At 34.3% G+C, this 57671-nt stretch carries 56 protein-coding genes, 2 pseudogenes and 1 other annotated feature (1 of these 59 running past the window's edge); of the genes and pseudogenes, 44 read left to right on the top strand and 14 right to left on the bottom strand.

Annotated features, from left to right (window positions below; genetic code table 11):
- Positions 1 to 62 (top strand) — a binding site (T-box leader); it begins 179 nt to the left of the window's first position.
- 151 nt (positions 63 to 213) lie between these two features.
- The 6 genes from ilvE to ilvA are packed head-to-tail and all read left to right on the top strand — an operon-like array spanning position 214 to position 7114.
- The gene (ilvE, locus tag BAQ44_RS12215; RefSeq protein ID WP_000528140.1) at positions 214 to 1113 is read left to right on the top strand and encodes a branched-chain-amino-acid transaminase; all 900 of its coding nucleotides are present in this window, start codon (positions 214 to 216) and stop codon (positions 1111 to 1113) included.
- Positions 1114 to 1135: 22 nt separating this feature from the next.
- Complete coding sequence (gene ilvB, locus BAQ44_RS12210) at positions 1136 to 2851, top strand: acetolactate synthase large subunit (protein WP_071721816.1); 1716 nt, start codon at positions 1136 to 1138, stop codon at positions 2849 to 2851.
- Entirely contained in the window at positions 2848 to 3078 is a 231-nt protein-coding gene (locus BAQ44_RS12205; protein WP_061676651.1) for an ACT domain-containing protein, read from the top strand. The genes ilvB and BAQ44_RS12205 overlap by 4 nt, the downstream gene beginning before the upstream one ends.
- A gap of 14 nt (positions 3079 to 3092) precedes the next feature.
- On the top strand, positions 3093 to 4100 hold the full coding sequence (gene ilvC / locus BAQ44_RS12200) for a ketol-acid reductoisomerase (RefSeq protein ID WP_071721815.1): 1008 nt from the start codon (positions 3093 to 3095) through the stop codon (positions 4098 to 4100).
- A 46-nt stretch (positions 4101 to 4146) separates the two neighbouring features.
- Positions 4147 to 5820, top strand: coding sequence for a dihydroxy-acid dehydratase (gene ilvD / locus BAQ44_RS12195; RefSeq protein WP_063263766.1), 1674 nt, complete (start codon positions 4147 to 4149; stop codon positions 5818 to 5820).
- A 31-nt stretch (positions 5821 to 5851) separates the two neighbouring features.
- Positions 5852 to 7114, top strand: a complete 1263-nt coding sequence (gene ilvA, locus BAQ44_RS12190; RefSeq protein ID WP_071721814.1) for a threonine ammonia-lyase IlvA — start codon at positions 5852 to 5854, stop codon at positions 7112 to 7114.
- Between the two features lie 90 nt (positions 7115 to 7204).
- On the opposite strand, the gene BAQ44_RS12185 is transcribed toward ilvA, so the two are convergent.
- Both BAQ44_RS12185 and BAQ44_RS12180 read right to left on the bottom strand, forming a co-directional pair.
- On the bottom strand, positions 7205 to 7432 hold the full coding sequence (locus tag BAQ44_RS12185) for a hypothetical protein (protein WP_063263768.1): 228 nt from the start codon (positions 7430 to 7432) through the stop codon (positions 7205 to 7207).
- Between the two features lie 52 nt (positions 7433 to 7484).
- Positions 7485 to 8588, bottom strand: coding sequence for a CapA family protein (locus BAQ44_RS12180; protein ID WP_061676656.1), 1104 nt, complete (start codon positions 8586 to 8588; stop codon positions 7485 to 7487).
- A gap of 216 nt (positions 8589 to 8804) precedes the next feature.
- Here BAQ44_RS12180 and BAQ44_RS12175 point away from each other — a divergent pair, with 216 nt between their 5' ends.
- The 3 genes from BAQ44_RS12175 to BAQ44_RS12165 all read left to right on the top strand — a co-directional run bounded on the left by BAQ44_RS12175 (position 8805) and on the right by BAQ44_RS12165 (position 11775).
- Positions 8805 to 9521, top strand: a complete 717-nt coding sequence (locus tag BAQ44_RS12175) for a DUF554 domain-containing protein (RefSeq protein WP_071721813.1) — start codon at positions 8805 to 8807, stop codon at positions 9519 to 9521.
- Positions 9522 to 9541: 20 nt separating this feature from the next.
- Entirely contained in the window at positions 9542 to 10393 is an 852-nt protein-coding gene (locus BAQ44_RS12170) for a GNAT family N-acetyltransferase (RefSeq protein ID WP_071721812.1), read from the top strand.
- A 167-nt stretch (positions 10394 to 10560) separates the two neighbouring features.
- Positions 10561 to 11775, top strand: coding sequence for a multidrug efflux MFS transporter (locus tag BAQ44_RS12165; RefSeq protein ID WP_063263772.1), 1215 nt, complete (start codon positions 10561 to 10563; stop codon positions 11773 to 11775).
- Positions 11776 to 11828: 53 nt separating this feature from the next.
- Here the strand turns inward: BAQ44_RS12165 and BAQ44_RS12160 are convergent, their stop codons facing one another.
- Positions 11829 to 12590 (bottom strand): DODA-type extradiol aromatic ring-opening family dioxygenase, encoded by a 762-nt coding sequence (locus BAQ44_RS12160; protein WP_063263773.1) that lies wholly within the window; start codon positions 12588 to 12590, stop codon positions 11829 to 11831.
- A 204-nt stretch (positions 12591 to 12794) separates the two neighbouring features.
- On the opposite strand from BAQ44_RS12160, the gene BAQ44_RS12155 reads away from it, so the two are divergent.
- Both BAQ44_RS12155 and BAQ44_RS12150 read left to right on the top strand, forming a co-directional pair.
- Positions 12795 to 13718, top strand: coding sequence for an alpha/beta hydrolase (locus BAQ44_RS12155; RefSeq protein ID WP_071721811.1), 924 nt, complete (start codon positions 12795 to 12797; stop codon positions 13716 to 13718).
- Positions 13719 to 13773: 55 nt separating this feature from the next.
- Positions 13774 to 14379: a pentapeptide repeat-containing protein gene (locus tag BAQ44_RS12150; protein ID WP_071721810.1), complete on the top strand. Its 606-nt coding sequence runs from the start codon at positions 13774 to 13776 to the stop codon at positions 14377 to 14379.
- Positions 14380 to 14432: 53 nt separating this feature from the next.
- Here BAQ44_RS12150 and BAQ44_RS12145 read toward each other — a convergent pair whose 3' ends face one another.
- A complete protein-coding gene (locus BAQ44_RS12145; RefSeq protein WP_071721809.1) occupies positions 14433 to 15392 on the bottom strand; it encodes a serine hydrolase domain-containing protein in 960 nt (319 codons plus the stop codon).
- Positions 15393 to 15736: 344 nt separating this feature from the next.
- Here BAQ44_RS12145 and BAQ44_RS12140 point away from each other — a divergent pair, with 344 nt between their 5' ends.
- The 5 genes from BAQ44_RS12140 to BAQ44_RS12120 all read left to right on the top strand — a co-directional run bounded on the left by BAQ44_RS12140 (position 15737) and on the right by BAQ44_RS12120 (position 20441).
- Complete coding sequence (locus BAQ44_RS12140) at positions 15737 to 16381, top strand: LytTR family DNA-binding domain-containing protein (RefSeq protein ID WP_061676664.1); 645 nt, start codon at positions 15737 to 15739, stop codon at positions 16379 to 16381.
- A 127-nt stretch (positions 16382 to 16508) separates the two neighbouring features.
- Positions 16509 to 18023 (top strand): succinyl-CoA:acetate CoA-transferase ScpC, encoded by a 1515-nt coding sequence (scpC, locus tag BAQ44_RS12135; protein WP_071721808.1) that lies wholly within the window; start codon positions 16509 to 16511, stop codon positions 18021 to 18023.
- Between the two features lie 214 nt (positions 18024 to 18237).
- On the top strand, positions 18238 to 18675 hold the full coding sequence (locus BAQ44_RS12130; protein WP_071721807.1) for a GNAT family N-acetyltransferase: 438 nt from the start codon (positions 18238 to 18240) through the stop codon (positions 18673 to 18675).
- 27 nt (positions 18676 to 18702) lie between these two features.
- A complete protein-coding gene (locus tag BAQ44_RS12125) occupies positions 18703 to 19062 on the top strand; it encodes a YunG family protein (RefSeq protein ID WP_071721806.1) in 360 nt (119 codons plus the stop codon).
- A 53-nt stretch (positions 19063 to 19115) separates the two neighbouring features.
- Positions 19116 to 20441, top strand: a complete 1326-nt coding sequence (locus BAQ44_RS12120; RefSeq protein WP_116758360.1) for a bifunctional S-methyl-5'-thioadenosine deaminase/S-adenosylhomocysteine deaminase — start codon at positions 19116 to 19118, stop codon at positions 20439 to 20441.
- Positions 20442 to 20861: 420 nt separating this feature from the next.
- Here the strand turns inward: BAQ44_RS12120 and BAQ44_RS12115 are convergent, their stop codons facing one another.
- A complete protein-coding gene (locus BAQ44_RS12115; RefSeq protein ID WP_071721805.1) occupies positions 20862 to 21410 on the bottom strand; it encodes a peroxiredoxin family protein in 549 nt (182 codons plus the stop codon).
- A 67-nt stretch (positions 21411 to 21477) separates the two neighbouring features.
- Positions 21478 to 21660, bottom strand: coding sequence for a hypothetical protein (locus BAQ44_RS12110; protein WP_071721804.1), 183 nt, complete (start codon positions 21658 to 21660; stop codon positions 21478 to 21480).
- 102 nt (positions 21661 to 21762) lie between these two features.
- On the opposite strand from BAQ44_RS12110, the gene BAQ44_RS12105 reads away from it, so the two are divergent.
- From BAQ44_RS12105 to BAQ44_RS12065, 9 genes and pseudogenes are all read left to right on the top strand, one after another.
- Positions 21763 to 23589 (top strand): ABC transporter ATP-binding protein, encoded by a 1827-nt coding sequence (locus BAQ44_RS12105; protein ID WP_204335721.1) that lies wholly within the window; start codon positions 21763 to 21765, stop codon positions 23587 to 23589.
- Complete coding sequence (locus BAQ44_RS31800; RefSeq protein WP_071721803.1) at positions 23573 to 24118, top strand: MauE/DoxX family redox-associated membrane protein; 546 nt, start codon at positions 23573 to 23575, stop codon at positions 24116 to 24118. Before BAQ44_RS12105 ends, BAQ44_RS31800 begins: the two co-directional genes overlap by 17 nt.
- A gap of 3 nt (positions 24119 to 24121) precedes the next feature.
- Positions 24122 to 24253, top strand: a complete 132-nt coding sequence (locus tag BAQ44_RS31590) for a hypothetical protein (protein ID WP_002052178.1) — start codon at positions 24122 to 24124, stop codon at positions 24251 to 24253.
- Between the two features lie 11 nt (positions 24254 to 24264).
- Entirely contained in the window at positions 24265 to 24798 is a 534-nt protein-coding gene (locus BAQ44_RS12095) for a TlpA family protein disulfide reductase (RefSeq protein WP_001065770.1), read from the top strand.
- Between the two features lie 18 nt (positions 24799 to 24816).
- Positions 24817 to 25749 carry an AAA family ATPase gene (locus BAQ44_RS12090; protein WP_071721802.1) on the top strand — a complete coding sequence of 311 codons (933 nt, stop codon included), beginning with the start codon at positions 24817 to 24819 and terminating at the stop codon, positions 25747 to 25749.
- A complete protein-coding gene (locus BAQ44_RS12085; protein WP_071721801.1) occupies positions 25746 to 26855 on the top strand; it encodes a DUF58 domain-containing protein in 1110 nt (369 codons plus the stop codon). The genes BAQ44_RS12090 and BAQ44_RS12085 overlap by 4 nt, the downstream gene beginning before the upstream one ends.
- Before the next feature lie 123 nt (positions 26856 to 26978).
- Positions 26979 to 27596, top strand: a complete 618-nt coding sequence (locus BAQ44_RS12080; RefSeq protein ID WP_239584542.1) for a hypothetical protein — start codon at positions 26979 to 26981, stop codon at positions 27594 to 27596.
- Between the two features lie 542 nt (positions 27597 to 28138).
- Positions 28139 to 29243: pseudogene (locus BAQ44_RS12070) on the top strand (IS3 family transposase).
- A gap of 159 nt (positions 29244 to 29402) precedes the next feature.
- A complete protein-coding gene (locus BAQ44_RS12065) occupies positions 29403 to 31031 on the top strand; it encodes a peptide ABC transporter substrate-binding protein (protein ID WP_071721799.1) in 1629 nt (542 codons plus the stop codon).
- 52 nt (positions 31032 to 31083) lie between these two features.
- Here the strand turns inward: BAQ44_RS12065 and BAQ44_RS12060 are convergent, their stop codons facing one another.
- Entirely contained in the window at positions 31084 to 31614 is a 531-nt protein-coding gene (locus BAQ44_RS12060) for a GNAT family N-acetyltransferase (RefSeq protein ID WP_071721798.1), read from the bottom strand.
- A 142-nt stretch (positions 31615 to 31756) separates the two neighbouring features.
- Between BAQ44_RS12060 and BAQ44_RS12055 the strand changes: the two genes are divergently transcribed.
- The 3 genes from BAQ44_RS12055 to BAQ44_RS12045 all read left to right on the top strand — a co-directional run bounded on the left by BAQ44_RS12055 (position 31757) and on the right by BAQ44_RS12045 (position 34503).
- Positions 31757 to 32455 (top strand): response regulator transcription factor, encoded by a 699-nt coding sequence (locus BAQ44_RS12055; RefSeq protein ID WP_071721797.1) that lies wholly within the window; start codon positions 31757 to 31759, stop codon positions 32453 to 32455.
- Positions 32445 to 33512, top strand: coding sequence for a sensor histidine kinase (locus BAQ44_RS12050; protein WP_071721796.1), 1068 nt, complete (start codon positions 32445 to 32447; stop codon positions 33510 to 33512). The genes BAQ44_RS12055 and BAQ44_RS12050 overlap by 11 nt, the downstream gene beginning before the upstream one ends.
- Before the next feature lie 82 nt (positions 33513 to 33594).
- Positions 33595 to 34503 (top strand): M23 family metallopeptidase, encoded by a 909-nt coding sequence (locus BAQ44_RS12045; protein ID WP_071721795.1) that lies wholly within the window; start codon positions 33595 to 33597, stop codon positions 34501 to 34503.
- Here BAQ44_RS12045 and BAQ44_RS12040 read toward each other — a convergent pair.
- Positions 34493 to 35788, bottom strand: coding sequence for an Nramp family divalent metal transporter (locus BAQ44_RS12040; RefSeq protein WP_071721794.1), 1296 nt, complete (start codon positions 35786 to 35788; stop codon positions 34493 to 34495). The genes BAQ44_RS12045 and BAQ44_RS12040 overlap by 11 nt on opposite strands.
- A 475-nt stretch (positions 35789 to 36263) precedes the next feature.
- On the opposite strand from BAQ44_RS12040, the gene trhO reads away from it, so the two are divergent.
- Positions 36264 to 37223, top strand: a complete 960-nt coding sequence (gene trhO, locus BAQ44_RS12035; protein ID WP_061676675.1) for an oxygen-dependent tRNA uridine(34) hydroxylase TrhO — start codon at positions 36264 to 36266, stop codon at positions 37221 to 37223.
- Between the two features lie 206 nt (positions 37224 to 37429).
- Here the strand turns inward: trhO and BAQ44_RS12030 are convergent, their stop codons facing one another.
- Positions 37430 to 38905 carry a hypothetical protein gene (locus tag BAQ44_RS12030; protein ID WP_071721793.1) on the bottom strand — a complete coding sequence of 492 codons (1476 nt, stop codon included), beginning with the start codon at positions 38903 to 38905 and terminating at the stop codon, positions 37430 to 37432.
- A gap of 174 nt (positions 38906 to 39079) precedes the next feature.
- On the opposite strand from BAQ44_RS12030, the gene panE reads away from it, so the two are divergent.
- On the top strand, positions 39080 to 40024 hold the full coding sequence (gene panE / locus BAQ44_RS12025; protein WP_071721792.1) for a 2-dehydropantoate 2-reductase: 945 nt from the start codon (positions 39080 to 39082) through the stop codon (positions 40022 to 40024).
- 208 nt (positions 40025 to 40232) lie between these two features.
- On the opposite strand, the gene BAQ44_RS12020 is transcribed toward panE, so the two are convergent.
- Positions 40233 to 41351, bottom strand: coding sequence for an LPXTG cell wall anchor domain-containing protein (locus BAQ44_RS12020; RefSeq protein ID WP_071721791.1), 1119 nt, complete (start codon positions 41349 to 41351; stop codon positions 40233 to 40235).
- Between the two features lie 145 nt (positions 41352 to 41496).
- Positions 41497 to 42090 (bottom strand): ATP-binding protein, encoded by a 594-nt coding sequence (locus BAQ44_RS12015; RefSeq protein WP_116758365.1) that lies wholly within the window; start codon positions 42088 to 42090, stop codon positions 41497 to 41499.
- A gap of 209 nt (positions 42091 to 42299) precedes the next feature.
- Here BAQ44_RS12015 and BAQ44_RS12010 point away from each other — a divergent pair, with 209 nt between their 5' ends.
- The 8 genes from BAQ44_RS12010 to cuyA all read left to right on the top strand — a co-directional run bounded on the left by BAQ44_RS12010 (position 42300) and on the right by cuyA (position 50212).
- Positions 42300 to 43214 carry a class I SAM-dependent methyltransferase gene (locus BAQ44_RS12010; protein ID WP_071721789.1) on the top strand — a complete coding sequence of 305 codons (915 nt, stop codon included), beginning with the start codon at positions 42300 to 42302 and terminating at the stop codon, positions 43212 to 43214.
- 179 nt (positions 43215 to 43393) lie between these two features.
- The gene (locus BAQ44_RS12005) at positions 43394 to 43819 is read left to right on the top strand and encodes an ester cyclase (RefSeq protein ID WP_071721788.1); all 426 of its coding nucleotides are present in this window, start codon (positions 43394 to 43396) and stop codon (positions 43817 to 43819) included.
- A 335-nt stretch (positions 43820 to 44154) separates the two neighbouring features.
- Positions 44155 to 44949: a MerR family transcriptional regulator gene (locus BAQ44_RS12000; RefSeq protein ID WP_071721787.1), complete on the top strand. Its 795-nt coding sequence runs from the start codon at positions 44155 to 44157 to the stop codon at positions 44947 to 44949.
- A gap of 109 nt (positions 44950 to 45058) precedes the next feature.
- On the top strand, positions 45059 to 45883 hold the full coding sequence (locus BAQ44_RS11995; RefSeq protein ID WP_071721786.1) for a CPBP family intramembrane glutamic endopeptidase: 825 nt from the start codon (positions 45059 to 45061) through the stop codon (positions 45881 to 45883).
- A 25-nt stretch (positions 45884 to 45908) separates the two neighbouring features.
- The gene (locus BAQ44_RS11990; RefSeq protein ID WP_249024727.1) at positions 45909 to 46166 is read left to right on the top strand and encodes a hypothetical protein; all 258 of its coding nucleotides are present in this window, start codon (positions 45909 to 45911) and stop codon (positions 46164 to 46166) included.
- A 127-nt stretch (positions 46167 to 46293) separates the two neighbouring features.
- Positions 46294 to 47406, top strand: coding sequence for an aminopeptidase (locus BAQ44_RS11985; RefSeq protein WP_186369192.1), 1113 nt, complete (start codon positions 46294 to 46296; stop codon positions 47404 to 47406).
- Between the two features lie 267 nt (positions 47407 to 47673).
- Positions 47674 to 48906 (top strand): DUF4073 domain-containing protein, encoded by a 1233-nt coding sequence (locus BAQ44_RS11980; protein ID WP_071721784.1) that lies wholly within the window; start codon positions 47674 to 47676, stop codon positions 48904 to 48906.
- Between the two features lie 310 nt (positions 48907 to 49216).
- A complete protein-coding gene (cuyA, locus tag BAQ44_RS11970; protein WP_071721783.1) occupies positions 49217 to 50212 on the top strand; it encodes a D-cysteate sulfo-lyase in 996 nt (331 codons plus the stop codon).
- A gap of 170 nt (positions 50213 to 50382) precedes the next feature.
- Here the strand turns inward: cuyA and BAQ44_RS11965 are convergent, their stop codons facing one another.
- Positions 50383 to 50673, bottom strand: a complete 291-nt coding sequence (locus BAQ44_RS11965) for a hypothetical protein (protein WP_071721782.1) — start codon at positions 50671 to 50673, stop codon at positions 50383 to 50385.
- Between the two features lie 95 nt (positions 50674 to 50768).
- On the opposite strand from BAQ44_RS11965, the gene BAQ44_RS11960 reads away from it, so the two are divergent.
- The 3 genes from BAQ44_RS11960 to BAQ44_RS11950 all read left to right on the top strand — a co-directional run bounded on the left by BAQ44_RS11960 (position 50769) and on the right by BAQ44_RS11950 (position 54086).
- Positions 50769 to 51191: a hypothetical protein gene (locus BAQ44_RS11960; protein ID WP_071721781.1), complete on the top strand. Its 423-nt coding sequence runs from the start codon at positions 50769 to 50771 to the stop codon at positions 51189 to 51191.
- 895 nt (positions 51192 to 52086) lie between these two features.
- Positions 52087 to 53532: a L,D-transpeptidase family protein gene (locus BAQ44_RS11955; protein WP_071721780.1), complete on the top strand. Its 1446-nt coding sequence runs from the start codon at positions 52087 to 52089 to the stop codon at positions 53530 to 53532.
- Positions 53533 to 53870: 338 nt separating this feature from the next.
- Positions 53871 to 54086, top strand: coding sequence for a hypothetical protein (locus BAQ44_RS11950; protein WP_046954849.1), 216 nt, complete (start codon positions 53871 to 53873; stop codon positions 54084 to 54086).
- 176 nt (positions 54087 to 54262) lie between these two features.
- Here the strand turns inward: BAQ44_RS11950 and BAQ44_RS11945 are convergent, their stop codons facing one another.
- A complete protein-coding gene (locus tag BAQ44_RS11945) occupies positions 54263 to 55636 on the bottom strand; it encodes a sensor histidine kinase (protein WP_071721779.1) in 1374 nt (457 codons plus the stop codon).
- Positions 55633 to 56307 (bottom strand): response regulator transcription factor, encoded by a 675-nt coding sequence (locus tag BAQ44_RS11940; protein WP_071721778.1) that lies wholly within the window; start codon positions 56305 to 56307, stop codon positions 55633 to 55635. Before BAQ44_RS11940 ends, BAQ44_RS11945 begins: the two co-directional genes overlap by 4 nt.
- A gap of 176 nt (positions 56308 to 56483) precedes the next feature.
- Between BAQ44_RS11940 and BAQ44_RS11935 the strand changes: the two genes are divergently transcribed.
- The 3 genes and pseudogenes from BAQ44_RS11935 to BAQ44_RS11925 form a co-directional block, all read left to right on the top strand.
- Positions 56484 to 56954 carry a putative periplasmic lipoprotein gene (locus BAQ44_RS11935; RefSeq protein WP_071721777.1) on the top strand — a complete coding sequence of 157 codons (471 nt, stop codon included), beginning with the start codon at positions 56484 to 56486 and terminating at the stop codon, positions 56952 to 56954.
- Positions 56955 to 56974: 20 nt separating this feature from the next.
- The gene (locus tag BAQ44_RS11930; RefSeq protein ID WP_071721776.1) at positions 56975 to 57298 is read left to right on the top strand and encodes a PepSY domain-containing protein; all 324 of its coding nucleotides are present in this window, start codon (positions 56975 to 56977) and stop codon (positions 57296 to 57298) included.
- 293 nt (positions 57299 to 57591) lie between these two features.
- A pseudogene (locus BAQ44_RS11925) lies at positions 57592 to 57669 on the top strand (DUF1259 domain-containing protein); the annotation flags it as partial.
- Positions 57670 to 57671: the final 2 nt, after the last annotated feature.

Raw genomic sequence — 57671 nt, 5'->3', positions numbered from 1 at the left:
AGCTTATATTTCGTGAGAAGTGTAAGGAAGCTGAGTGGTACCACGATTCCCTCGTCTCAGCAATGGATTGCTACAAGTATGTATGTAATTGATTGTTGAGACGAGTATATTTTTAAGGTATATATACTGAATATTCTGTTAAAAATACTCATCTCAGCAATCGATATAAAAATAGGTTGCAAAATAGAGAGAAAAAAAGAGGAGCGATGTGAGATGGGAAACCAGTACATTTATATGAATGGGGAATTTGTAGAAAAAGAAAAGGCAGTTGTTTCAGTATATGATCACGGTTTTTTATACGGAGACGGTGTATTTGAAGGGATTCGTAGTTACGGTGGAAATGTATTTTGTTTAAAAGAACATGTAAAACGATTATATGAATCGGCAAAATCTATTTTACTTACAATCCCGTTGACGGTTGAAGAAATGGAAGAAGCAGTTTTGCAAACATTGCAAAAAAATGAGTATGCGGATGCTTACATTCGGTTAATTGTTTCAAGAGGAAAAGGTGACTTAGGGCTCGATCCGAGAAGTTGTGTGAAACCGAGCGTTATTATCATTGCAGAACAATTAAAGTTATTCCCACAGGAATTTTACGATAATGGATTAAGCGTTGTATCTGTTGCATCAAGACGTAATACGCCAGATGCATTAGACCCACGAATTAAGTCAATGAACTATTTAAATAACGTACTTGTAAAAATTGAAGCGGCACAAGCTGGAGTGCTAGAAGCACTTATGTTAAATCAACAAGGATATGTTTGTGAAGGATCTGGAGATAATGTTTTCGTTGTGAAAGATGGAAAGGTGTTAACACCTCCTTCTTATTTAGGGGCGCTAGAAGGTATTACGAGAAATAGTGTGATTGAGTTATGTGAGCGACTTAATATTCGGTGTGAGGAAAGACCGTTTACTCGCCATGACGTATATGTAGCAGATGAAGTATTTTTAACGGGAACGGCAGCAGAATTAATTCCAGTTGTAAAAGTTGATTCAAGAGAAATTGGAGATGGGAAGCCAGGAAGTGTAACGAAACAATTGACAGAGGAATTTAAAAAGTTAACGAGAGAAAGAGGAGTACGTGTTCCAGGATTAGCGGAAAGCTTACTGTAGGTAGGGAGAGGAGTTAATTGAAATGGAGCAACAGTATACAACATGTGAGAAATTGCATTGTGAAGAAGTGACAGGAGCTGGACACGTTATTCAATGCTTGAAGAATTTAGGTGTAACTACCGTTTTCGGTTATCCAGGCGGAGCGATTTTGCCAGTGTATGATGCGTTATACGGAAGTGGTTTGAAGCACGTTTTAACTCGTCATGAACAAGCTGCCATTCATGCGGCAGAAGGATATGCGAGAGCTTCTGGAAAGGTCGGGGTAGTCTTTGCTACCTCTGGCCCAGGAGCGACAAATTTAGTTACGGGCTTAGCGGATGCTTATATGGATTCGATTCCTTTAGTTGTCATTACAGGGCAAGTTGCAAAGCCCTTAATTGGTAAAGATGGATTTCAAGAAGCAGATGTTGTCGGGATTACAGTACCTGTTACGAAGCATAATTATCAAGTTCGTGATGTGAATCATTTATCACGTATTGTACAAGAAGCTTTTTACATCGCCGAAAGCGGGCGACCAGGGCCAGTATTAATTGATATTCCAAAAGATGTTCAAAATGAAAAGGTAACAAGTTTTTATAATGAAGTAATTGAGATTCCAGGATACAAAATAGAGCCTATGCCAGACAGTATAAAGCTTAGAGAGGTGGCTAAAGAAATTTCAAAAGCTAAACGCCCACTTCTTTATATTGGAGGAGGTGTCATTCATTCGGGTGGATCTGATGAACTCATCAAATTTGCGAGGGAGAATCGTATTCCTGTCGTTTCCACTTTAATGGGACTTGGTGCATATCCGCCGGGAGATTCATTATTTTTAGGAATGCTCGGCATGCATGGAACGTATGCTGCAAACATGGCAGTAACAGAATGTGATCTACTACTTGCTTTAGGTGTTCGCTTTGATGATCGTGTAACAGGAAAATTAGAACTCTTTTCTCCGCATTCGAAAAAGGTACATATTGATATAGATTCTTCAGAGTTTCATAAAAATGTAACTGTGGAATATCCGGTTGTTGGTGATGTGAAAAAAGCGTTACACAAGCTGTTACATATGCAAATTTGTACACAAACAAAAGAATGGCTTACGAAAATCAAGGAATGGAAAGCTGAATACCCTCTTTCCTACAATCAAAAAGAAAGTGAGTTAAAACCACAACATGTTATTAGCCTAGTAAGTGAAGTAACGAATGGTGAAGCGATTGTTACGACAGAAGTCGGACAGCATCAAATGTGGGCTGCGCATTTTTATAAAGCGAAAAATCCACGGACTTTTCTAACATCTGGCGGACTAGGAACGATGGGGTTTGGTTTCCCGGCAGCAATTGGTGCTCAGCTTGCAAAAGAAGAAAAACTCGTCATTTGTATTGCAGGCGATGCTTCTTTTCAAATGAACATTCAAGAACTACAAACAATTGCTGAAAATAATATTCCTGTAAAAGTATTTATTATAAATAACAAATTTTTAGGGATGGTAAGGCAATGGCAAGAAATGTTTTATGAAAATCGTTTATCAGAGTCAAAAATTGGATCGCCAGATTTTGTGAAAGTGGCAGAAGCTTATGGAGTGAAAGGATTAAGAGCGAAAAATTCAACCGAGGCGAAACAAGTGATGTTAGAAGCAATTGCTCATGAAGGTCCTATCGTAGTTGATTTTTGTGTAGAAGAAGGTGAAAACGTATTTCCGATGGTTCCGCCAAACAAAGGGAATAACGAAATGATTATGAAGAGGTGGGAAGAATGAGTCATACTTTTTCACTCGTTATTCATAACGAGCCAAGCGTCTTATTGCGTATAAGTGGAATTTTTGCTCGGCGTGGTTATTATATTTCTTCTTTACATTTAAACGAAAGAGATACTAGTGGCGTTTCTGAAATGAAACTCACAGCAGTTTGTACTGAAAGTGAAGCGACATTACTTGTTGGTCAGTTGAAAAAATTAATTGATGTACTGCAAGTAAATAAATTATAAGGGGTGTATGGAATATGAAAACGTATTATGAGAAAGATGCAAATTTAGAGTTATTACAAGGGAAAACAGTTGCGGTAATTGGTTATGGATCTCAAGGTCATGCGCAGGCACAAAATTTACGTGATTCTGGTGTGGAAGTTGTAGTTGGTGTTCGCCATGGTAAGTCTTTTGAAGTAGCAAAAGCAGATGGGTTTGAAGTAATGTCTGTTTCAGAAGCGGTTCGAACCGCGCAAGTTGTACAAATGTTATTGCCAGATGAACAGCAAGCACATGTGTATAAAGCAGAAGTAGAAGAGAATCTCCGTGAAGGGCAAATGTTACTTTTCTCACATGGATTTAATATTCACTTCGGACAAATTAATCCGCCAAGTTACGTAGATGTAGCGATGGTCGCACCAAAAAGTCCAGGTCATCTCGTTCGCCGTGTATTCCAAGAAGGAAATGGTGTTCCGGCATTAGTCGCAGTACATCAAGATGCTACGGGAACGGCATTACGTGTAGCGCTTGCGTATGCAAAAGGGGTAGGTTGTACACGTGCAGGTGTAATTGAAACGACATTCCAAGAAGAAACGGAGACAGACCTATTCGGAGAGCAAGCAGTGCTTTGCGGCGGGGTAACTGCACTTGTAAAAGCTGGTTTTGAAACATTGACAGAAGGCGGATATCGTCCTGAAATTGCATACTTTGAATGTTTACATGAATTAAAGTTAATTGTTGATTTAATGTACGAAGGTGGTTTAACGAACATGCGCCATTCTATTTCAGATACGGCAGAGTTCGGAGATTATGTAACAGGATCGAGAATTGTTACAGATGAAACGAAGAAAGAAATGAAACGAGTACTTACAGAAATTCAGCAAGGTGAATTCGCGAAGAAATGGATTTTAGAAAACCAAGCAGGGCGTCCAACATACAATGCGATGAAAAAAGCAGAGCAAAATCATCAGTTAGAAAAAGTAGGGGCAGAGCTTCGTGAAATGATGAGCTGGATTCATGCACCGAAAGAATTAGTAAAGAAATAGAGTAAGTGATTATAAGTGAAAAATACGTAAGAGGGGATTTGACAAGATGAGAAGTGACATGATTAAAAAAGGTTTTGATAAAGCGCCGCACCGTAGTTTATTAAAAGCAACTGGTTTGAAAGATGAAGATTTTGATAAACCGTTTATAGCTATCTGTAATTCTTTTATTGAAATTATTCCAGGTCATAAGCACTTAAATGAGTTTGGGAAACTTGTTAAAGAAGCGGTGCGTGCAGCAGGTATGGTTCCATTTGAATTTAATACAATTGGAGTAGATGACGGTATTGCGATGGGGCATATCGGTATGCGTTATTCGCTTCCGAGTCGTGAAATCATTGCAGATTCAGTAGAAACGGTTGTAAATGCACATTGGTTTGATGGCATGATTTGTATTCCAAACTGTGACAAAATCACACCTGGTATGATGATGGCTGCACTTCGTATTAACATTCCAACTGTATTTGTTTCAGGTGGTCCGATGGCGGCTGGAAAAACGTCAAAAGGAGATGTTGTCGATTTAAGTTCTGTTTTCGAAGGGGTAGGAGCTTATCAATCTGGTAAAATTTCAGAAGAAGAATTAAAGGATATTGAAGATCATGGCTGTCCATCTTGTGGTTCTTGTTCCGGTATGTTTACAGCGAACTCTATGAACTGTTTATGTGAAGTGTTAGGTTTAGCTCTTCCAGGTAACGGAAGTATTTTAGCCATCGATCCAAGACGTGAGGAATTAATTAAACAAGCAGCAGAGAAATTAAAGATTTTAATTGAAAAAGATATTAAACCAAGAGACATCGTAACGGAAGAAGCAATTGATGATGCGTTCGCGCTTGATATGGCGATGGGTGGTTCAACAAATACAGTGTTGCACACATTGGCGCTCGCGCAAGAGGCTGGATTAGATTACGATATGAACCGTATTGATGCCGTTTCAAGACGTGTACCACATTTATGTAAAGTAAGCCCTGCTTCCAATTGGCATATGGAAGATATTGATCGAGCTGGCGGGATTAGTGCTATTTTGAAAGAGATGAGCCGAAAAGAAGGTGTGCTTCATTTAGATCGTATTACTGCTACTGGGCAAACGTTAAGAGAAAATATTGCTCATGCAGAGATTAAAGATAAGGAAGTGATTCATTCTCTCGAAAACCCTCATAGTGAAGAAGGGGGATTACGTATATTAAAAGGAAACCTTGCGAAAGATGGTGCAGTTATTAAAAGCGGAGCGACCGAAGTAAAACGATTTGAAGGACCTTGCGTTATTTTTAATTCACAAGATGAGGCGCTTGCGGGCATTATGCTTGGGAAAGTTAAGAAAGGCGATGTAGTTGTTATTCGTTATGAAGGACCAAGAGGCGGCCCTGGTATGCCGGAAATGTTGGCACCAACGTCAGCGATTGCTGGTATGGGATTAGGTGCAGATGTTGCGCTATTAACAGATGGCCGTTTCTCGGGTGCTTCACGTGGTATTTCGGTAGGGCATATTTCACCAGAAGCAGCTGCAGGCGGAACGATTGCACTTCTTAAACAAGGGGATATCGTTTGTATCGATGTTGAGGAAAGATTGTTAGAAGTAAGAGTTAGTGATGAAGAATTAGATCAGCGTAAAAAAGAATGGAAACGACCAGAACCGAAAGTGAAAACTGGCTGGCTTGGGCGTTATGCACAAATGGTAACATCGGCGAATACAGGTGCAGTCCTAAAAATCCCGAATTTCGATTGAGCCAATTTAAAAGAGATAAGGATGATATGAAATGGTGCAGAAGGTAAAGGAGAGAGTGAAAATTGAAGATATCTTAATGGCTCATAATTGCATGAAAGATATCGTTATTAAAACACCGTTACAACGTGATACAGTTTTATCTGAGAAATATGATTGTGACGTTTATGTAAAAAGAGAAGACTTACAATTGATTCGCTCTTTCAAAATTCGTGGTGCGTACAATTTAATTCAAAGTTTACCAAAAGAACAATTACAAAACGGCGTTGTTTGTGCAAGTGCTGGCAATCATGCGCAAGGAGTTGCTTATACGTGTAATTTATTGAAGATTCCGTCGAAAATCTTCATGCCGACGACAACGCCTAAACAAAAAGTATCGCAAGTACAATTTTTCGGTGGTGATTTTGCGGAAATTGTATTAGTTGGTGATACATTTGATAGCTCGTTCCAAGAAGCACAGCGCTATTGTGAGGAAAATAGAATGACGTTCGTTCATCCGTTTGATGATCCGTATGTTATTGCTGGTCAAGGAACAGTGGCAGTTGAAATTATGCATGATATGGAGAAATCGGTTGACTTTATTTTTACAGCAATTGGCGGTGGTGGATTAGCATCAGGTGTTGGTACATATGTGAAAGGTGTTAGTCCTGCTACAAAGATTATTGGTGTAGAGCCAATGGGAGCTGCATCTATGAAAGAGGCTTTTCTTCAAAATGATAATGTCGCATTGGAGAAAATAGATAGTTTTGTTGATGGGGCAGCTGTTAAAAAGGTAGGAAAGTTAACATTTGAAACGTGTAAAGATGTAATTGATGACATTGTTTTAGTACCAGAGGGGAAGGTTTGTACGACGATTTTAGAACTGTATAAGAAAAATGCAATTGTAGCTGAGCCTGCTGGTGCACTATCTATTGCAGCGCTTGATTTATACAAAGATGAAATAAAAGGTAAAACGGTTGTATGTACGCTAAGTGGTGGAAATAATGATATTGATAGAATGCAAGAAATGAAAGAACGTTCGCTTATTTATGAAGGACTAAAACATTACTTCATCATTGAATTCCCGCAGCGTTCAGGTGCGCTAAGAGAATTTCTTGATAAAGGATTAGGGCCAGGAGATGATATTACTCGCTTTGAATACATTAAGAAACATAATAAAGAAAATGGTCCAGCGTTAGTCGGCGTAGAATTAAAACATAAAGAGGATTATGAGCAATTAATTACTCGTTTTAAAGAAAATAATATTCAATTTATGGAGCTGAATAAAAATCCTGTTTTGTTTGATTTACTTATTTAATAGAAGGAAAGAGGAAACATACAGTTGTACCTGAAATAAAAAAGATAGATGCAAACAGCGGAAATGCTGCTTGTATCTATCTTTTTATAATTAAACAATATATTTTCCATATTCAAGAAGGATAAAGCTAGTTAACCAAAAGAATATCGCAATACGAATGATTACATACATAGTAAATTCAAAGGTAGTAAGCTTTCGTTCACGTTTTAGTTTTTTTAGAAGTCTAACAGAAAAAAATGAACATAAAAGTAGAACGGCTATAGATATTTTATAAATATTCTCTAACAAACTTACATTTTCTAATAAGTCTTTCAGCATGTTCATCACCTATTCTGTAAAGTATGTTACAGAGAAATAAATCTTGCGGTGTCTAGTTTCGTTTGTTTTTTATGTTCCCTGTATCATCAATTTCTACGTCAGTTGAAATTGTTTGTAAATATTGTAGAGCTTTTTTCTTTTCGTCCTCATTTACAGGGGAGATTTGGTTGTTGCGAATGATGTAAGGATTGAATGACATTTGGACATCCTTTCCTTTAAAAGTTAAAGTTAATACGCCAGTTTCGGCGCTTTTCCCGCTCACATAACTTGGGAATAAAAAGTTTCCTAATGAGTAAGCGATAGGAACTTTATTATAATACTCAAATCCTTGAAGCCAATGTGGGTGACTTCCGACAATTGCGTCAGCTCCTGCTTCAACCATTTTAGGAACATATTGCTTTTGGTATTCTACCGGACGATTTGATTTTTCAACGCCCCAATGCATATAGACGATTAAATAGTCTGCATCTTGCTTTTGTTCTTTAATTGTTTTTGTTACGAGATTTAAATCATATCCGTTCGCAACACCAGGTTTATTGTCACCAGCTACCCAATTCGTATCAGGCATAAATCGAACGAAGGAAAGAAATTTGAACTTTTTCCCTTTTACGGTCATTTCACGTGCTGTATATGCATCTTTTGCATTTTTTCCGGCTCCAATGTAAGGGAACTTTAATTTTTCTACGTGAGAAATCGTGTCTAATAATCCATCTTGCCCATAATCAAGAGTATGGTTATTTCCGATATTTACGATGTCATATCCAGTGTTTTTTATCGCTTGTAGTGTGGAGGGATCACTTTTAATCCAAAATAGTTGTCCAGGAGCTTTCTTTTCTCTCGTTGTAAATGCTGACTCTAAATTAACGAAAGAAATATCAGCTTTTGTTATTTCTTCTTTAACATGCTGGAATGGATAATCGGCCCCGTTTTTTTCGATTACAGGACGTAATTGCCAATCGAACATTGTATCACCAGAGAAGGTGAGTGTGATTTCCGGGTCTTCTATTTTCTTTTCACTTGTTGAAGCGGTTTTATTAGATTTGTTTTGCAAATCGGATTTGTCTTTCGCTTTTGAAGTAAAAGAGTAGTTAACTAATAAAACAATTGGTGTAATGCAAAAGGCTATTAACAGAAATCGTTTTAGTAAAGTTGTCATAAATACCTTCCCTTTTGAGTTTATACCGCAATTTGTAGGCAGTAAAACCCGCGCTAGTTAAAGTTTCACTTTATGTATAACTACAAAAAATTGCGGTTTATGTAGTGAAAAATATTTGTTAATATTCTCAATATTAAGTTAACATATAGATAACCTGTAAATCAATGAATAAACCAAAATATAGAAATAAAGAATTCGAAGGGTGAAGAATGAGAAATGGTTATATTAGGAGCAGTTGTAAATGGGATTTGTATTATATTTGGTACTTTACTAGGTAAATTATTTAGTAGAATTCCAGAAAGTATGAAGGGAACAATTATGCATGCAATCGGTTTAGCGGTTACTGTGCTTGGACTTCAAATGGCATTGAAAAGTGAAAATTTCCTTGTTGTCATACTAAGTCTTGTAATTGGTACCGTCATCGGGGAATGGCTACAATTAGAAGAAAAGTTAAAACAGTTAGGAGATTGGCTAGAAAATAAAGTTGGATCGAAAGGGAAAGGAAGCATATCAGAAGGCTTTGTAACAGCTACTTTAATTTTTGCAATTGGTGCGATGGGGATACTTGGTGCACTCGACAGCGGGATTCGCGGAAATCATGATATTTTATTTACAAAGGCGATTATCGATGGATTTATTTCTATTATATTAACGACAACTTTAGGAATTGGTGTAGTGTTTTCGGCAATTCCAGTTATTTTATACGAAGGAGGTATTGCGGTTTTTGCAACACAAATTAATAGTTTGGTTCCGAAAGCATTAATGAATCAATTTATAGTGGAAATGACAGCTACAGGTGGTATTATGATAGCCGCCATTGGATTGAACTTACTTGGTATTATTAAAATTAAGGTGGCAAATTTACTGCCAGGTATATTGGTAGTTGGAATAATTGTTTCACTTATTTACGGTTACGGTTTAATAGTAAAGTAATAGGGGGGGGAGAGATACATATGGAGGAATTTCAATTTACGAAACGTGTTCATAACATAATGCATATTGCAGCAGAAGAGGCAGAAAGTAATATTATTCAACCAACTCATCTGTTTATCGGCATGTGTAAAGAAGGTACGGGAGTTTGCAGCGAGTTGTATATGCATTTGTTTCGTAACTTGGGTACGGATTTTTTAGAAAAACTTTCGATACGAAAACAATACGATTCACCGGATCAAGAGTATAAAAAAATAGGACAATACAAGGTATCTTATAAGGCGTTAGAAATTTTACAAATAGCGAAGAAACGTATGGAACGTTTCCAGCAAGTAATAATAAACGAAGGACATGTTATAGATGCACTATTTCGCACGGATACGTTTATTGGAAATGCACAAATACAAAAAGATATATTACGTATTCTAGCTGAGCCAAGAGATTTAGCGGTCGATCTAAAATGTTTTGATCCTACTTATAATCATTTAATTTGTACTGTTAGAAAGGCTAACCCTTCTGATTTTGAAAAATTAGCAAGTTTTGTTAATGGGGAATTTGGTGAACGTTGGTTACATTCAATAGAGTATGGATTTCGTACATATAAAGAAAATGTACCTATTTATATAGCAGAACAAGAAGAAGTGATAGTAGGTTTCGCTTGTTACGATGTAGTGAGAGGGAAGAAAGGATTGTTTGGTCCAATGGGCACAGCAAAGCAAAATCGTGTGAAAGGTGTAGGGAAGCAATTGTTACATCGTTGTTTACATAGTATGAAGCAAGATGGATATGAATACGCAATTATTGGACAAGCAGGTCCGATTGAGTTTTATGAGAGAAATTGTAATGCGCGTTTAATACCGATAGAGAATAAGTAACCAACTTCATATAGGGGAGTTGGTTTTTTTATGAAAAAAATGTAGAGATGTAGTGATTTTTACTAGAAAATAGCGGGTTTTGTAGTAAATCTTACAAATAAAGCAAATTACTAAACTTTTTACAAGAAAGGGTGTAGAATGGGTATCTAAAGAAAGAAGGTGTGAAAATGGCCAGCTGGAAACGAAATTTGATGATTTGTTGGCTAGGTTGTTTTACCACTGCAGCCGGTATGAGTTTAGTAATTCCTTTTTTATCTTTTTATATTGAGGAATTAGGAGTAACTGGCACTTCAAGTATTGCACAGTGGTCGGGACTTGCATTTGGTATAACATTTTTAATGGGTGCGATCGTATCACCAATATGGGGAAAACTTGGTGATATACATGGACGGAAATTGATGCTGATTCGTGCGAGCCTTGGTATGGCGATTATTATGACGCTTATGGGATTTGTAACGGATGTGTATCAACTAGTCGCACTAAGATTTTTAATGGGAGCAGTATCTGGTTTCCTTTCAACGGCGATGACATTTATTGCGGCAGAAACTCCGAAAGAACATTCAGGTTGGGCAATCTCCACAATTTCAACAGGTGGCGTGAGCGGTTCTTTACTTGGCCCATTACTTGGTGGTTATTTGTCAGAGTTAATTGGAATGCGCCATGTTTTTCTTGTTACAGGAGCTTTTTTATTCCTTTCTTTTCTCATCGTTTTTTTCTTCCTACATGAAGAGAATCACTCCGCTCAAGCAAAAAAAGTACAAACGAAAAAAGTATGGACGATGGTTCCAGCGAAGCATTTAATTATTAGTTTGTTTGTAACAACATTTATTATTCAACTTGCAAACATGTCAATTCAACCTATTATTACATTGTATGTAAAGAATTTAGAAGGCCCAGGAACAGCTCATATTGAAATGATTGCAGGCGCAGTTATGTCAGCGACAGGGTTAGCGGTTATTTTGGCAGCACCAAGACTAGGAAGATTATCAGATCAAATCGGTCCTCAAAAAACGTTAGTTGTAGCGTTGTTTGCTGCAGGAATTATTTTTATCCCGCAAGCATTTGTAACCTCAGCTTGGCAACTATTAATTCTTCGATTTTTATTAGGTATCGCACAAGCAGGATTATTACCTTCCGTACAAACTCTACTAAAACAACATACACCAACCCATGTAACGGGACGAATATTTGGATATAATCAATCGTTTCAGTTTCTGGGGAATATGATTGGACCAGTACTTGGTGGACAAATTGCAGCACATGCGGGCTTCCAATATGTTTTCTTCTCTACTTCATCATTACTATTTATTGCGTGCATTTGGGTTTATTTTCATAATAAGAACGAAGAGGTATCAGAGAAACGACATTTGGAAGTTAGTTAACTAAGTGAATGAAAAAGAAAAAGGATGAAGCAACGATTGCTTCATCCTTTTCTTTAAAATTGAAGACAAAGATAGCTTAATGTACCAAGCTCGTAACTGCGGTGAATGATTTCACCGTTATTTTCACCGCTTCCCATAGCGATAAATAAAGGAACAAAATGCTCTGCTCTTGGTACTGCTAATTGTGCATGAGGGGCGTTGTTCTCCCAATTAAATAATGCATCTTTATCAGTAGTCTGCATATGTTTAATAATCCAATCATCAAATTCAATTGCCCATTGTTCGGGTGTCGTTTGATTCCATTTCAAAGCTCGTAAGTTATGAACGGTAACACCGCTACCGATTATTAAAATATTTTCTTTTCCAAGTCCTTTAAGCGCTTCTCCAATCTTAAATTGCTCTTTTGCAGGAAGGAATGGATTGACTGAAATTTGGACGACAGGAATATTTGCTTCTGGATACATGCGGTGCAAGAGTGTCCATGAGCCATGATCTAAACCTCTCGTCATATTATGATGGACTGGAATACCTTTGTTTTTAAATTTTGTTTCTAACATAGATGCAATGTTAGAAGAGCCTTTCGCACGATATTTGATTTCGTATAACTCAGGAGGAAACCCTCCAAAATCATAAATTGTTTCATATTCGTTATCTGATGAAGAAATCGTTAATACTTCACTTTCCCAGTGAGCAGTGAAAATAACAATTGCTTTCGGTTTATATGTTTCTCCAAGTGTTTTTAAAAATCTTGTATAGTCTGTATCTTGAATAGCAAGCATCGGTGATCCGTGTGCTAAAAATAATGATGGCATCATAATAGAAACCTCCCCAAAATATAATAATTACTTTATGTAAGTAACTATACATTTTTATTTTACATTCGTCAATATATTAGTTTAAGAGCTAATTGGAAAAGTGAGTCATTTGTCATAATGAAGGCAATTGCATATAATACATAATAAGAATAATGAATGGATATTCATTTTTTAATATACATAATAGAGTTGGGGGCTGACGAAATGAACGTACAGGAAAGTTTCGTTACGGCATTGGATGGATCGGAAATTTATTTACGTAAGTGGCTACCAGAAAGAGATCCGCGAGGGATTATTCAAATTGCACATGGTATGACAGAACATGCAGATGTTTATACAGACTTTATTGCTGCGTTATTAGAAGCAGGGTATGGTGTTTATGCACATGATCATAAAGGTCATGGGAAAACAGTGAAAAGAGAAGAAGATTATGGTCATTTTAAACCAAATGTAGGTTGGAATGAGGCTGTTTCTGATGTTATTTTTGTATCAGAAACGATAAGAAAAGAGCAGACATGCCCGTTATTTTTACTTGGACATAGTATGGGTTCTTTTTTATCAAGACGTGCTGTACAACTGAAAGGTGAATTATATGATGGATTCCTTATTTCAGGAACTGGTGGAAATCCAGGGATTTTAGGAAGTATCGGTCATAAAGTAGCGACAATTGAGATGAAATTACGCGGAGAAAAAACGAAAAGTCCGATGCTAAACTTTTTATCTTTCGGAAATTTCAATTCGCACTTTAAACCAAATCGTACGAAATTTGATTGGTTATCTTCAGATAATAATCAAGTTGATAAATATATTGCGGATCCGTTATGTGGATTCATTTGTACGACGAGTTTTTATCGAGAATTATTTTCTGGTGTATTAGAAGTAAATAAACTAGAAGAGTTTAAGAAAACACCGAAAAACCTTCCAATACATATTTTTTCCGGAGATCGTGATCCTGTTGGGGATATGGGGAAAGGTGTAAAAGAAGTATATGAGAATTATAAAAAATGTGATGTGAAAGATGTAACGCTGCGTTTATATGAAAATGGAAGACATGAAATGTTCCATGAAGTAAATCGAGATGAAGTATTTCAAGATTTGATTTCTTGGTTAGATGGACACATTGTATGAGAAGAAACCTCACTTTTTTGAAGTGAGGTTTCTTTAAGGAGATGGAGGAATAGTTATGAGTGAATTTGTAAATAAAGAATATGTAGAAATAGATTTTCAAGATATCTTGATTAAAGAAGAGGAATTGAAAAATTGTACGTTCATAAAATGCCGTTTTAGAGGGATAGATGCATCGGAAGTTTATACTGAAAATTGTAATTTCATAGAATGTGATTTTACCGGTGCTCTTTTTAACGCTTCTATCCATAAAGGAACTACATTTGCGAATTGTAAGTTTGTTGGTGCGAATTTATTCGTATCGAAGTTTGAAGAATGTAAAATGACTGGCTCTGATTTTGAAGAAGCAAATTTAGACGGAATAACTATCATATCGGGTGATTGGTCCTATACGAATTTAAGGTTCGCGAACTTAAGTAAACAAATGTTAAAGGGTATACGTTTGATTGAAGCTGACTTATATGAATGTAATTTAGAAAAAGCAGATTTACGTGAAGCGGATTTAACGGGTGCACAATTAGGTAAGGCGAAACTTAGTGGTGCAAATTTAAAAGGAGCGATAGTTGATAGAATTGATTTTACAAGTTTTGATTTAAAAAATGTGAAATTAGATATAGCGCAGGCAGTTGCAGTAGCAAGATGTTATGGGGCTAAGGTGAACTAAATTGTTTGAAAAACCGTTCAAAATGCTGAACGGTTTTTCAAATCATAATAGATTTAAAAATTATTTTCTATATAAGAAGCGATTTCATTAGCAAGAGTCGATGTTAATAGTGTAGATACATTGCTTAAAATGATGATTGTAGCCTCTTTGTCAATTAATCGTAAATAGGAGGACGTAAAGCCGTTAATTCCTCCGTGATGAAATATAAGTTTATTATTTTTTTCAGTTATAGCAATATTCCAACCGTAACCATATCCGTAAGATTCTGCAGTAAGCATACGAGACGTCATCCTACTTGATAAGAAGCGATTTTCTTTTAGCGCCTTATCAAATCTATATAAATCTTCGGCTGTAGAAACTAATCCACCGGCTGAATATGAATTAGACATATGAATAAATGATGCGTTCTGTAGGCCATGGTTTGGATGTAACTCATACCCAGTTGCTTTATGTTTTTGAATCATATGATTCAAATCAACACCTGTGTTTATTATAGAGAGTGGGTAGAAAATTCTCTTTTTAAGAAATTCCTCATAAGAAATTCCACTTATAACTTCAATAACTTTTCCTAATATAATATATCCTGAATTCGAATAATTGAATTTTTCACCAGGACTAGATTCAAAGGGACACGCAATAATCCATTGTATTAGTTCATCTGGTGTTCGAGGCTGTAAAGATTTTAATAAAAAGTCATGTTGAGCAGTATGATTTAATAAATGCTTGATCGTAATTTGATTTCCTTTTGGAAAATCGGGAATGAATCGATCTAAAGTATCATGTAGCTGTAATTTTTCCTCTTCCACCAGCATTAAAATTGAAACTGCTGTGAAGATTTTAGTTATTGATCCGATACGAAACTTCGTTGTAGATGTATTAGGTATGTCCCAATTATAATTAGCTTTTCCAAATGACTGTTTATAAAGAGTCTCTTCTTTATGGACTATTAAAATTGTTCCATTAAATTTTTCTATATTTTTATATAAGGATGAATTGATATATGGGTTTAACAAATTTCAGGCACTCCTTTAAATGTTGGAATATTCGTTACCTGAAATGGAATCCAACGGCATAGGCAATTCCCCCCTAAATGAAATGTTTTTTAGAATACTTTTCTATTTTATAATGCAAGTAATATAAGAAGCAAGTTGATTTAAAGTTATATAAAATAAAGGATTTTTTATTGCTTGGGGCAATACTTTAGTAGTTCATATTTTAAAGGTGGAGAGAAACAATTATGGGAGTAAGAAAATTGATAGTAATTGAAGCTAGTGAATTAAGTGAACTTGCACTACATGTAAAAGCAACAGCTGCCCGTTCATAATAGTAGTATAATAGTAAATGAGGTGTTCATACTATGGAAGATAAAACATTAGGTATACTACTAGATGTTGTTGGGGAATTATTTTCAGATGAAATATCAATCGCTGTTTCGAATACGAAAGAATATATTTACTATCGGCCAAGTAAACGAATTGATTTAAAAATTAGCGCCGGGGATCCTATTAAGGAAGGGACGATTGCTCATAAAGCAATGGTAACGAAGCAAAAAGCTTCTGAGTTTATTAATCGAGATGTTTTCGGTATTCCTTATCATGGAATGGCCGTACCGTTTTCAAATAATGAGAAGATTGAAGGTTGTGTGACGGCAATTTATCCCGCTTTAACGGATGGGAAGTCAGTCGTTACTTTAAAAACAACAGACGGATGGGTTCCGGTTCCTTTCTCAAAGGTCATGTATTTAGAAGCTAAAGATAAAAAGACGTATGTGAATTCAGAAGAGTTAACAGGAACACATAAGTACTCGTTACAAGAATTCGAATACTTGTTGCCGAAAGATTCCTTTATTAGATGCCACCGTTCCTTTATTGTAAATGTTAATCATATTAAAGCGATTTATCCTGATACACATTCTACTTTTGTACTTTCTATGGATAACGGAGAGAGGGTACCAGTGAGTCAGTCATACGCTAGCTATTTTCGTAAGCTTCTAGGATTCTAAATTTTTCTGCTTTAGAACCTAGATTCGCTGTTTTATCTGAATTTTCGGCATTGTGTACAAAAATCCCTATTTCGATAGTGTTAATGTGTAAAATAATTATGAATATTCATTGAGAGAGGGATTACATATGGAGAATAATTTAGATAGAATTAGGGATCAACGTTTCAAAGATCGAGTAGTTACACCTGAAGAGGCAGCTTCATGGATTGAAAGTGGAATGACTTTAGGGTTAAGTGGATTTACACGTGCTGGGGATGTAAAAGCAGTCCCATTTGCGCTGGTGAATCGAGTGAAGAATGATAAATCTTTTAAAGTAAATGTTTATACAGGGGCTTCTTTAGGTTCGGATGTAGATAAATTATTTGCTGAGGCAGGAATTTTAGGGAAAAGATTGCCTTTCCAAGCCGATGCGACTATGCGAAAAGGAATTAATAACGGAGACTTTTTATTTGTAGATCAGCACTTATCTCATACAGCAGAGTTACTTCGTGCTGACGTTATGGATATAGATGTCGCTATTTTGGAAGCGGTTGCGATTACTGAAGATGGAATGATTATTCCAACCACTTCAATTGGAAATTCCTTAGCATTTTCCTTACATGCTAAGTCCATTATTATTGAAATGAATATGGCTCAATCTACGCAACTAGAGGGGCTGCATGATTTATATGAACCAGGTAAACAAGGGGAAAGACTTCCAATTCCGCTCGTAAAAACGGATGATCGAATTGGAACAATTGGTATCCCAATTGTTGCTGAAAAAGTGAAGGGGATTGTGTTTACGAATCAACTGGATTCACCATCGACAATTGTTCCTCCAGATGAAGAAACTGTCATTATGGCACAACATTTAATAGAGTTCCTTCGAGAAGAAGTTAAAGTAGGCCGATTAACAAAGAGTTTAGCACCGTTACAATCGGGAATTGGTTCAGTTGCTAATGCAGTATTGCACGGCATGCTTGATTCGGAGTTTGAAGATTTAGAAGTGTATTCTGAAGTTTTACAAGATGCGGTCTTTGATCTAATGGACGCTGGGAAAGTTAATTTTGCTTCCTGCTGCTCGATCACGCTTTCTGAAGAGAAAATGCAACAAGTATTTTCTAACTTTGAAAAATATCGTGACAAATTAATGATGCGTCCGCAAGAGATTTCTAATCACCCTGAAATCATTCGCCGCCTCGGATTGATCTCGATTAATACTGCTTTAGAATTAGATATATACGGAAATGTTAACTCTACTCACGTTTTAGGTACAAAGATGATGAATGGTATTGGTGGTTCTGGTGACTTTGCGAGAAATGCACGTCTAGCTATATTTGTTACGAAATCGATTGCAAAAGGTGGTAACATTTCAAGTATCGTTCCTTTCGTTTCTCATGTAGATCATACGGAACATGATGTAGATGTTATCGTCACTGAACAAGGGTATGCTGACCTAAGAGGATTAGCGCCAAGAGAAAGAGTGGAACTAATTATTGAGAATTGCGTACATCCAATGTATCGTGACCAGCTAAGAGCTTATTACGAAGAAGCACAAACAAGAGGTGGACAAACTCCTCATGTTTTAGAAAAAGCTTTTTCTTGGCATACGAATTATGCTAAAAATGGAACAATGCTTGAAGAGGTAGTAGAAACTGTTTAGAAGTGTAAAAATGATTCTTAATATAATATGCTATACAGGTTAAAAGAAAAAGAACGCCAATTTTCAGGAATGGTGTTCTTTTTCTTTTAATAAATTGTTACCTATTCTGAAGAATTATAAAAGTTATCTCTTATTTACGGAAATAAGAGGTTTTTTAAATTATTTTTTCGAATCATTTTAATAGGTTACATATTGAAGGTGAGGAGAAAGAATCATGAAGATAAGAAAAGCGGTAGTAAGTGAAGCAAATGAATTAAGTGAACTTGCACTACACTCAAAAGCAACGTGGAACTATAGTGAAGCATTCATACTTGCTTGTAAGGAAGATTTAACAATTACCGATGAATACATAAAAAATAATTTTGTATATGTTTTAGAAAACGATAATACGAAGATTGGGTTTTTCTCATTTTTACGTAACGATAAAGCTCTCGATTTCTTATACATTCATCCTCGTTACAAAGGGAAAGGGAAAATACTTTGGAAGTTTGTAATAGAGCAAGCAAATGAACTAGGAATAAAAAGCTTTACGATTGATAGTGATCCGAATGCAAAAGGATATTATTTGAAAATGGGAGCAAAGTTAATCGGAGAGACATCATCAACGGTTTTTAAGGACCGATTACTGCCCCTTTTGAAATATGATGTGTAAAACTATTAATAGTAGGAGAAGCTGAGAATGGATAATGTAAAGGCAAAAAGAATATATGAAGCACTTATAAAATCCTGGTCGATTGAAACAAGTTCAAAGTGGACTCTTGAAAATTCAGCAAATGGACAGTGTGGTGTAACGGCTCTAGTAATTCAAGATATATACGGAGGGGAAATCAAAAAGACAAAAGTTGGAGAGGAGTGGCACTTTTATAACTGTATAAATGGATATAGGTTTGATTTTACAGAGTCTCAATTCAATGAAAACCTGAACTATTTGGATGTGGAATCAAACCGGGAAGAAGCATTTGCAGATACAAATGAAAAACAATATAGCATTTTGAAGGAAAAGATAATGAAAGAATTGAAATTACCTTTTGACTCTTAATCTTTAATAAGTTACTATAATGGTGGTAACTTATTAAAGGGAACTTCATAGAGTTGAAAGGGGAAATACTTTTGAAAACAACTTATGTAAACGCTACAATCGTAACGATGAATGAACAAAACGAAGTGATAGAAAATGGATATATCATTGTAGAAAATGATCAAATTATAGATGTAAAGAGCGGAGAATTCGCTAATGATTTTGCAGTAGATGAAGTAATTGACATGAAAGGAAAGTGGGTTTTACCAGGGCTTGTAAATACACATACACACGTTGTAATGAGTCTCTTAAGAGGTATTGGCGATGATATGTTATTACAACCGTGGCTTGAGACGAGAATTTGGCCACTTGAAAGTCAGTTTACGCCAGAGCTTGCGGTTGCTAGTACGGAATTAGGATTACTTGAAATGGTGAAAAGTGGTACAACATCATTCTCTGACATGTTTAATCCAATTGGAGTAGATCAAGATGCAATTATGGAAACGGTATCAAGGAGCGGGATGCGAGCTGCTGTTTCAAGAACTTTATTTAGCTTCGGAACGAAAGACGATGAAAAGAAAGCAATTGAGGAAGCTGAGAAATATGTGAAGCGCTACTATAACGAAAGTGGTATGTTAACTACGATGGTTGCACCGCATAGTCCATATACATGTAGTGCAGAACTGTTAGAAGAATGCGCACGTATTGCAGTAGAAAATCAAACGATGGTTCATATTCATCTTTCGGAAACAGAGCGTGAAGTACGTGATATTGAAGCACAGTACGGGAAACGTCCAGTAGAATATGCAGCAAGTTGCGGGTTATTTAAACGCCCAACAGTTATTGCACACGGTGTAGTATTAAATGAAAATGAGCGTGCATTTTTAGCAGAACATGATGTTCGAGTAGCACATAACCCAAATAGTAATTTAAAACTAGGTTCTGGTATAGCGAATGTAAAAGCGATGCTAGAAGCAGGAATGAAAGTAGGAATTGCAACAGATAGTGTGGCATCAAACAACAATTTAGATATGTTTGAAGAAATGCGCATCGCAACATTATTACAAAAAGGTATTCATCAAGATGCAACAGCGTTACCGGTTGAAACAGCTCTTACACTTGCAACTAAAGGAGCGGCTGAAGTAATCGGCATGAAACAAACAGGATCACTTGAGGTTGGAAAGTGCGCTGATTTCATTACAATTGATCCGTCTAATAAGCCTCATTTACAACCAGCGGATGAAGTGTTATCACACCTTGTATATGCTGCTAGTGGAAAAGATATAAGCGATGTAATTATTAACGGAAAACGTGTCGTTTGGAATGGCGAATGTAAAACGTTAGATGAAGAGCGTATTATATTTGAAGCGAGTCGTTATAAACGAGGTTTGCAAAGATAGATATTTTTAGGGTGTGCTATGTGTCAACACTGATAAAAAGAGGGAAAGGAGAAATTTTTTATGAGGGGTGCTTAAAAAAATGATTGTGAATAGCACGTATCTGTGTATGTAGAAGAGTTAATTCTGCAGAATCATTTCCTTCGTGTGATTGCAGCGACAAATTTTAAGTGAACAATTTGAAAGTTCGGTAACAAATCATTTAATATACAGGGAAAAGTATCTTAAAACCCAAATTCAAAAGTGTGCTGAGCATATAGCAGGTCAAATTATAGTAATTAACAAAGTATAATAAGAGGGTAATAAGAAGAAGTTTCAAAAACAGGTTATAAGTAAGGTAATATATCTTTACTTGTAACCTGTTTTGATTAATTAAGTTTTAATCAATTTTTATTTAATATTTTTAAAACAATGGGTGGGAAGTTATGCGGTTATTGTAGGTTTACCGAGAAGTTTATAATATCTATCAAATTGATTTACTATGTACGGAGATCCTAAAACAGTACCCCTTTCATCAAGAAATAAAAATGTAGGAATCATGGAGATTTTATAGTCTTTCATAAAATTCATTGTGGCTAATAATACTTGTAAGTTGGTTTCTTCTACATATTGCATGTCATTTAATGTAGTAGGATCAGAGGTTGCAACAATTAAGACAAAGTTATAATTATCCCCGTACTTTCTAACTTCTTCTCTAAATTCAATAATGTCTAGTGTACAAGCATCACAAGTATCAGCAGCAATTAAGAGTATAACGGGTTTATCTCGTAACTCTTCTAATGTCACTATATTCCCCGTTAGGGTTTCCAAACTAAAGTTTGGAGCAATTGAATTGATAGGTAGACTATTAGAAGCCATAGTATTTTGCTTTGCAGATTTTATTGTATGTAGTTTAGAATGTAGATTTTTAAGGGATAGATTTGTAAATACAAATATCACTAATGTTAGAATAAACAGTACAAAGTAAAACATTTATATTCCCCCAATAAGTCAACATAAAACAATGGATTAGTTTATAAACTAATCCATTGTTTTGGTTTTAAAGTTTACAATTACATTTAGAACCAGTTTGATTCGAACCGCAGTCAGCTCCAGTTTTACAGTCCCAAACATACCTTTTTCCTGTCCCTACATATGGATGTGGGTTACCACTTGTCCCACAATATGTATCTGGACTGCAATAAGTTCTACTACAATCACATAAAATAGCACCTAATAACATATCATTCTCCCCCCCTTTCATTCCAAATTATAACATGTTATAATTTGGAATAAAACAAAATTTTGTAATTTTTTAAAATTTTCAGAAAAAAGGAGGTGTGCTATGCGGATTGAATATCTTTTAAAGTCTAGTAAGGTAGTATGGTCTGCAGCTAGAATAGAACTAATCTGTATTCTATTAATAAATATATTCCAAGGGATATTACCTTTATTTACATTAATTATTACTCAAAAATTACTAAATACGATTCAACAATTATTTACTTCTAATGATAAAGTAATCTCCAATGTGATTATCTATTTGATTCTACAGCTTTTAATTAATTTAACCTCTACTATTTTAGATAAGTATAAGATAACGATAAATATAAAATTAGAGCAAAAAATAGACTATAAAATTAAAAAAATAGTTGCAAATAAAGTGTTAAAGGTAAAGTATCAATATTTTGAAGATAATAAGTTTTATGATCATCTTCAAAGAGTTCAGGGGGATATAGGAAATAAATTTTTAGATCCTATATTGAAAATTATAGAAATCACAAGAAATAGTATTACTTTAGTGTCCACGCTTATATTTTTGATACAATTTCATTGGCTGTTTCTTTTTTTAAGTATAATCTCAGCTATCCCGCTGTTTATTATGCAAAAGAAATTTGGAGAACAAAATTACTTTTTGATGAAATTCCAAACACCAAAAGCACGCGAACAAAATTATATCTTTTCATTATTAGTAAATCGCCAAGCGAATCGTGAATTACGTTTAAATCAAACATATGAATTTTTAATTCAAAAATGGTCTAAATCATTAAAAGCAAATAATAACGATATTTTAATGCAAGTTAATAGGCAGCAAAATAAATTAATCTTGTTTAATTCTATTAATCACATAATTAGTATGGGTACAGTAATTTTATTGCTATTTTTTATTTTTAGAAAATCAATAAAAATTGGAGATTTTGTCTCAATAAATAGTGCGGTACAAATTGCACAAATCTCAATAAATACCATAGCAACAATGCTTGCGGATATATATAAACAAAATTTGTTTATAACCGATTTGTACGAGCTACTAGGCTACGAGGACGAACAAGAAATTAGTGTTACAAATGAACTACAACTGTTTCCAAAAGCACTACAGAAAGGAATACAGGTTAAAAATTTATCTTTTTCATACCCTGGCACAGAAAAAAAGGTAATAAAAAATATAAATTTTGATATTCTTCCGAACGAGAAGTTAGTGATTGTAGGAGAAAACGGATCTGGGAAATCTACCCTTATTAAATGCTTAATTGGAAGTTTTGAAGTTCCAAATAACACGATTTTTTTTGATGAAATAGATAAAAATAGAATAGAAAAGAAAAGTTTATATAGCAATATAGCTGTTATATTTCAGGACTTTGTTAAATATGAATTAACTGCTAAAGAAAATATTTCAATAGGTTCCTGTGAGTTTTCCGAAGACACCATAATTTCTTCTTCTAAAATTGCAGAATCACATAGTTTAATATCGGAACTACCAAACAGTTATAATACTCAATTGGGAAGGCTCTTTGGCAATAGTACAGATTTATCGGGCGGACAATGGCAAAGAATAGCTATTGCAAGAGCATTGATTAAAACAGCACCGATACTCATTTTAGATGAACCTACATCTGCACTAGATCCTAATACCGAAGCACATCTATTTGAAAAATTCAAAGAAATATCAAATGGAAAAATCACAATCTTTATTTCTCATAGAATGTATGCATGCCATTTGGCTGACCGAATTATAGTCATGAAGGACGGGGGCATAGTCGAAATGGGTACACACAATGAATTATTGAATCTACATGGTGAATATTTCAATTTATATAGTTCACAAAAAGAGAAGTATATAGACCCTAAAGAAGATACAGTAAAGGAGCAAATTTATGAACCTAATTATTAATATAACTTGCTTTATTTTTGGATATATTTTCATTACATCTAGTTTATATAAATTACTAAGATTCGAACAACACTACGCTATTGTATATTCCTATAATATAGTACCTGAATCCACAAATAGATTATTTGCATGGTTTGATAGCGTAGTAGAATTGGTAATTGGACTCTGTTTATTGATTGGATTGCTACTTAAAATTAACCTAATATTCGCAATCTTGTTGCTGCTAATGTATACAATAGCGATAACAATTAATCTATTTAGGGGTAGGACAAATATCGATTGTGGTTGTGGGGGAGTTGTTGGAAATGGGAAAATATCAAAGAAGTTGGTATTCCGAAATGTAATAATGATAATTAGTATTTTTATACTTTGGTTGAATTTTGATTATAAAGTATTTAGTTTCTCTTTTAATAACCAATTTCTATTTCTTCATTCCTATTTAATTTTGACAATCATTATATATTTAACTATAAAAATCATATATAGTTTCAAACTCAATATTAGAAACATAATAACAAAGGGGGAATAATATATGGATACATTTTTAATTGTGGGTTTTATTATTTTATGGATTGTTGTTATAGCTGAAGCTGGATTTATGCTTTACATTATTAAAAGCTTAAACGACTTTATAGAGGTAATTGAGTCAACTAATGATAAATAAGGGGGGATACGATGAATAATTCAATAACCTTAATGGCGTTAATACTTTTATCAATTTTAGTAGTATTTCAAGGGGTGTTATTGTTTAAATTTACCAATCAAATTAAATTTTTCGCTGGGGTAATTGCCACTTCATCTTATGTGAAATTTAGAAAGGAACTACAGATTGGACAGGCTGCACCACCATTTAAGTTAAAAGACCAATTTAAGCAAGAATTAAGAGTTGGGCCAAATTCCAATAGTAATACACTACTAATTTTTATTTCATCAGGATGTCCAACTTGCAAAAGATTTGTCGATTCAATTAGTTCTACCTACAACTTTGAATATGTCAAAATTTTCTTTATTAGTAATAAAGACTTAGATGATAGTTACATTTCAAAATTCAAAAACCATAACTTATCTTTCTCGGTATCTCCTGATATTTTTCAGTTATATAACATAAGGTCCGCTCCGCAAGCAATTATAGTTAACAGTCGTGGGTACATAACCGATACTCTACAATTACAGACTTGGGAAGATTTAGCAAAACAAAAAATAGGATGATAGATAGGTGGGCATTTTATGAGTACATTACAAAAAATAGTCAACAATATTTCAAGGGTAATTGTAGGTAAAAACGAGTCGATTGAATTAGCAGCCATTGCCCTTATAGCAAAGGGACATATTTTATTAGAAGACGTTCCTGGAACTGGGAAAACATCTTTAGCTAAAAGTTTAGCTAAAAGTATTGATGCCGAATTTCAAAGAATTCAATTTACTGCCGATACCTTACCAGGTGATGTGATTGGGTTAGAATTTTTTGATGTCAAAGAATCAGAATTTAAAACGAGATTAGGGCCTATATTTACAAATATAGTATTGGTAGATGAAATAAATCGTGCTGTACCTAGAACTCAATCTTCGTTATTGGAAGTTATGGAAGAACGTACAGTTACTATAGCAAAAAGCACACACACTTTACCTGAACCTTTTTTAGTTATTGCAACGCAAAATCCACTTGAATCAGCAGGGACATTCCCTTTACCAGATGCCCAATTAGATCGTTTTTTATTAACTATACGTCAAGGGTATCCTACTAGAGAGGCTGAGAAAGAGATGATGCAGCGATTCCAAAGAAATGATCCTTTAGAAAATCTACATTCTGTCATTTCAAGCGAAGAAATTTTAGCTTTACAGCAACAAGCAAGAGAAGTTTTAATGGGGAATGACGTTCAAGAGTATCTTCTTGAAATTATTGAGGCGACACGTAAACACGAACTCATCGAAATTGGTGTCAGCCCACGGGGTACCCTAGCATTTATGAGGGCTGTTCAGGCTCGTGCATTATTAAAAGAAAGAGATTTTTGTACTCCTGATGATTTACAAGCACTTGCAAAATCGGTATGTGCTCATCGATTAACTTTAACTATTGAAGGTGAAATGAAAACTACAAAAGAGGAACTAATAAATGAAATTCTCAATCGCCTTCATGTTCCGGTGGAGAATACGCAATGAAACGGACACTTATTTACACTCCATTAGCTGAGCCACTTATGATAGGAGTTGTATCAGTAGCTGCCCTAGTGTTATGTATATTTTCAAGCAATCTATTGATTTTATCAATTGTATTCTTATATATTTTTTTAATACTTTTTGTCCATGTTTATGTACGTAAAATATCTCATGTGCATTGGGAGTATATTCAAGGTAGTCCAAATACTTTTATAGGAGAAAAAAATATTTGTTCAATTAAAATTTCAAATAATACTATACTACCTATATTTAATATAGTATTTCGATTTAAATGCGATAATAGACTAAGTTGGAAACATGACGCACTAAACAAAAATCAAAGTACAGGTTCAAATTACTATATGAAATTCAATATGAAGGGAGAGGAGATAAGAACATTTGACATTCAGGCCATAGCCTTGAAAAGGGGAATCGGGAAATGGGAAGAAGTTGAAATAGTAATTTCTGATCCATTTGGTCTCATTATGAGCCATCTAACGTATAGTCAAATTGATACACCTGTTTATTTGATTTTTCCTGCTGTACCTAATATCCAAGTACCAGAATTAAAAGAGTGGTCGCGTGGATTTCGAAAATCTCTATCTTCACCATTGTACGATGAAACGAATGTAATAGGGATAAAAAATTATGAAAATGAAGATTTCCGCTCTATACATTGGAGTGCAACGGCAAAAACAGGAATAATAACTGCAAAGAAATACGAACGAACACAATCTGATAAATATGCACTCTATTTAAATTTAATAAATAAGAACGGAGTGTCAATAAGAAAAGATACAGAGGAACTAATAGAAATAACAGCTGGTATGTGTAAGCAACTTTTATTACAAGATTGTTCTTATGAATTATGGATAAATTCCGTAAATCACAATGGATTGCTACACATTAAATTAGGAAATAGCAGAAAGCAGTTGCAAAACACGCTAAAAGTACTTGCCTCCATTAAAGAACAGGATACTCCTGTATCTTCTTCTTATTTTTTCACGTCAGGTTTTCGTCGTAAGCAATTAGATGCTATTCCCTTAATTATCGGTACGTCTCCGAAAGCAAATAATCGAAGTGAAAAATGGGTTGTGATAAAAGAATAAGAAGGGATTTATGTCATGTTCAATAGTAAAAGGCATATACAGATTGGCTTGTGGTGTGCAAGATTTTTGATAATTATTTTTTTCTCTATGAGTGCGATTACTATGTCCACTAGTGTTGTACACATGCAAAAAGTGATTAAAGAACATTATTTTAAGAAATTACCCGAGAAAGAGTATAAAGAGACGATAAGGGAATTTGAAGAAACTGGCCTTCCTGAAACACCTATGGAGGATGTCAAACATATTGATACTGAGCAAAAGAAGCACATCAATCGAAAAATAAAAATAGCAGAAGAAAAAAACTTCTTAAATTCTATAATTTCACTATTTAGCAATACATGGATTACTGTAGTTTTTTATCTCATTTGTATTCTAATGATCGTTTATTTTATTTATAAATATTTTAGACAAAAAATCCGCCCAAAAAAGAAACAGCCCAAAACATATAATATAAGTAACCAAAAAATTAATACAGAAAAAAAAGGAGGGATTATTAATAAGCCATTATATCAACTTCCTACTGATCCGGTGCGAATAAAATTGATTGAATGGGAAAAAACCTTGCAATTACATGAAAAACGGCGTTCTCACGAGTCCATACAGCAATGGTTAAATAGAATTTCTAGAACCAATGATATCATTCCTATTTATGAATCCATCCGATATGGAAATAATCCTTCTTCAGAAATAGACGTAGAAAAAACAATACAGTGGATACAGAGAAATAAGTCAAATAATTAATAAAATCTTAGAGTTAATTTAACAGATAAAGACTATTATCTCTTAATAGTCTTTATCTGTTAAAAAAATTTGGATATTGTGTCGCTAAATAGGAAACTACAACAGTATTAGAAGAGGATATGAACCTAAATGATGAAATTTAATATCTGCTACCCATAATTAAACTACGAAATTGATGTGATTTATATTTTTAAGTTAACTAAAGATTAATATGGCTATTGAGCTCTATAAACTTAAAGAGATAGATATTGTTAGTGATGAAACCAAGCGCATCGTTTAAACTAGGATATATTACTCCGCGCTTGTTGTAATAGACGTCCGTGAATCCATCCTATTATTTTATATCTTTTTCTTTGGATAAAATCAAAAAAGTTTCCAAATACTTTAGAAAAAGCAATCCTTTTTTTGAAGTGAACCTGAATAGTGGTACATGAAAAAAACACCTCCTGAATTCGCATACTAAGTATGCAAATTCAGGAGGTGTTTTTCGTTTGAAGACAAGAGTTCATTACCCAGAAGAAACAAAGTAGAAAGTCATTGAAATGAAGAAAGACGGTTATTCAAATCGTGCAATTATGGAGAAACTCGGAATTAAAAATGTTTCCTAAATTAAGACATGGATGAAATGGTATCGTACAGATCAAACGTATCGTTTTCAACAACCTGTAGGAAAACAATATTCTTATGGAAAAGGACCAAAAGGGCTCAGTGAATTGGAACAGCTACGTTTAGAAAATAAACATCTAAAAACAAAATTACTTGTATGGGGAAAGTATCTGGAAATCGAAAGGGGCTGAAACCAGAAACTGTAGTTACTTTATGGAGAAATGTAAAAACAAAAATAACGGTAAAAGAATTGTGTAACGTATTAGAATTCCCCCGTTCTACATTTTATCGTTAGTTACAACGAACGGAAGATCTGAAAGATGCTATAGAAGAAAAAGTAAAGGACGTCTATCTTAGGCGTAAATTCCGGTATGGATATCGAAGAGTGACCGCTACTCTTCGAAAAATGGGACTGTGTGTCAATCATAAAAAGTATTACGAATCATGAGACAAAATCACATTCTTTCAAAAGTACGTCGAAAGAAAAAGAAATATATCAATGGTGCGGAACCAAGGGTAGCCCCTCATCGATTGGAGCGCCAATTCGATGCATCCAAACCAAATGAAAAGTGGTTTACGGATGTGACGTATCTCTTATTTGGAGAGCGTACCTTGTATTTATTAACGATCATGGATGCCTTTAATCGTGAAATTATTAGTTGTGTCATCAGCGAATCACAAACACTGACATTAGCGATGAAAACATTGAAACAAGCAATGAGAGGGTGAAAAGTAAAAGATGTCCTTCTTTACTCGGATCAAGGAAATATTTATACAGCAAAAGAATTTCAAGCGTATGCCAAAGAAAACGGCATTATCACCAGCATGTCCCGGAGAGGAAATTGCCATGATAATGCCGTCATGGAAAGCTTCTTTGGTCATTTAAAAAGTGAAGCTTTCTATTCACAAAAGATAACAAAAGTATCCAACGCAACTGTGCGAAAGATTGTGCTAGAATACATTCATTACTACAATTGTGTGCGAATTCAAGAAAAATTAAACCACCTATCCCCTAAAGAATTTAGGGAACAAGTAGTTTAGGTGTTTTAATTGGTGTCCCGCTTTCAGGGTTCACTTCATTTAAAGGATAGCTTTTTTCTTGAACGAATAAATATTCAAAAGAATGTCGCATCTTTCTATTCATATTTCTGCTATAATATAAAACGCTTTATAATATTTTATACTTAAGGAGAACAACTCATGAAGCGAAAAAAGAGCCATTTAATGGTAATGGCACTTGTTACAACTTTATTATTAGCAGCTTGTAATAATAAAGCGAATAAAAGTGATACAGAGGCAAAAAAACAAGTATTAAATGTAACAGTATCAGAAGAAATTCCTTCTCTTGATACTGCGAAAACGATGGATGGTACGTCAGCGCACGTTATGCAGAACATATTTGAAGGGTTGTATGTATTAGATGATCAAGATCAGCCGATTCCAGCAGTAGCAAAATCGTTTAAAAGAAGTGAAGATGGTAAAAAATATACATTTGATTTGCGTAAAGATGCAAAATGGTCAAATGGGGACAGTGTGACAGCAAATGATTTTATGTTTGCATGGAAACGTGCAATTAACCGTGAAACAGCGTCTCAATATGCGTACATGCTCTTTTACGTGAAAAATGCGAAAGAGATAAATAAGGGAACAATGCCCCTTGATGCACTTGGGGTTAAAGTTATAAATGATTATAAGTTAGAAGTAGAACTAGAACAGCCAATTCCTTACTTTTTACAGCTGTTGGCATTACCTATTTACTTACCACAGCATGAATTATTTTTGAAAGAACAAGGAAAGAATTATGCATTGGAATCTAGTAATCTCATATATAACGGGCCGTTTGTATTAGAGAAATGGAAGCATGAACAAGAGTTTCAATTAAAGAAGAATGCTACATATTGGGATGAAAAGAAAGTGAAATTAGACGAAATAAACTTTCAAATTGTAAAGGATACAATGACCGCTGTTAATTTGTACGAAGCTGGTAATTTGGACCGGGTACCTATTAATTCTCAATTTGTAGACAAGTATAAAGGGAATAAGGAGTTACATATGTCGAGCGAACCTGCAATTGCTATGCTACGTTTTAATGAAAAAAATAGTGCGTTAGCAAATAAGAAAGTGCGTCAGGCTATTTCATTCGCGTTAAATAAAGAAGATTTCGTTGCTCATTTTATTAATAACGGAGCAAAACCTGCAAGTGGACTTGTACCAGTTGGTCATGTAAATGAAGAGACTGGTAAAGATTTTAGAAAAGAAAATGGAGATCTTTCTCCATATGATTTGCAAAATGCAAAAAAGATTTGGGAAGAAGCGAAAAAAGAGCTTGGAGTAGAACAAGTAAATCTCGAGTTTTTAACATTTGAACAAGATAATGCAAAACGTATGGCAGAATATATAAAAGGTGATTTAGAAAAGCATTTGCAAGGATTAACGATACAAATTAAACAACAGCCATTTAAGCAAAAATTACAGTTAGAACAAACAGGAGATTACGATATATCTATGGCAAATTGGGGACCAGATTATAAAGACCCAATTAGTTATTTAGAACTCTTTACGACGGATAATCAGAATAACAAAATGAATTATTCTAATCGACACTACGATGAATTAATAAAGAAAGCGAAAAGCGATCTAGTACTAGATCAAAAGAAAAGATGGGAAGCATTGCAAGAGGCCGAGCGTACTTTATTAGAGGATGCTGCAATCGCACCACTTTATCAAATGGGATCAGCTTACGTACAAAAGGATTATGTAAAAGGAATTGAGAAGCATCAATTTGGTGGTGTTTATACGTATAAGAATGCTTATATCGCAAATGAATAAATACAAAAAACCTTACTTTTTTTTAAGTAAGGTTTTTTACGCATACATTCTATTAAACCGATTTTAATAAAGAATAAAAATTCGTATCAAATGGGATATCATCTTGATACATATAATTTTTTAAAACGCCTTCTTTTTCAAAGCCTAATTTTAATAGTACTTTATTGGAAGCTTCATTTTCAAGAAAGACAATCGCCCCGATCCGTTTTAAATGAAGTGTGTGGAAACCGTATGATATAACGTCAGAAACCGCTTCAGTCGCATATCCATTTCCCCAGTGTTCAGGGAGAAAAGCATAGCTTATATTGGCTCGTTTATGCTCAGAAGACCAATCGTGAAATCCGATTGTTCCAATGAGTTCTTTCTTGTCTTTTAATTCGATTCCCCATTTTATACCACTTCTTGCATTGTAACTGAGCTTAAAGTTATGAATGACTTGTTTCACTTGATCAACGTCTTGTAATGGTTTTTGGCCATAATAGCGCAGTACGTCAGTATTAGAAAAGCATTGTAGTATACCCGGTGCATCTTCTTCGGTAAGTTCTCGTAAAATGAGTCGGTCGGTTTTTAGTATAGGAAACATGCTTTCACTCCATTTCTTCTGAAACTAGAATGTGTTGTTATTATATAATGTAATCTGAAAATAAAGATTATTCAAGAGGGAAGTATGGTTTTCATTTGTGATAAAATTGATTGTGGAATATATTTCAAAAAGAGGTTTGTATATGGAGAAAAATTCAATTTTAATTGTAGATGATGATCAAGATATTGTTCGATTTGTGAACGTGAATTTAATGCAAGAAGGTTTTAAAGTTTTTAGTGCTCAAAATGGAGAAGAGGCTTTAAAAATAATAAATAATAACAGAATTCAACTTGCTATTTTGGATATTATGATGCCACAAATGGATGGAATAGAATTGTGTAGAAGGATTAGAGAGAAACATAGTTTACCAATTATGTTTTTAAGCGCAAAATCATCGGATGTAGATAAGGTAATAGGATTTAGTACTGGAGCAGATGATTATATTGTGAAGCCCTTTAGTACAATTGAATTTATAGCGAGAGTGAAAGCTCAATTAAGAAGGTATACATATTTTAATCAAAATGCTGTCCAAGAAATAGAAAAGAAAATAAACATTAGAGGTTTAGAAATAGATGAAGTGTCTAGAACAGTAATGTTATATGGAGAAACAATCAATCTTACGAGAACCGAATATGATATTTTATACTTAATGGCCGCTGCAAAAAATCGTGTATTTACTATTGAAGAAATATATGAAAGCGTTTGGAAAGAAAGGGCCTATGAAAGCAATAATACAGTAATGGTTCATATTGCAAGATTAAGAAATAAAATTGAAGAGAATCCAAAAGAGCCGAAGTTTATTCAAAATGTTTGGGGAGTCGGATATAAAATTGAAGATTAAATCATTACAAGGCATTAGAGCTAAGTTTTTTATCGCATTCATATGTAGCATCTTATTAGCAACTGTAAGTATAATAACGTTTCAAATATTAATTGGAAATATATATGGTCAAGTTACCGAATTAGAGAAAAAATATTCATTTTTATATTTAATAGCTTTTTTAACTTTTACTACAATATACTTTGCATTCATGACAAAAACAATGACGAAAAGATTATCTGAAATTAACAAGAGTGTGAAGCAAATAAGTAGTGGTAATTTGGAAATACATATACCTATTTCAAAAAATGACGAGATTGGTGAATTAGCAGCGAATGTTAATAGAATGGCTAAAAGTTTAAAAGAGTCTATCGAAAATGAAAAAAAATCGCAGGAAATGAAAAGTGAAATGATTAGTAATATTTCCCATGACTTACGAACACCTGTAACATCTCTAATCGGTTACGCGGACCTGTTAGGAAATCAGCTGCATTCAAATAGAGAAGAATGTGAACAGTATGTAAGTATATTAAAGCGAAAAAGTTATGAATTAAAAAATCAAGTAGATGATTTATTAGAATATTGTCAAATAAATTATAGAGAGATTGAATTACATAAAAGTGTAGTAAATATGAAAGCGTTCATTGAACAAATCATGATTGATTTTGTGCCACAATTAGATGATGCCGATATGAGCTTTTGTATTAATGGTGATAAGGAGTTACATGTGGAAATGGATGTAGCGCTTATGGTGAGGCTGTTCGAAAATGTAATTAGTAATAGTATTATATACGGGAAAGACGGAAAACAGATTTTGATTCAAATTTCTAAAAGAGACATGAATGTTGAAATAGAAATTAAAAATTTTGGACAATGTATTCCGAATGAGAACCTTCCTTACGTTTTTGAGAAGTTTTATCGTGGTGAAAAATCACGTAGCTCTCATACGGGTGGAAAAGGAATGGGACTTGCAATTGCGAGAAGTATAGCAGAGCTTCATAAAGGGGATATCACTGTGTGCAGTAACGAGAAAGAAACTGTTTTCACCATCGTTTTACCGCATTATCAAGAATTGTAAGAAAGTCGTAAGTATTTCTTTTATATATCGTAATTCTCACTTCGTATCATGTAGAACAAAGATATGAGGGTGGGGATACAACATGTGGATGAAATATGTATTAGTAATGTTAGTTGCGTTTTTAATTATAAGTTGGAGTGTAGTTTATTTAGCCCATGGTGTTATATCAGTCATTGTTTGGTGGGGGTTACAAGCCTTTAGCTTAGTATCAATCTTTATTTTGATAGGATCAGTATTCCTACTTTTGTGGAAAGGCATTTTCAGAAAGCGAATAGATAGAACACTACTCTTCATCGTTCTTTTCTCTATAATTGGAGCTTGGCCTTTAGGATGGTTTGCTAATATAGGGGGACTTGCTTACCCAGCAGATGTACAATCTATGAGTCCTAAAGCAGTCGTTCGATTTCCTTTGGATGAACGAGCATTAGTGGGCTGGGGCGGTGATCGATTAGAAACAAACTATCATGTTATAAAACCAAATGAACGATGGGCATATGATATTCTTATTCCGCCTGCTGAAGTGAGAAGTAGTAATTTAGGGGATTATGGAATATATGGAGTGAAAGTAATGGCACCAGCTTCTGGAACAGTTGTATCTATCAATAATGATGAAAAAGATGTAGTTCCAGGAGAGGATGATTTTCAGTCAATGGCGGGGAATCATATTTATATACGACTAGATGAATCAGGGACATTTTTGATTCTTGCCCATTTAAAAAAAGGATCAATTAAAGTGAGGGAAGGGCAACATGTAAATGAAGGAGAGGTTCTTGCCCAAGTCGGTAACTCCGGAAGTTCAAGTGAGCCGCATTTACATATTCATCATCAAAGGCAGGATCCATCCAAGGTGAGCATGTTTTTTTCGGAAGGATTACCACTTTACTTTCGAACTGAGAAAGGTGCGATAATGCCAGAAAGAGGTACATATATAAGTGGCAATAAAAAAAGGTATTCCAGTTTTATTGGAATACCTTTTTCTATTACCCTATAAACGTTTGATACAGTAAGAAAATATTTAAAATGATAACAAGTGCAGCGATGATCCAAGCGATAAAGGTTGTTATGCGGTGATTAACGAGCGCACCCATAATTTTTTTATTGCTTGTAAACATAATAAGTGGTACTAGTGCAAAAGCAATACCGAATGATAAGACGACTTGGCTCATGACTAGAGCGTAAGTTGGATTTACACCTAAAGCGATAATAACTAATGGTGGAATCATTGTAATAAAGCGGCGTAAATATAACGGAATATGCATTCGAATGAAACCTTGCATAATAATATCACCTGACATTGTACCGACAGAAGAGCTAGATAGTCCTGCTGATAAGAGCCCAATTCCAAATAAAGCAGCCGATACTGGACCGACTAACGTGCTAAACTGGTTAAAAGCAATATCAAGATCTTCAACATGCAAGCCATTTTTAAAGAATAGTGCAGCAGCAACAATTAACATACTCGCATTAATTGCTCCAGCGATAACCATTGCGATAATGATATCAATAAACTCGAAACGGAAAATCTTTTTCTTTTGTTCATCAGTTGTTCCAACCACGCGGCGTTGTGTCAATGCAGAATGTAAATAGATTGCATGTGGCATAACTGTCGCGCCTAATATCCCTGCTGCAAGTAGTATACTGTCTACACCTTGGAATTTCGGAATAAATAGTCCTGCAAGAAGGGGACTTAATTCTGGTTTTGCATAAAAAACTTGAATCCCAAATGCTATTACTACAATAAAAATCATCCCTGTAATAATAGCTTCTAGTGGGCGAAATCCTCTGCGTTGAAACTCAAGAATAATAAATGATCCGACTGCTGTAATTAAAGCAGCTGGTAACATAGGAATTCCAAATAATAAATACAATCCGAGTGCTGCCCCGATAAATTCAGCTAAATCTGTAGCCATAATAACGAGTTCACCTTGTATCCATAAGCCGATAGACACTGGTTTTGGAAAGTGCTCGCGAGCTATTTCAGGTAAATTATTTCCCGTAGCAATTCCTAATTTAGCTGATAAAGTTTGAATTAATACTGCCATTAAGTTAGAAGCGAATATAACCCATAATAGTAAGTATCCATATTGTGAACCAGCTGCGATATTTGTAGCAAAGTTACCAGGATCAATATAAGCTACAGATGCGATAAAAGCGGGCCCTAAAAACGGTAACAGTCTTTTCCAGCCTTTCGTTTCGCCACTTAAAGCTAAGTGTGCTGATTGAACAGTTGTACTTTGAGAAGGGACTTGTTCATCTTTTGATATATCTTTATTCATAGTAGTTTTCCCCTTTGAAATGTTAACTTGATGAAATTATTGTAAGTATTCTTATTGTTTATTTCAATACATTTAAATGTACTAGATGATATTTTTATTGGAACACAAATGTTTCCTTAGTGCAAATTATATGCCTTGCTACAATGGATGGTGTCGTGTAATAAAAAATTGGGAGTTTATGGTTTGATGACGTGGGGAAACATAATGAATTAAAGGGCTATTTTTGAAATTTATGTGAACAAAAAGCCGATAATACAGCATATTAATTGATGGAATTGCATTTGTATGATATATAATATATTGGGATTACAACATAACCACAGGGTTTTGGTGTGTAATCTTGTTTTTTATTTTTGTTAACTGATAGAAAATAGTATAAAGAGAAGAAAATGGATTCATTTTCTTATTATATATGTTTTGATATGAACGTTAACTTATACATGATTTTAAAAATTAGATAGGTGGTAGAAACACATTGGCAACTACAAAACCATATAGAGTATTACTATATTACATGTACACAACAATTGAAAACCCAGAAGAATTCGCGGCAGAGCATTTAGCATTTTGTAATTCACTTGAATTAAAAGGTAGAATTCTTGTAGCAAAAGAAGGAATTAACGGAACTTGTTCTGGTACTGTAGAGCAAACTGAGAAATACATGGAAGCAATGAACAACGATCCACGTTTTGACGGTATCGTATTTAAAATAGATGAAGAAGAAGGGCATGCATTCAAGAAAATGCACGTACGTCCTCGTCCTGAGTTAGTTACACTTCGTCTAGAAGATGACATTAACCCACACGAAATAACTGGGAAGTATTTAGAGCCAAAAGATTTTTATGAGGCAATGAAACAAGAAGATACAGTTATTATTGATGCACGAAATGATTATGAGTTTGATTTAGGACACTTTAAAGGTGCGATTAAACCTGATATTGAATCATTCCGTGAATTACCAGATTGGATTAGAGAAAACAAAGAAACGCTTGAAGGTAAAAAGATTTTAACATACTGTACTGGCGGAATTCGTTGTGAGAAGTTCTCTGGTTGGTTAGTTCGTGAAGGTTACGAAGATGTAAGTCAGCTTCACGGCGGTATTGTAACGTACGGTAAAGACCCAGAAGTACAAGGCGAGCTTTGGGATGGACAATGTTACGTATTCGATGAGCGCATCGCTGTACCAGTAAACCAAAAAGAACATGTTATCGTTGGTAAAGACCACTTCTCAGGTGAACCTTGTGAGCGCTATGTAAACTGTTCAAATCCAGAATGTAATAAGAAGATTTTATGTTCTGAAGAAAACGAAGCGAAATATTTACGTGCATGTTCTCATGAATGTCGCGTAAGCCCACGTAACCGCTACGTAGTACAACATGAATTAACGGAAGAGCAAGTAGCTGCTGCATTAGAGAAAATCGAAGCAGGGAAGTAAGCTGAATTAGTGTAAAAAAAGTACTCCAAACTAAAATTTGGAGTACTTTTTTTGATGTGTTTTTTGTTAGTTTTTGTCGGTAAGTCGATATATTTGAAAAATCGCTGATAAATTTTGAGTTGCGCCGATATATTTGAAAAATCGCTGATAAAAATTTCATTTACTGAAGCGCGTATTACGTATTTGTAATTTGAAAATAACCTTCTTTACTTCTTATCATCTTTCTCTTTTACAGCAGAAAGTACAGTTTGTTTTACCCATGCTTTTCTTCGTTTATGTTGTAGACTCCATTGGTATAAACTTTGCGCACCTAAAATAAGTGAAATAACGATGCCGCTAATTGCTATTAAAAGTGCGAAAAATTCCAGTGGTGACGATATTTTGTTTGAATCGGTGTTTCTTAAAAGATCAATCATAGTAAACCCTAACATTTGGCCTACTACAGAGTAGAGCGTTAAAATTAATAGTAAAAGGCTATCTTTTTTAGAAGCGACGTTTTCTTGATATTTAAACAAACTATCAAGATTTTGTTTTGCATTCGAGTATAGTACCTCAATGTTAAATAGATTTCTTAAGCGGAAGAAAATATCTTCACTCTGTGATTGGGATACTAGCTCTAAAGAAAAGTAATTCGCTGTAAACGAATTGATTGAATAAATTAATTTCTCTATTTCATTTGTATCTTGTTCAATATTTAGTTCAGCATAAGCGTTTGCCATTTTTAATAAAACAACTTTATGAAATAGATTCAATAACAAGGCGTAATAAAACTCCCCGTACATTTGACTAGCAAGTTTAGCGAATGCGTGTTCACCCTCGTTTGTTATACATGTGAAAATATGTTCTTCCATAATAAAGTAGCGATTTGGAGCCCATCTTTGATATGAATGTTTTATTAAATAATCTTGAATATAAGGAATATTATTTGCGCTAATATACGGCTTACCATCGTCTGTTAATCCGGAAAGACTGGAAGCTCGATATACATCAACTACATGAAGGTCCGACTCTTTATTTATGGATAATAAAGTTTGTACATACATTCGTTGATCTTCAAAGAATGGGAATGTTTGAAAGTAAGAGCTCCGCAATCTCTTTTTCTCAAAGAAGTCTGTTAAGCCATGAAATAAATTGCCGAATATGAGCTTCTCTACTTGTGAATATTGTTTGCCATTACATTCAATACAGATAGTTTCAGTTGTATCATTTTTAGTTTCAAGTACACGGAAGCGGGCGGCAAATTCAATTGCTTCTGATAATGTCATGTTTGGAGCGGTTTCTACTTCTGTCCGAATTGTTAAGAAGCCAAGCTCATAGGGACAAAGTGTTACGTCAATAGAATGAATCTTGAATGGAACGGAAATCAAATTTGTTGTTAAATGTCCAGTTAAGTTAAGGTCTTTAGAATAACGCTGCAATCCTTTTTGATGCTCTGAATGAGGAAAGAGTATTTTATTTGTAAATGAAAGATAGTAGGCTTCCATATTTTGATGTGAAACTTGAAACTTTCCGTAGTATGTATTTTCATTTTCAAGATGATCAAGTCGAAAAGGGCGAAAATCATTTTTCTGTAAGAAAGGGAACATATTTTGTTCATATCCAGTTTTAAAAGAAAACGGGAATATAAATTGAAATATAGCTGTTGTTACATCTTTTTCCTCGATTGTTTGTATTGCCTCCATTTACTTTGTTTCCTTTCATATATGCTATAAAAACAACATGCCCAAATTCATTTGAAAATAACCACTGTTTTATAGTTGATTAAGAATGAAAATTCAGCTTATTTAGTAGGGGACATGTATAATGTTATGTATACGAAATGTTATAAAACTGTATTTTGAAAAGGGGGATGTTGTATGCGTATTTTAGTATTAGGAGCGGGTGGCGTTGGAGGCTTTTTTGGAGGGCGATTAGTCGAAAAAGGAGAAGATGTTACGTTTCTTGTCCGTAGTAAAAGAAAACAGCAATTAGAGGAAACGGGACTTGTTATTCGTAGTGTTAACGGGGATTTTTCCTTCCAACCGAAATTAATAACGAAGGAAGATCGAACTGCTCCGTTTGATGTTATTTTATTTTCAACAAAAGCGTATCACTTAAACGAGGCAATTCAAGATTTGAAGCCGTTTGTAGGTGAAAATACTGTGATTATTCCATTGTTAAATGGTATTGCCCATGTATCACTATTACAACAAGAATTTGGCGTGGAAAAAGTGATTGGCGGTTTATGCTTTATCGAGACGACGTTAAACAATCAAGGAGAAATTGTACAAACGAGTGTTGCCAACAGACTTCTGTTTGGAGAAATGAAGTTTCAAGATTCAGAGAGAATAAAGCATATTGCTAAAGCATTTGCAGGTACGAAATCTAGTTTTGTTTTAAGTGAAAATATTACACAAGATATGTGGCATAAATATTTATTTATTACTGCAATGTCAGGTGTGACAACATTAATGCGTGCACCGATAGGACCGATTCGTGAAAGCGAAGGTGGTCGCAATTTTATCCAAAACTTATTTGAAGAATGTGTGCAAATTATGAAATATATAGGGGCACCAGTTAAGGAAGGTATTGCCCAGGAACATATGAAAACGATTGATAAAATTTCGTATGATATGAAGTCATCGATGCAGCGGGATATGGAAAAAGGTTCTGCAATTGAAGGTGAGCACTTACAGGGGTACTTACTAGATATAGCAAAGCAATTTTCTATAGAAGCACCATTATTGAGTGCGGTATATCAAAATTTAAAGGTGTATGAAGAAATGACCTTTAACAAATCAGCAATACAATTGGATGTATGAAAAAATAAAAAAGAAAGCAATATATAAGTGTATTGCTTTCTTTTTTATGACAACTTATTTATCCCGCTTTAATGGGCAGTAAGACCCCCACCTCAAAATGCAGCGAAAGCAAAGAAGTTAGGTGGGGATCAACTGCCCATAAAAGTCCGATTGGTTCAACTAATAATCAGTGGGGGATGAAGAAAACCCCACTGATTAAAGTTTCACTTTATTTTGAGAATAACGCTTTAATTTTATTACGCGTAAGTAATAAAACGCCGCCTAATACAGATAACATACCTAAAGCCATATTATTTGATTGCTCACTACCAGCGTTAGGAAGTTCTTTAGCATTATTGTTTGTGTTTGTAGTACCAGTCTTTGTTTCAGTTTGTTTTGATTGAGATACTTCATTAATTTTGTTATCTACATTTTGCTTCGTTGTATGTACCTCAGCTAATTTGTCTTCAATTTTTTTCTCAGTATGTTTAAAGTCGTTGATTTTAATATCTAAGTCTTGTTTTTTCTTTGTTAAATCATCTGAAACAGTTTGTTTCGCTTGTTTTATCTCGTTAATTTTATTTAGTAATTCTTCTCTAGCTTTTTGTAATTCAGCAAGTTTGTTTTTTACATCTTGTTTAGCTAGTTCTAAGTTAGCGGAAAGACTATCTAAATTGCCTTTAATTTTCTTAAGTTCCTCTAACGTGTTACCAGTATTCGGCTTATTTTCTTTTAGCTCAGCAAGTTTGTCCTCAGCAGTTTGTTTCGCTTTCTTTAACTCAGCTAATTTTTCATCTACTTGTTTTTTAACTTCCTTAAGTTCAGTAACCTTTTGATCGATGTTTTCTTTATGTTGCTTCATTTCATTCACTTTTTCATCGACAGTTTGTTTATGTTCTTTAATCTCATTCACTCTGTTATCGATATTTTGCTTATGTTCTTTCACTTCAGCAACTTTGTCTTCTACTTGTTTTTTATGCTCTTTAATTTCAGCGATCTTATCTTCGGCGATTTGCTTGTCTTGCTGAAGTTTTGCATCTAACTCTTCTTTACGTTGTTTAATCTCATTGATTTTTTCATCAGCAATTTGTTTACGCTCATGTAGTTCATTAACCTTCGTATCAACATTTTCCTTAACTTGGTTAAGTTCATTCAATGTTTGATCCACGTTTTCTTTGTGCTGCTGCAATTTCGCATCTAACTCTTGTCTATGTTGCTTAATTTCAGCTAATCGATCTCCCGTACTTTGCTGAGGAGTAGCATCAGTTACTTCCGCATGAGCAGAGTTTGCGCCAGCAATCATTGCTAAAGCTAGTGTAGACGCAGCAATTGTTTGTTTTGTTTTCATATTTTTGTACCTCTTTCCTATGAATGCACTCTATTGTGTAAAATTGAGCATATAATAATAGATTATTACATCATTATATACCATGTACGATGGCTAGAGGAAGTATTTGCATAATAATCTATCATTATGTAATTCTCATAGTCTCCTATTTTGGAGTAGGGGACAAATCTTTAACAAGATGCACAATTTCTTCTATAGTAAAGTTTACATCCTTGCTATTGCGAATAACAAACAAATAATCAGCCTCGTTCTCTATAGGATCTACTACATCTTCTTGTAGTGATTCAGACTGTTGTCGATCGAGTACTTCTTTGAAACTAGAATAACTACCTCTAAAAATATTCGTACTTCGCGTGCTTCGAGCTACTCTTTCGTAAAGTACATCATCTGGAATATCAAAATGAACGAGTATGCGTACATAGTCTTCTTTTGGAAACAATTCATTTAGTAAATACATCCGGCCATTTCGGCTTCTATTTGAGTTGCAAATAATAAGGTGTAAATTTGTATGTTCTTTTGCATAATCAACAATGAATTTTGAAAGACCGTGTTTAAAGATATTGGCGCCTTCAGCCGGCTGTAATTTTTCATAATGCGAGTTAATAAATTCTGCTTGGTTATCTTGATCCATAACGAAAGAGTGGGGTAACTCTTTTTCTAGTTCTTGAGCAAATGTAGTTTTTCCGCTGTGTGTTTTTCCTACTGTAATAATGACGAATCGTTTCATATTGGCCTCCATATGTATTGTTATAATTTGGAACATTCTGTGTGGATCGATAATTTTCCTGCTAAAGAATATACAAATTGTTGGAGTGATAGCAGGCTGAAAAACTTGACAAAAAAACTTATTTATGCTATAATTTACCAATATAAAAATAAAGTGTATAATAGGGTTCTCCTGGCCAGGGGAACCCTATTTTTGTTGTGAAAATGAAGGAGTGTATGTGCGTGAAAAAAGGTGAAGCAAGTGTAACGTCGCTAGTATCAGCTTTCGGAAGGGCGTATCATAGTGAATTTGATCGTCCTAAAATCTTTGATGATTATGTAGCTAAAGATTTCATTCCACAAAAGGAACATAACGATATTGAAATGAACATGGTTCAAGGAATACATTTTTTTAATACAGACATTGCAGAGAAGTTTCAAGACAATCCACAAGAAATATTAAAATGGATTACACAAGTTCAATTATCACCAACACCTTTGGCACGCGCGGCATATTGTGAAAGAGTATTACTACATGAGATTACATTAGGAGCAAAACAATACGTCATACTCGGTGCAGGCTTAGACACATTTAGTTTTAGACACCGAGAGTTAGAAAATAAAATAGAAATATTTGAAGTGGATCATCCTTCTACGCAAGCGTTTAAAATACAAAGAGTGAAAGAAGCAGAGTATGAAATGCCAAGCAATCTTCATTTTGTTTCGATGGATTTTACTAAAAATTTCTCGAAGCAAGCATTAGTACATGAAGGATTTGAAAACAAAAAGACTTTCTTTAGCCTATTAGGTGTTACGTACTATTTAACGAAAGAGGAGCTTTCTAGTTTAATAGAATACTTATTCGAGATGGTTCCAGAGGGGAGCTCTATCGTATTCGATTATCCGGATGAAAACTTATTTACTGAAAAAGGATTGTCCAATCGAGTTGAAAATATGGTGAAAATGGCTGCAGTAGGCGGGGAACCGATGAAATCATGTTTTTCTTATAAAGAAATGGAAGCACTGTTAGAGAGTGCAGGCTTACTCATTTATGAGCACTTATCACCAGAGGATATTCATACATTATATTTTGAAGGACGAAACGATTATTTAAAAGCTTTTGAGACGGTGCATTACGTGCATGCGGTGAAGAAGTAGAGGATTATTAGTGTGAATTTAAAATAAAGTTACGATGTTTCTGAAAAATATGAACCGAGATATCTTAATAATGAAGAGGTCTTGTTTTTTTATACAGACGGATCAGTTTACTTTAATAGTTAGATTAAAATAAACTGTGATATGATTAGTATTGGATTTATTAATAAGGGGGTTTTCAAATGACGCCAGAACAAATTGTTAGAAATTTTTTTGAAGAAGTACGTTCAGGGAAGAATCCTGACTATTCAAATCAGTTGATGGCAGAAAAAGTATTGGCACATCAAATTGTATCTGAAGAAGAACAAACAGTTTGCAGAACACCTGAAGATTATGCTGAACATGTAAGAGAGATGATTGAAGTATATGGTGATTTTTCTTTAGAAATACAAGAGTTTTTAGTACAAGGAAGTAAAGTATATGTACGTTGGAAACAAGTAGGTATACACTTAGGAGAAATCGATGGATATCAACCTACAGGACTCCCAATCATTCAAATGGCAAGTGCTGTGTATAGAATAGAAGACGGAAAAATAGCAGAGTATTGGATTCAAATTGATAGGTCAGGAATTCAAAATCAATTTGAGTGCAATAAAAATATTCAGTAGTTAATTGTTAAGAGTAGTAGAAAAATAAAAGCAAGAAACAACATCTTGTTAAGTGAAATGCTTCTGTTGTCTAAGATATATAAAGCAATTAAACTTTTTTCGAGATAATTATTTGAATTATCGCAAAAAAATATAGCGTTTTGATTGACCGTTTTTAAAAATAAGCTCTTATCTTTTGTTTATTAAAGCTACAATTGGGCATGGGGAGAAATCTCTGTGTCTCTTTTTTATGAAAAAAGGAGATGGGGAGTATTAATTGGAAGGGAAATTCGATAATTTACAGAATATGCAATATGAATGTAAAAGTTTAAGTAGCAATGATAAAGGAGAACGTGATGTACACAATTGGACAAGTTGCTAAATTTTTAGATGTATCTAGAGATACTTTGAAGTTTTATGAGGAAAAAGATTTGGTCAAGCCGAAGCAAAATATTGGAAATGGGTATAGAAAATATAATCATTTTGATATATATGATATAACAACGGTCAATTTCTATAGGGAAATGGATATCGAAATAAAAAAAATTCAGGAATTAAGAACAAGTAAGAGTATAGAGGGAATAAAATCATTGTTGGAAGAGAAAGAACAAGAAGTTTTAGAGGAGATAGCATATAAAAAACTTCTTTTAAAAAAGCTTCAAATTGTAAAAGAAGATTGCGAAAAAATAAAGCAATTCTTAGGAGAATACGTAGTAAAAGAAATGAAGCCATTAGAAGTAAACGGAGAAATAGAGCATTTTACTGCGTATGATGAATATGAATCTTTGAAAAAGAATACGGATAGTTTAAAAAAAGCAGTTACTTTAACATCTTTACGAAGAGCTATACGTTTCAATGAAGAAGGTATTATAGAAGATAAATTTATTATTGTAAGGAAAGTAGAGGAATTTGATAAAGGATTAGAAGGAGAAATTCTATCGCATCCAAAATGTATTTATACAGTTATTGAAGATGGAAGATGGGCAACTGGTGGGAAAAGTATTGATCATAATGTGGAATCCAGTTTAAGAAAAGCAGCAATAGAACAAGGACATGAACTTTTGGGGCTAGTGTATATAAATATATTACTTACCACATATGAAGATGAACTTGAGCGTATATTTTTAGAGATTTATGCACCTGTAAAATAATGAAGGTATGTATTGACCTGTGAGTAACCCCCAGGTTTAAGCTGAAAGTATCTGTAAATATAACTACTATTATGTTTACGAAATACTTAGTTTGAAATGGGGATTGTGCATGAATAGGGAAAAGAAACTCAAAAAACCAGTAGCGAGTTTTATCGTACTAACCAATATCATTTTTCTGCCATTTTTTTTGCTTGTAGGTGCTATAAGTATACTAGGATTCCCAGCATGGGTTTTTGATGTAATGTTCTGTATATCGTCTTGGTCCTCAACTTTTGCTTTTGCCGTGCTATTTAAGAAAATCTATCCGGGGCAGAGCTTGATACAGTTTGTAAAAGAGAAATTCAAGAATAAACTTAAATTTTCTGTGATTATTACTACAATTATGATTCAAGTCTTCATATTTTTGATGATTTTATTTCTCGTATCTAAAAATAGTAAAGTAGACTCTATTTTTACTGTCTCTTCATGGGGAATGCTAATCTATTTCTTTGTTAAAAACTTGCTTGCGGGGCCATTGGGAGAAGAACTAGGATGGAGAGGCTTTGCACAAATTGAACTTCAAAAGAAGTATTCACCATTAAAAGCATCGCTAATTATTGGTTTTTGGTGGGGAATGTGGCACCTACCTATTTGGTTTACTACAGGATTTGTAGGAGTTGATTTATTCAAATATATATTATTTTTTATGATTTCTATCATATCCATTAAAATCGTCATGACTGCATTTTATAATTTAAATCAAAATTTAACCATTCCAATCATTATCCATCAATTCTTTAATTTCTTTATTGGTATCATAAACGGAAACTTAATCGATCTAATCATGTATAATGCGATTTTTTATTTAGTAGTTGCAGCTGCTTTAATTGTTGTGAACCCAAAGAGAGTTCTGTATGGAGCGGAAGATATAAATAGCAGGAATGGAAAGTATTAAGTACATTGCTATCGGAAGGCGGGGAATGATGAAGAATTATATAGGGGTAGCCGCTGCTATAAGTATTTTTATCCTTACAATTGTTTTTCTATATTTCAACCCATATAGCAATCAAGAGCTTGATAAGGAAGTATATATTACTGTATTTTTCATGTTCTTACTTCCTTCTTTTCTAGCAGTAATTGTGGCAGTGGCAAGGAAAAAGGCTTTTATGGTCGTTTGCTGCATTTGGATGTTGCCAGGAACTCTTTATTTGAGTGTCGCTGCAATACCCTCGTTATAGAATTTATATATTATATTTTTAATGATTTATTTTCTAACTATCGTTTGGATGGAAAAGAGAAATGTTTAAAGGGTATTTCTCTTTTTTATTACGTTTTTGAAACGGAAATGAAAGGGTGAGAGGTGTAGTGAAGCAGGGGTTATCTAAATTAGCGGATATACTAGTCAACCATTCTACGAAAGTGCAGCCTGGTGATCAAGTGTTGATTCAAAGTGTCACAGAAATAGATCCTGCAGTTGTTCGTGAAATTATTAAATCAGTGGAAAAGGCAGGTGGATATGCGCATGTATCAATGCGTGATGTTTCTGTTACAAGGCAATTAATTTTGTCAGGATCTGAAGAACAATTTAAGTTATTAGCAGATTGGGAGTGTTATCGATTAAGTAAAATGCAAGTGTATATGAATCTCCGTAGCCCTAGAAATGCATATGAATTAGCAGATGTACCAGGAGAAAAAATGAAGTTATATCAAAAGATATTTGGAAAAGCTCATAGTGAAGCTGTATATAAAACGAGATGGGTGACAACTCGCATTCCGAATGCGGCTTCTGCGCAAGAAGCAAATATGAGCACGGAGGCTTATGAAAAATTCTACTATGATGTATGTACGATAGATTACAACAATATGTCAAAAGCAATGGAGCCATTAAAAGAATTAATGGAAAAGACAAAACGAGTGAGGATTATTGGAGAAGGAACGGATTTGGAGTTTTCCATTGAAGGAATAGGCGTTTTAAAGGGGGATGGCACGGATAATATCCCTGATGGCGAAATATATACAGCACCTGTCAAAGATTCAGTGAATGGCGTAATAACATGTAACACAGTATCTATTCAACAAGGTTATGCGTTTCAAAATATAAAGTTACATATGAAGCATGGGAAAATAATAGAGGCATATGCAAATGATACAGAGCGAATAAATCGAATTCTGGATACGGATGAGGGAGCAAGATATATGGGAGAATTCGCACTGGCGGTTAACCCCTACATATTACACCCGATGAATAATACGTTATTTGATGAAAAAATAAATGGTAGTTATCATATAGCAATTGGAGATTCGTTACAAGGTGCAGACAACGGAAATAAATCAGCGATACATTGGGATTTGGTAAGCGTTCAAAGGCCAGAGTATGGCGGCGGTGAAATTTGGTTCGATGACGTGCTGATAAGAAAAGATGGACGGTTTATTTTACAAGAGTTGTGCGGATTAAATGAAGAAAATTTGAAGGGATAAAGTGCTTTATTGAGAGTGTGTAAAGTAGATTAAAATACAACATGTTAAACGAAGAGGTTTATCGTGTAACTATACATTCATTTAATATTAATGTGGTAATTGAAAAGGTAGCATCATGAGTAGTGTAAAAGCGACAAAACCTCTTAAAAAACAATTAATTTTTAACGTCATCTACCTTTACAATCCCTCCTTATAATGTGAATTGGACAAGCATCTAAGAGAAAGCGGTGCATGTCAGTATATTCTAATATGAGGAGGAGAAAGTGTATGAAAAAGACAGTTACTTCATTAGCAGTTATGGCAGTGTTATTACCAACGTTTTCTATGAATGCTGAGGGGAAAGAACAAGTCCAAAAATCAGCTACAACTTTTAACGTTATTAGTGACATTCAAGGGGATTTATCGGATTTTGATCACGTATTAAAGGATATGAACAAAGTGACGCCGTTATCTAGAGCGCTTATTATGAATGGAGATATAACGCCAGATGGACAGCAGTCACAATATGATGATGTGAAACGTGTGTTAAGCAAAAATAAGCTTCCGGAAAATGTATGGTCATCTATTGGGAATCATGAGTTTTACGCTGGAAAATGGACAGCTGATGGAAAGTTATCTCAAAGTACATGGCCAAACGGTGTAGCAGAAGAAACACTATTTAACCGATATTTGAAATTTAGCGGACAAGAAAAGGTGTACCATAAAAAAGAGTTAGATGGTTATCCGCTTTTATTTTTAGGGACAGAAAAATATATGAGATACTATGATTCAAAAATGTCAGATCAAGTGTACTTAAGTGAGGAACAATTAAGTTGGCTGAAACAAAATTTAGAAGACTACAGTCAAAAAGATAAAAATAAGCCAATTTTTATTTTCTCTCATCACGTGTTACCTGATTCTATTTCTGGATCAAGACAATCACCGTATTTAAATGACTATTTAAACGTGGATAAATTGTACGATATATTAAAAGATTACCCGCAAGTTGTCTTTTTCACGAGCCATACGCATTGGGATTTAAATTTACCAGACTGGGCTGGTAAAAAGAAAATTGCAGGCGGAGATGAAAAAGGATTTACAGTTGTAAATACGGGTGGTATTGAAACAGGCTGGAGATCAGCTGGTCCTAATGGCGGCGAGATTCATGCTCCGGATGGTTCTTCGTTTAAACAAGGATTGCAAATAAACGCGCATGGTAACGATGTAATTGTAACAGCATACGATTATAAACGTGATAAGGATATAAAGAAGCTATTCATTAGTGATGCGAAAGTCGCACAAATGGCACCAGATGTAACAGCTGATGATAGTAAAAATGTAATTGTCGGTGCAACAGAGTATATGGAGTACAATGTAGAAGGAACGAATGAGTGGTACACATACAGTAAAGGGAACCCTCCAAAATTTGATGGGAACAAGACTGTATACGTACGCCATCAAGGCGAAATGAATTTAGAACCAGGATTAACGCAGCTTCTTCGATTTTCGGCAAATAAGTGATTGGAAGAGGGCCCACTTTTTAATGAGTGGGTCTTTTTGTGTTGTCGCTTTTTGTCGGTAAGTCGATATCTCATGTCGAATTGTCGATATATTGAAAAAATCGTCGATATAAATTTCATGTACCGTAATTAGGTTAAAATTACTAGTGTAATTTCACGTACCGTAATGAAATTAAAATTATCAATACAATTTCATGCACCAAAACCGAATTCCAATACATTTTTCCACCAGAAAGGTGACTTCATCATTTTTACATGTAATAATAGTATCGTTACATACATTATGAAAGAAGTACAAAGGAGCGTTATTCATGAATTTAGCTAAATTCCCGAGAAAAAAATATACAGAGTCATATACACCGATTGAAAAGTTAAACAATTTTTCTGAGGCACTTGGCGGGCCGACTATTTATTTTAAACGAGATGATTTACTTGGTTTAACAGCTGGTGGTAATAAGACAAGAAAGTTAGAATTTCTAGTTGCGGATGCACAGGAAAAAGGTGCAGATACGTTAATTACAGCTGGTGGTATTCAGTCAAACCATTGCCGTCTAACTCTTGCAGCTGCGGTAAAAGAAAAAATGAAATGTATTCTTGTATTAGAAGAAGGGCTTGAGCCAGAAGAGAAGCGAGACTTTAACGGTAACTATTTCTTATATCACTTATTAGGTGCTGAAAACGTAATTGTTGTACCGAACGGAGCAGATCTGATGGAAGAGATGCATAAAGTCGCGAATGAAGTTAGTGAAAAAGGTAATACACCATATGTAATACCAGTTGGTGGATCAAATCCTACTGGTGCAATGGGATACGTTGCTTGTGCGCAAGAAATTATGGCACAATCATTCGATCAAGGAATTGATTTCAGCTCAGTGGTTTGCGTAAGCGGTAGCGCTGGTATGCACGCTGGTTTAATTACTGGTTTTGCTGGAACACAAAGTCAAATTCCTGTAATCGGAATCAACGTAAGTAGAGGAAAAGCAGAACAAGAAGAGAAAGTAGCAAAACTTGTAGAGGAAACGTCAGCTCACGTTGGTATTCCGAACTTTATCCCTCGCGAAGCTGTTACATGCTTTGATGAGTATGTAGGACCAGGTTACGCGTTACCAACGCCGGAAATGGTGGAAGCAGTTCAATTACTCGCGAAAACAGAAGGTATTTTACTGGATCCAGTATATACAGGTAAAGCAGTAGCGGGACTAATCGACTTAATTAAAAAAGGTACATTTAATAAAGAAGACAATATTTTATTCGTACATTCAGGTGGTTCACCAGCTTTATATGCGAATACATCTTTATTTGCGTAAGTGTAAAAAAGCATTGGGTATCCAATGCTTTTTTGTTATATACTGGAATTGTTAGAAGGTGAGAGGAGGGCGTATATGAGTTCAAACTTACAATGGATTATATACACGATACTCGGCATTTCTATTTTACTCATTTCATTTGTGGCTTATGGGATTTATTTGTATTTCACTTAAGTAAAATGGTAACCAAACCAAAGGAAAAATAAAATAATCGCTGTGTTACATAGCGTAAAACATAAACCGATAATGGCTAACATTTTCTTCTCAGCTCGGCTACAAAAGGAGATGACCGCTAATAGGATTGCTATAACAGCGGAAGCTAATATGAAGTAGGCGAAAGGCACGACATATTTTACTCCAACTCGGTCTAAAATAGGTGTGAAGAGAAAGAGATTAATAGTAACGAATATACTTACAATGAGAAACGTATAACTTTTCCAAGTGTATGTTTGTAACTGCATAGAACGACACTCCTTCCTCTTTATATTTTTAAGTGTAAATTAATTACCTTTATTTTACAATAGGGGATATCTTGTATTGAAAAGAGGGTATTCATATGAGAGTGAGAAATTGGCCTCTAGTTATTATTAGTATCTGTATATTCATAATAATCGGCTGTTCAAATGTACTAGAAAATGAAGAGCAAAGAATCGAAGTGCAAAAACGTATTGGTGATAATGAATATGAAGATCTTAAGGTAGTGACAGATAATAATGAAGTGTTACAAGTAAAGAAAATATTACATGATACTACTTTTGAAAATAAAAAAGTGGAAATGTCTCGTCCAGCTGATTATCATTTTATTTTTCAATTTAAAAATCCGAACATAGAGGCGAAAGCTGTGTTGTATCAAATTTGGGTAAGTGCTAATAAGGAGAAATTGGAAATTAAGGCGGGGGATAATCAGTACGCTCTATTAGAAGGGAAATATGCAACCACGTTGTTTCAAATCGTTACAGGAGAGAAATTAGCTGAATAAATGTATATAGGGTTATAGGAATTCAGTTCGTATTTTGCATTTTGAGAGATACTTATTTTTCAACAATAATAGCTATCTTTTTATGTTGGAATAAATATTGAGAATCGGATAAAATGGAAATTGGACATTGACTTGATTAGCATGAATCTGCCAATGAATAATAAAACTAGGAAATATATTGTTTTTACAAAGATTCGATGTTATGTTTAATTTTCTTAATATAATATTTCCCTTATATAGGAGTGGCTATTTGAAGAAGTTAATATTATTAGTTTTATTGGCTACATGCTGCCTCACCATTGCAGGATGTTCTAATAATAGGATTACAACAAAGGATGAGTCTAAAACTTCAACACCTGTAAAGATTAAACGTATCAATAAAGCGTGGTACAAACATATTTAATTTAAAGAAACTTGAAATTCTTGATGATAAAGATCATAAGGTGAAACTAGTTAGGCCGATAGTAAATGTTGTGAAACATGGTGGAAAGCAGGGAGCATGGTTTGCATTTAAATGTATAAATTATGCGACATTAAAATATTCACAAAAAAGAGTTTACATGTAGACCCTTTTTTGTGGATATTTTTCATAAATAATAGACATCCTATGGTGCCTTCCTCTGACTTGAACCATCCCAAAATTATTTTACTAAGTTAAGTAGTATCGCCCTTCAAAATTCGGCGAATGCGAGGGCTTGTAATAGCTCGATTAGTGTGGTCCCTTTTTCACTTTATCTATCATCTTTATATATCTTACTATTAAAAAATCTGACTTTAATCGATTAAATGAGATGAAATCTGGTAAAAACAATGAAATTTCAGGAAAAATAAGGTACACTATTCAATGGTTTTGGTTTAAAATCGATTGACGTTAATGTATACGGGGGAAAGATTGATGAATAACAATACTGTAAAAGAATCAGTTGAAGAAGTTGAGAAAAAAAGGGTAAGATCAAAAAAGCGTTTTACAAATTGGAAACTTATCGCAGCGGGTGGCGGTGTAGTTGCAATTCTTATTGGGGGAATGAGTTATTACCAGGCAACTCACTTCAATTCAAATGTTACGATTAATGATACAAAAGTCGGTGGTTTGAGCGCCGATCAGGCAATGCAGGAATTAAAAACATCTGGACTAGCAAACAAAGTCTATATTGATCAACAACAAATTTTAGATGAACAAGATACAAAAACGGAGCTAACGGAAAAAGACTTGCCACAAGTTAAGAAACTATTAAAAAGTCAGTGGACATTTTTCCCTTCTACAAAGGAAAAAGATTATTCATTGTTACCGAAAGAAGCGGATCAGTATCGTAGTGAAACGATGAAAAAACTTGTAGAAGAAAAGCTTGTTTCTATGAATGAAAATTTAAAAGCGCCTCAAGATGCTATGGCGAAGCTCGAACAAGGAAAAGTTGTAATTTCGAAGAGCGTTGATGGAAAGCAGTATGACGTTACGAATCTACTAAAAGATTACGACAAGCAGAAGCATAAAAGCGAAATTCATTTAAAGTCTGCATACATACAACCTATTAAAGAAGACGATCCAATCATTAAAAAAGAAGAAAAAGCATTACAGAATCTTCTTGGGCAGTCTGTTGATTATAAAGTGCAGAATGAAGTGTACTCATTAAAAGCGAAAGATCTCATTCAAAATGCGTCTATGTCAAAGGATATGAAAGTGACAATCGATGCGAGCGATATTAAGAATAAGATTACTGAAATTAATAAGGAAAAATCTACATTACATAAAGACTTCGCTTTTAAAACACATTCTGGTTCAGTCATATCAGTAAAAGGACAAGGATACGGCTGGGCACTAAATGTGGAAAAAGAAACAAAACTAGTTCAACAAGCCTTTGAGAAAGGTGAAAAATCGCTTTCTGCTTCTAATATTCACGGAAATGGTTGGGAGAAGGAAGGTATCGGCTATGAAACAACATCGAATAATGGCATCGGAGACACATATGCGGAAGTTTCTATTGCAGATCAACAAATTTGGATTTATAAAGATGGAAAATTAGTCGTTACAACAAATGTAGTAACGGGTAAACATAGCACGGGTGAAGATACATCACCAGGTGTGTGGTACGTTTTATATAAACGAACTCCATACACGCTGAGAGGCAGCGCAGTAGGGAAAGCTGATTATGCAGTGAAAGTAGATTACTGGGTTCCATTCACAAATAGTGGTCAAGGATTCCATGATGCCGGCTGGCGAAAAGACTGGGGAAATAATGCTTATGTAACAGGGGGATCAGGCGGGTGTGTAAACCTTCTTCCTAATGTTGCAAAAACTGTATATGATAGTTTGAACACGAATGATCCAGTTATTGTGTACTAGAAAATAGCTACGTATTAAGAAATACATAAAGCAGGAAATTTTACTTAATGGTACATGAAAAGACACCTCTTGAATTCGCATACGAAGTATGTAAATTTAATGGAGGTGTTTTTTGTTTGAAGACAAGAGTTCATTACCTATAAGAAACAAATTGGAAAGAGATTGAGATGATATGTATTCAAATAATCAATAAAATTGACACTGAATATCATTTTCATTTATGATGGAATCGTCGCATGTAATTTTATATGATTTTTATGAAAAAGTTTACTAATATAATAGATTTTTATTAAGGTGTCCCATTTAAGAATTAAAAAGTAGGAAAGGGTAATATAAAAATGAACTGGAAAAAAGGCGGATTATGGATTATTATTTTTTTCATTGTAAAAGGTACAATTTCTACACTTTTAATCGTTACAGGTGCTAAATATTTTGATTTGTCATTTATGCAGATTTTCGTACTCATACTGATTTTATTACTGATTTCTCTCATAAGTCGAAAATTGCTACATAGACATAAACAAAACAAAAAGCAAAAAGAGCTAAATATATAATGAAGCCCCAGAGACCTTTTGATTTCTGGGGTTTTATTTTGATATTTTTCCATATGCCTATCAACTTAACAGAACAGGTTGTCCAACATGATAAAATCGATGCTGTTTAAAATGCGTCGATTACTGCTATATAAGGATTGAAGAATCTTTATTCTGAAGTTACAAACATTCATACATTATGCTCGTTTTTCAATTGGTAGTTTAAAGGTAAAAGTACTACCTTCTCCTAATTTACTTTCAACCGTAATTTCTCCTCCATGTAGTTCGACAATCCATTTTACCATCGACAATCCTAAACCTGTGTTTCCGGTGCTTGAAGATGTTCGTGCTGCGTCAACTCGATAGAAGCGGTCCCATATTTTCATAATATGTTGCTCGCTGATGCCTATGCCATTATCGGAGACTTTACCTATTATGTTGGTTCCATCACGGAACAGTTGCATATGCACAGTGCCGTTCGCTTTGCTATAAGCAATCGCATTCGTTAGTAAATTCATTAATAAACGCATCATCAATGTTTGATCTGCTTTCATAAACAGGTTTTCCTCTATATGAGTTGTGATATCAATCGATGCTTCTGGAACCATTAATGAAAGCTCTTCTACAACGATTTCCGTTAATTCACTCATATTGATACACTCAAATTGGAAAGTATTATGGTTTCCTTGGTCAGCTCTTGCTAATAATAAGAGTTGGGATAGTAGCGCGGACATTTTACGTGATTGCTTTAAAATGACTTCTAACGATTCTTCCATTTCTTTCGGGTTATTTCTCTGCGATAAAGCGTATTCGCATTGTGAAATAATAACAGATGTTGGTGTTCTCAATTCATGAGATGCGTCAGATGTAAATTGTTTTTCACTTTCAAATGATGTTTCCAATCGCGCAAACATTTTGTCAAAGGTTTGTGCTAAATGATACATTTCGTCTTTCGGTGAACCTTGTAAATGAATTCTCTTCGAAAGGTCTTTACCATCACTAATTTTACTGGCTGAATCACTCATTTGTTGCACAGGTCGAAATGCTCTTTGCGTAATAAAATATCCTCCGACTGCCGCAATAAGAATAAGTAATGGGAATGAGATGAGTGTTACTACAATAAGTGTATTCATCGTTGATGATAATTGGTTCATAGTCATTATTCCACGAACCCAGACTTGCTCATCGCCGCCTGCATTATGGAGAAAATCATATACAATCCATTCTTTATTACTGTCTTTAATGGTTTGTATTTCATCAGATTTAAGCGATGTCGTTTTATTAAAGCTTGTTGGACTATTTCCTGCCAGCAGCTCACCTTGTTTATTATAAATGCTGATATTTACTCCATCTTCTAACGTTTGAAAATCATCGTCGATCTTTAATTGTCCATGCTTATATTCGATATCTTCCATGCTTTCTTTTACTGTGCTCTTCAATTGATTTTTCATATTAAAAAGCAAAACTTGATCTGAAGAAGTTAAAATAAAAGCTAACACGAGTGCCATAATAATTACAATTAGCCCTGTATACCACAGGGTTACTCTCATTTTGATTGATAGTCTTTTCATGATTCTACTCGCAATACGTAACCAGTTCCTCGTACCGTATGAATTAACTTCGTTTCAAACTGGCTATCAATTTTTTTACGAAGATAGCGGACGTAAACATCAATAATATTCGAGCCACCTTCATAGTCGTAATTCCACACATGTTGCTCAATTTTATCTCGTGTGAGCACAACTTCTTTATTACGAATCATATATTCTAAAATAGCAAATTCTTTACTGGAAAGAGTGATAACCTGATCTCCTCTAGTTACTTTATGCATATTGCAATCTACCACTAGGTCAGCGATTTCAAACACATTAGATGTGTTTCCTGTATTTCTTCGCATTAACACGCGAATTCTTGCTAACAATTCGTCAAAAGCAAATGGTTTTACTACATAATCGTCCGCACCTAAGTCGAGTCCTGTTACACGATCGTCAATTGTATCTTTAGCTGTAAGAAGCAAGACAGGAGTTGTATGATTGTCCGCGCGTAATCGTTGTAATACTTGCAAACCATCTATTCCGGGAATCATAATATCTAGCACAATCAAATCGTAGGTAGCCATGTTTATATAATCCAAGGCATCTTCTCCATTCCCACATGCATCGACACTATAATGTTCTGCATTTAAACGTTTTACTAATATATTTTGTAAGTCTTGTTCATCTTCGACAATAAGAACTCGCATTAACATTCTCCTTTTCTTCTTATTAATATGTATCAGTATAATTCCAAAACATTAAAGAAAGATTAGAAACGATTTAATTATATCATTTTATTTTTTTGTACATTAATCTTCCTTTAATGTTTGTTCAGTAATATAAAGGCAAGGATAAGGTGCACATGTAAAGGGAGGAAAACAGAATGAAAAAGTGGATGTTGATTGGAGCAATGTCTTGTGTATTGTTAACAGCTTGTTCTACTCAAGCTGATAACAATACAGAAGTACAACAACTGAAGGTGGAGAATGATACATTGCAAAAAGAAAGTTCTCAACTACAACAAGAACCAATCAAAACACAAGCTGCTGCGAATGATACGAAGCAAATACAAGATTTCAAAAACGAAGTCACATCTATCGTTGAAAAGGCAAATAACACGAAACCAGTTGGATCAAAAGAAGAAAATTTAAATACGTATTTAGCAGCAAAAAAAGAAATTGATCAATTAGATGACAAGATAGATGTATCTGATAATCAGCTAGAAGCAAATTATCATGCTGGAACGATAACGATTGAACAATATAAAGCGCAAGAAAAAGAATACGATATACTGGAAGATCAATTAGAGCAAGCAGAAAATGCGCTTGAAGCAAAATTTGGAATAGATGATTAATCATAAAGGAGTGGACGAAAATGTTGAAACATAAAAAGAAAATAATAATAAGTGTAATTGCTATTTTAGTAAGTGGTATTGCTATTGTTGGTGGATATTATGGTATAGGTTACAACTATGCCAAAAAGAATGAAAACTATACAGAGAAACAAGTTCGTGAAATTTCTTTAGCGCATACAAAGGGAGAAATTATGAATGTGAAAAAAGAATTCGAATTAGAAGATGACAACTTAGCACAATCTACATTTGAATATGAAGTGGAAATTAAGACACCTGATAATCTGTTAAATAGTTTAAAAGTTAGTGCTAGAACAGGTACGATAGAAATCGATAGTGAAGATTAAAAAAATATCGCGTATTTGAAAAAAACTCCTAACAAAATTTTGTTAGGAGTTTTTTCATGTTTATACTCTACTATTTTAAAAGGAGTACCGCTACATCACCATCAAACTAACAAAACAAAATACCACCTAATATGAAAAAATACGCTATTCTTTCTGAATAATCATAGGAAAAGTATCGGTCCAATCCAAGTGTATATTTGTGATGAGTTGAATTCAAACTTGACCTTAGATTCAGAGATTTTTCTTTTTCTCTAAGCGTGCGAATTTGATTACGTATAATTACATAACAACTCTTGATTTACGTTAATATTGAAGACGTTGATGATCCGCTAATTTTCGCAAGGAAAGTTAGAAGAGCGTTATGCAATTAACC

This window comes from Bacillus mobilis (genome assembly GCF_001884045.1).
Lineage (GTDB): Bacteria > Bacillota > Bacilli > Bacillales > Bacillaceae_G > Bacillus_A > Bacillus_A mobilis.
The sequence above is the reverse complement of the archived record's forward strand: the minus strand, read 5'-3'. Positions and strand labels throughout refer to the sequence as shown.

Bases quoted from the DNA above. Each gene is read 5' to 3' on its own strand.
- BAQ44_RS11935 (WP_071721777.1), top strand. From the start codon at position 56,484: ATGAAAAAGTGGATGTTGATTGGAGCAATGTCTTGTGTATTGTTAACA.
- BAQ44_RS12175 (WP_071721813.1), top strand. From the start codon at position 8,805: ATGGTTATATTAGGAGCAGTTGTAAATGGGATTTGTATTATATTTGGT.
- BAQ44_RS31590 (WP_002052178.1), top strand. From the start codon at position 24,122: ATGGATACATTTTTAATTGTGGGTTTTATTATTTTATGGATTGTTGTT.
- BAQ44_RS11980 (WP_071721784.1), top strand. From the start codon at position 47,674: ATGAAAAAGACAGTTACTTCATTAGCAGTTATGGCAGTGTTATTACCA.
- BAQ44_RS12055 (WP_071721797.1), top strand. From the start codon at position 31,757: ATGGAGAAAAATTCAATTTTAATTGTAGATGATGATCAAGATATTGTT.
- BAQ44_RS12000 (WP_071721787.1), top strand. From the start codon at position 44,155: ATGTACACAATTGGACAAGTTGCTAAATTTTTAGATGTATCTAGAGAT.
- BAQ44_RS12115 (WP_071721805.1), bottom strand. From the start codon at position 21,410: ATGTTTTACTTTGTACTGTTTATTCTAACATTAGTGATATTTGTATTT.
- BAQ44_RS12150 (WP_071721810.1), top strand. From the start codon at position 13,774: ATGAGTGAATTTGTAAATAAAGAATATGTAGAAATAGATTTTCAAGAT.
- BAQ44_RS11995 (WP_071721786.1), top strand. From the start codon at position 45,059: ATGAATAGGGAAAAGAAACTCAAAAAACCAGTAGCGAGTTTTATCGTA.
- BAQ44_RS12030 (WP_071721793.1), bottom strand. From the start codon at position 38,905: ATGGAGGCAATACAAACAATCGAGGAAAAAGATGTAACAACAGCTATA.
- BAQ44_RS12090 (WP_071721802.1), top strand. From the start codon at position 24,817: ATGAGTACATTACAAAAAATAGTCAACAATATTTCAAGGGTAATTGTA.
- BAQ44_RS12130 (WP_071721807.1), top strand. From the start codon at position 18,238: ATGAAGATAAGAAAAGCGGTAGTAAGTGAAGCAAATGAATTAAGTGAA.
- BAQ44_RS12160 (WP_063263773.1), bottom strand. From the start codon at position 12,590: ATGATGCCATCATTATTTTTAGCACACGGATCACCGATGCTTGCTATT.
- BAQ44_RS12110 (WP_071721804.1), bottom strand. From the start codon at position 21,660: ATGTTATTAGGTGCTATTTTATGTGATTGTAGTAGAACTTATTGCAGT.
- BAQ44_RS12020 (WP_071721791.1), bottom strand. From the start codon at position 41,351: ATGAAAACAAAACAAACAATTGCTGCGTCTACACTAGCTTTAGCAATG.
- scpC (WP_071721808.1), top strand. From the start codon at position 16,509: ATGGAGAATAATTTAGATAGAATTAGGGATCAACGTTTCAAAGATCGA.
- ilvE (WP_000528140.1), top strand. From the start codon at position 214: ATGGGAAACCAGTACATTTATATGAATGGGGAATTTGTAGAAAAAGAA.
- BAQ44_RS12015 (WP_116758365.1), bottom strand. From the start codon at position 42,090: ATGGAGGCCAATATGAAACGATTCGTCATTATTACAGTAGGAAAAACA.
- BAQ44_RS11990 (WP_249024727.1), top strand. From the start codon at position 45,909: ATGATGAAGAATTATATAGGGGTAGCCGCTGCTATAAGTATTTTTATC.
- cuyA (WP_071721783.1), top strand. From the start codon at position 49,217: ATGAATTTAGCTAAATTCCCGAGAAAAAAATATACAGAGTCATATACA.
- panE (WP_071721792.1), top strand. From the start codon at position 39,080: ATGCGTATTTTAGTATTAGGAGCGGGTGGCGTTGGAGGCTTTTTTGGA.
- BAQ44_RS12095 (WP_001065770.1), top strand. From the start codon at position 24,265: ATGAATAATTCAATAACCTTAATGGCGTTAATACTTTTATCAATTTTA.
- BAQ44_RS12085 (WP_071721801.1), top strand. From the start codon at position 25,746: ATGAAACGGACACTTATTTACACTCCATTAGCTGAGCCACTTATGATA.
- BAQ44_RS12060 (WP_071721798.1), bottom strand. From the start codon at position 31,614: ATGTTTCCTATACTAAAAACCGACCGACTCATTTTACGAGAACTTACC.
- BAQ44_RS12080 (WP_239584542.1), top strand. From the start codon at position 26,979: ATGCAAAAAGTGATTAAAGAACATTATTTTAAGAAATTACCCGAGAAA.
- BAQ44_RS11950 (WP_046954849.1), top strand. From the start codon at position 53,871: ATGAACTGGAAAAAAGGCGGATTATGGATTATTATTTTTTTCATTGTA.
- BAQ44_RS12185 (WP_063263768.1), bottom strand. From the start codon at position 7,432: ATGCTGAAAGACTTATTAGAAAATGTAAGTTTGTTAGAGAATATTTAT.
- BAQ44_RS11955 (WP_071721780.1), top strand. From the start codon at position 52,087: ATGAATAACAATACTGTAAAAGAATCAGTTGAAGAAGTTGAGAAAAAA.
- BAQ44_RS12165 (WP_063263772.1), top strand. From the start codon at position 10,561: ATGGCCAGCTGGAAACGAAATTTGATGATTTGTTGGCTAGGTTGTTTT.
- ilvA (WP_071721814.1), top strand. From the start codon at position 5,852: ATGGTGCAGAAGGTAAAGGAGAGAGTGAAAATTGAAGATATCTTAATG.
- BAQ44_RS12140 (WP_061676664.1), top strand. From the start codon at position 15,737: ATGGAAGATAAAACATTAGGTATACTACTAGATGTTGTTGGGGAATTA.
- BAQ44_RS12105 (WP_204335721.1), top strand. From the start codon at position 21,763: ATGCGGATTGAATATCTTTTAAAGTCTAGTAAGGTAGTATGGTCTGCA.
- BAQ44_RS12005 (WP_071721788.1), top strand. From the start codon at position 43,394: ATGACGCCAGAACAAATTGTTAGAAATTTTTTTGAAGAAGTACGTTCA.
- BAQ44_RS12065 (WP_071721799.1), top strand. From the start codon at position 29,403: ATGAAGCGAAAAAAGAGCCATTTAATGGTAATGGCACTTGTTACAACT.
- BAQ44_RS12155 (WP_071721811.1), top strand. From the start codon at position 12,795: ATGAACGTACAGGAAAGTTTCGTTACGGCATTGGATGGATCGGAAATT.
- ilvB (WP_071721816.1), top strand. From the start codon at position 1,136: ATGGAGCAACAGTATACAACATGTGAGAAATTGCATTGTGAAGAAGTG.
- ilvC (WP_071721815.1), top strand. From the start codon at position 3,093: ATGAAAACGTATTATGAGAAAGATGCAAATTTAGAGTTATTACAAGGG.
- BAQ44_RS12180 (WP_061676656.1), bottom strand. From the start codon at position 8,588: ATGACAACTTTACTAAAACGATTTCTGTTAATAGCCTTTTGCATTACA.
- BAQ44_RS11965 (WP_071721782.1), bottom strand. From the start codon at position 50,673: ATGCAGTTACAAACATACACTTGGAAAAGTTATACGTTTCTCATTGTA.
- BAQ44_RS12125 (WP_071721806.1), top strand. From the start codon at position 18,703: ATGGATAATGTAAAGGCAAAAAGAATATATGAAGCACTTATAAAATCC.
- BAQ44_RS11930 (WP_071721776.1), top strand. From the start codon at position 56,975: ATGTTGAAACATAAAAAGAAAATAATAATAAGTGTAATTGCTATTTTA.
- BAQ44_RS12045 (WP_071721795.1), top strand. From the start codon at position 33,595: ATGTGGATGAAATATGTATTAGTAATGTTAGTTGCGTTTTTAATTATA.
- ilvD (WP_063263766.1), top strand. From the start codon at position 4,147: ATGAGAAGTGACATGATTAAAAAAGGTTTTGATAAAGCGCCGCACCGT.
- BAQ44_RS31800 (WP_071721803.1), top strand. From the start codon at position 23,573: ATGAACCTAATTATTAATATAACTTGCTTTATTTTTGGATATATTTTC.
- BAQ44_RS12170 (WP_071721812.1), top strand. From the start codon at position 9,542: ATGGAGGAATTTCAATTTACGAAACGTGTTCATAACATAATGCATATT.
- BAQ44_RS11960 (WP_071721781.1), top strand. From the start codon at position 50,769: ATGAGAGTGAGAAATTGGCCTCTAGTTATTATTAGTATCTGTATATTC.
- BAQ44_RS12205 (WP_061676651.1), top strand. From the start codon at position 2,848: ATGAGTCATACTTTTTCACTCGTTATTCATAACGAGCCAAGCGTCTTA.
- BAQ44_RS11945 (WP_071721779.1), bottom strand. From the start codon at position 55,636: ATGAAAAGACTATCAATCAAAATGAGAGTAACCCTGTGGTATACAGGG.
- BAQ44_RS12040 (WP_071721794.1), bottom strand. From the start codon at position 35,788: ATGAATAAAGATATATCAAAAGATGAACAAGTCCCTTCTCAAAGTACA.
- BAQ44_RS11940 (WP_071721778.1), bottom strand. From the start codon at position 56,307: ATGCGAGTTCTTATTGTCGAAGATGAACAAGACTTACAAAATATATTA.